Below are 49,756 nucleotides of genomic sequence, written 5' to 3'. Positions count from 1 at the left end.
GCCGGCGCGCCGGTCAGCCTATCGCGCGGGATGCGAAACGTGTAGGTCAGGCCCGTGCTGTCGGTCGCCGTGGCAATCTCGCCGCGCAATTGCCCCTCGATGCACAGTTTCACCAGTTTCGAGCCGAACCCGGTGCCCGAAGCGGTGCGCGCCACGTGGCCCGGCCCCGCCTCGCGCCACGTCAGCTCAACCGTGTCGTCGCCGTCGGTCCAGGTGATCTCCAGCGCGCGTCCCGGCCCGCTCAGCGCCCCGTATTTGACCGCGTTGGTCGACAGCTCGTGGATCGCCAGCGCCAGGTAGATCGACGCGGTCGAGCCCACCGGCAGGTCCGGTCCCTCGATCCGGATCTCATGACCGCCCGCCCCGGTGTAGGGCGTCATCAGGGTCGATATATGGGCATGCAGGCTGGTGTCGTTGCCCGCATCCTCGGTCACGGTCGCCAGCGGCTGGATCAGGCCGTGGGTCGCGGCCAGCGCCTGCACCCGGCCATTCAGTTGCGCCGCGAACTCCTCGGTCGTCAGGTCCTCGGCCCGCGTCATCCGGACCAGCGCGTTCACCACCGAATAGATGTTGCGGATGCGGTGGTTCAGCTCGTCGATCAACAATTCCCGCTCGGTCATGTGCTTGCGCAGCGCGATTTCGGTCTCGAGGAACGCGGCAATGTCCTTCAGGGCGCGCTCATCCTGCTCTGACCACTCATGCGGCGACGAGTCGATGGCGCAGAGCGAGCCGATCACCTGCCCCCGCCGCCCCTGCACCGGCACGCCCAGATAGGCGACCACGTTCAGGTCCGGCACCGCAAGGTTCCGGGACAACAGGTCGTGCTCGCGGGCATCCACTACGCTCATCGCCGCGTTGCCGGTCACCACGTACTGGCAAAAGGAATGCGACAGCGGCGTCTCTCGCATCGGTCCTGTGTCGGGCGCGAAGCCGCTCAGCGCCTTGAAGAACTGTCGCGTGTCGTCGACCAGAGAGAACAGCGCCGTCGGCGCCCCGGTCAGGCTGCGCGCCAGCCGGACGGCACGGTCGAACGCCTCTTCTTCGGGGCTGTCCAGCAACGCGGTTTCTTGCAAGGCCCGCAAACGTTCCGGGTGTTGCAGAACGCCGGAGTGATGCTCGGACGCGGCCTCGGGAAAGGACCCTGGCCGCGACCGGCCGTCAGTTTCATAATCGTTACGTGTCATCGGCCCAATTTCTAGTTACAAGGCCGCATCGATGCCGCGTTTGTCGTCCCGCGTAAAGGCAGGATGCCGCACTTTGTGCGGACCGTTGCAGAAGAACCGCGCGCCCTACCCGGCCATGCGCTGCAACGTGTCGTCGCGCCGGATCATCCGGTGCCAGACAACGGCCATTGCAATGTGACCGACCACCAGCAGCGCCAGGATCCAGCCCATCTCGCCGTGCCATTCGGCGGGCGCCTGCATCCATGCGACCTCTACCTCGCGCGGCGCCACGAACGTGATCCCCAGATAACTCAGCCCGCGATCGCTGCCCGCCGCCGCCAGAAGGCGGACCGCCGGCACGATCACCATCAGCGCATAGATCGCGAGGTGCCCCGCCACCGCCGCGCGGCCGACGACCCCGTCATGCGCAGGCGGTCGGCGCGGAATATTCGCCAGGCCCCAGGCCCCGCGCAGCAGCACCAGCAGGAACAGCGTCGCGCCCAGCGTGCCGTGATAGCTCCAAAGGACGTCACGCACGGCGTTCTCCTTTGGCAACGCCCAATGAGCCGCCGCCGACAGGAACTGCGCCGCGAAAAGCGCCGCCATGCCCCAGTGCAAAATGCGGCTGACGGGGCCGTAGTGGCCGGGAGTATCTCTCAGGGGCACGATTCATTCTCCTTTTTGGCAGGGACTCGCGTGTCTTACGTGACACGCGCGCATCTCCGTCGCGCACCGTCAACTTTTCTGCGCGTCAAGGAGGTCAAAGCCGCGCCACCGTGCGATCTGGCCTCGGCGGACCGGACCCGCCGCGCCCGTCAGCCTGCGCCCACCGGGTCAGGCAATGCGATCCGCTTCAGCGCATCGGCGATCTCGCCATACAGCACCTTGCGCTCGTCCTCGCTCAGGAACGCGCCGATTTCCACCTGCCGCCCCTTGCCCTTCAGGGTCACGTAATGCGGCACCGGCCCGCCGGTGGGGTGCATCTCGACCTTCGCCCAGTAGCTTTCGCAATCCCATTCCTGCACCGGACCGCGGGCGTTGGTGCGCACCAGGTGCACGGCCTCGCGGTCGATCGTCAGTTCCTCGTTCATCTGCGCGTCCTTGTAGGACCGCTCCAGCGCCGCCCAGACGCCCCAGACCGCCAGCAACAGGAAGGGCAGCAACCCCCACAGCGTGACCGTCCCGATCAGCGGATAAAGCGGCAGAGTCAGCATCCCGCAGGTGATCACGATGAACAGCACGAAGCCCCGGCGCGGCAGCGACCGATGCGGCCAGAGCCGCAGCTCGCACACCTCGTCTTCACCGTTCCGCGTCTGGTTCCACTGATAGGGCATGACCGGATCTTAGCGCACCCCGCGCGCGAAGGAAGCGCGACATTTCTGCGCGTAAGACCTCAGACCTCCAGCCAGATCGTCACTGGCCCATCGTTGACCAGGCCCACCTGCATGTCGGCACCGAACCGCCCCGTCTCGACCGGCACGCCTTGACCCGCCAGCGCTTCGGCAAAGCGTTCGTAAAGGCGCCGCCCCTCCTCGGGTGCCGCCGCCTGGGAAAAACCCGGCCGGGTCCCGCGCGACGTGTCGGCGGCGAGCGTGAACTGGCTGACCACCAGCGCGCCGCCGCCCATGTCACGCACCGAGCGGTTCATCTTGCCCGCCTCGTCCTTGAAGATCCGCAGCTTGGCCACCTTGGCCGCCAGCGCATCGGCCTACGCGTCGCCATCGCCCTGCATCGCGCAGACCAGGATCAGCAGACCGGGCCCGATGGCCCCGATCAACGCGCCCTCCACCCGCACCTCGGCCTCGCTCACCCGCTGTATCAATGCCCGCATGTCAGTGTCCTTGCTTGCCAGTTTCACGGCACATGCTACGAATTTGACATGGAACGCAAATCCTTCGTCCCGCGCGGCGCGGCCAGTTTGCGGGTCGAGTATGACGGCCCGCCGCAGGACTATCATTTCCTGCTCTTGCCCAGGCTCACGCTTCTGGCCTTCACCTCGGCGATCGAGCCACTGCGCGTCGCCAACCAGGTCGCGGGACAGGAGCTTTATCGTTGGTATATCAGCACGATAGACGGCGAAGCTGTATCGTGTTCCTGCGGCGTGACCATCACCCCCGACAGCCAGTCCCAGGACCTGTCGCGCAGCGACAAGGCCTTCGTCTGCGCCGGGATCGCCCCGCTGGAAACGGCACTGCCGCGGGCCGTCACATGGGTCAATCGGCAATGGGCGCACGGGATCCAGGTGGGCGGCATCTGCACCGGTGCCTTCGCACTGGCCCGCGCCGGGCGGCTCAAGGACCGCCGCTTTACCCTGCACTGGGAAAACCAGCCAGCCTTCCGCGAGACGTTTCCGGGCCTGGAGCCCACCGGCCATCTTTACGAGGAGGATGCCGGGCTTTTCACATGCGGCGGCGGCTCTGCCGCGACCGACATGATGCTGGAAATCATCGAGCGCGATCACGGACCGGCCTTGGCCGCCATCGTCGCCGACATGTGCCTGCACCGCCGCGCCGGCAATCGCAGCGCGCCCCAGCGCCCTGCCTATGCCGCCGCGCTCGGCAGTCACAACCCACAGCTCATTGCGGCGACCGACCTGATGGCCGCCCATATCGAGGACCCGCTGGACATCTCCGAGGTCGCCGCCGAAGTGGGCCTCTCCCGTCGCCAGCTTGAGCGGCATTTCACCCGCTACCTCGCCGCCACACCGGCGCAATATTACCTCGACCTGCGCATCGCCCGCGCCCACGCGCTATTGAACGAAACCCGGCTCAGCATCGGCCAGATCGCCGCCGCGACCGGATTCGCCAGCGCCTCGCAACTGGCCGGTCGCTTCCGCAAACGCTATGGCACCACGCCACAGGCCTATCGTCGCGGAGCCACATCAAATTGACCGCACAACACTCTGTTTTTCAAATATAAATTGCTACCTCACCGACGCTTCCGCTGAACCTTCGGCCGTCCCTTCGCTGGCTTTTCCTTGCCCGGTGTCTCGTCCATACCCAACTGGTCGCGCAGCACCCGCGGACGAATCTCCTCGACCTCGCCCGCCTTCAACTGTCCCAATTGGAACGGGCCATAAGAGACCCGGATCAGCCGGTTCACCTGGCAGCCCACCGCCTCCATCGCACGGCGAATCTCGCGGTTCTTGCCTTCGCGGATTCCCACCGTGGCCCAGGCATTGGCCCCCTTCTGCCGATCCAGCACAACCGACATCGGCTGAAACACCTCGCCATCCAGCGTCAGCCCCTTGCGCAGCGGCTCGAACGTGGCGTCTTCGGGCCGCCCTTTCACGCGCACACGGTACTTGCGCACCCAGCCGGTCGAGGGCAGCTCCAGCTTGCGCTTGACGCCGCCGTCATTGGTCAAGAGCAACAACCCTTCCGAGTTCAGGTCAAGCCGACCTACACTAAGAACGCGCGGCAAGTCCTCTGGAAGCTTGTCGAAAATCGTCTCGCGCCCCTGCTCGTCGCGGGTCGTCGTTACCAGCCCCGCGGGCTTGTGATACAGCCATAGCCGCGGCGGTTCGGGCGCATCCAGCGCGCGCCCGTCCACCTCGATCCGGTCGGCGCCCGTCACGTTCAGCGCCGCGCGGTCGATCACGTCACCGTTCACGCGCACCCGGCCCGCCTCGATCATGCGCTCCGCTTCACGACGGCTGGCCACACCGGCGCGGGCGATCACCTTGGCGATCCTGTCGCCCGGGGGCGTGTTCTGGGTGGGTTTGCGAGTCATGGCACGGCCTTACCCCATCCTTGCCCCTTGCGAAAGCACCGCCCGCACGGCAATCAGGGGCATGACGTTCAAAAGCCATATGGACACGGCCCTCGCCGAGGCCCGCGCCGCCCGGGACCGCGGCGAGGTGCCCGTGGGCGCGGTTGTGTCCGACCCGGCAGGACGGATCGTGGCGCAGGCCGGCAACCGAACGCGCGAACTGAGCGACCCCACCGCGCACGCCGAGATCCTCGCCCTGCGCACCGCCTGTGCCGCCGTCGGCAGCGAACGCCTGCCCGGTCACAGCCTGACTGTCACGCTGGAGCCCTGCGCGATGTGCGCCACCGCCATCGCGAATGCCCGCATCGCGCGGCTCTACTACGGCGCCGCCGACCCCAAGTCCGGTGGCGTGGCCCACGGCGCCCGGATTTTCACCCATGCGCAAACGCACCACGCGCCGGATATCTACGACGGGATCAACGCCACCGAGGCGGAAGCGCTGCTGAAGGACTTCTTCAAATCCCTGCGTGAAGTTTAAAGCGCAACGCACTCTTTTTCTTTCCAGAAATACTCACATAACAACGCCGACGCCCGAACCCCGCTTGAAGGCCCGGGCACCAAAAGCTTTCTCAAAGCTTTTGGCAAAACTTTTCAAAAAAGTTTTGCCCCGCTCAGATCTCGATCGCCGTCATCACCTCCGGCTCGATCACGTCGACCCCGGGCAGGCCGTCTTTCAACGCCGCCGCCGACTGCTCCAGAAGCGGGAAAGTCTTGTAGTGACACGGGATCACCGTCTTGAAATCGAAGAACGTCTTCGCCGCATAGGCCGCCCGCTTCATGTCCATGGTGAAATGACCGCCGGCGCACAGGATGCCGATATCGGGGTGATGCAGGTCGTTGAACACGCCCATATCGGCCATCACGTCCGTATCGCCCGAGACATAGATCACATGCCCCTCGCCCTCGATCATGAACCCGCATTCGGTGCCGGGCACATGCGGACCGTTCTCGCCGCCAAAGCTCGAGGAATGCGTCGCGTGCACCATCGTCACGGCCACGTCGCCAAGATGCACCGTGCCGCCCTTGTTGAAGCCGACCACGTCCAGCCCTGCGCTTTCTTCCCACCAGCCCATCAGGTCGAACTGCCCCACCACCGGCACCGACAATTGCTTCGCCAGGTCCGGCAGGTCAGCGGCATGGTCGAAATGCGCGTGGGTCAGCAGGATATGCGTCGCCCCCTTGGTGGCGGCGTCATGGTGCGCCTCGTCCAGCATCGGGTTGCCCGTCAGCCACGGGTCGATCAGCAGCACCTGATCGGCGATCTCGATGCGGAAACTTGCATGTCCAAGCCAGATGATTTTCATGACGCTCTCCTTATGTCATTCCAACGAGGAAGTTAGCAGAGAGGCCACCGATTTCCACATGGACTGGACCCGCGCCATCGACGCCTATTGCGAACGCACCGACCCCGGCTTCTGGGCCGAGCCGGTGAACGCGCTCACCAATGCCGCCTTCCTGGTCGCGGCGCTGGTCATGGCCCACCGCCTGCGCGGCACCGAGCTTGCGCTGGCCCGCCTGCTCACCATCCTCCTGGCACTTATCGGCATCGGCTCGTTCCTCTTTCACACCTATGCCCAGCCCTGGGCCGCGATGCTCGACGTCCTGCCGATCATGGTCTTCGCACTGACCTATCTCTATGCCGCGACCCGGTATTATCTCGGCCTCTCCGTTCTGGCCTCCGCCACCACCATCCCGGCCTTTCTCGGGGTCACGGCGCTGGCCATGCCGCTCCTGTCGCAGCTTCCGCTCTATGGCCCCTCGGCGTCCTACCTCACCCTGCCTCTGGTCATACTCCTCTACGCCTGGCTCCTGCGCGCCGACGCCGCCCTGTCGCGGGGCCTCGCCCTCGGCGCAGGCCTGTTGCTGCTGTCGCTCACCTTCCGCAGCCTCGACGCGCCCTTGTGCAACAGCCTCACCCTCGGCACCCATTTCGGCTGGCACATCCTCAACGCGCTCATGCTGGGCTGGATGATCGAGTTCTACCGCCGCCACGCCCTTGCACCCCACCCGCACGGGCGCTAAACGCGGATGCGATAACGCACACGGAGATGCCCCCATGTCCATCGACACCGCGACCGCCGCCAAGGTGGCCAAGCTGGCCCGCATCCGGGTCGAGGAAGACGACCTCCCCGCGCTGGCCAACGAGTTCAACACGATCCTCGGCTTCATCGACCAGCTGAACGAGGTCGATGTCGAGGGCGTCGAGCCCATGGTCTCGGTCACGCCCATGCGCCTCAAGCGCCGCGAGGACGTTGTGACCGACGGCGGCCAGCAGGACAAGGTGCTGTCCAACGCCCCCGACGCCCGCGAGGGCTTTTTCGCCGTGCCGAAAGTGGTGGAATAATGACCGATCTCAATGCAATGACCATCGCCGACGCCCGCAATAACCTCCGCGCGGGCGAGATCACCTCCGAGGAACTGACCGAGGCCTGCCTGACGGCCATCGAAGGCGCGGGCGCGCTTGGCGCCTTCGTGCATCACACGCCCGAGATCGCGCGCGAACAGGCCAAGGCCGCCGACACGCGCCTGCAAGCCGGCGACGCGCCCTCAATGTGCGGCATCCCGCTGGGCATCAAGGATCTCTTCTGCACAAAGGGCGTGCCGAGCCAGGCCGCCAGCGGCATCCTCAACGGGTTCAAGCCGGAATACGAATCCACCGTCAGCCAGAATCTCTTCGACGCGGGCGCGGTCATGCTGGGCAAGCTCAACATGGACGAGTTCGCCATGGGCTCGTCGAACGAGACCAGCGTTTACGGCAACGCCATCAACCCGTGGCGGCGCGGCAATGACGAAATGGCACTGACGCCCGGCGGCTCCTCGGGCGGCTCGGCCTCCGCCGTCTCCGCGGACCTCTGCCTTGGCGCCACCGGCACCGACACCGGCGGCTCGATCCGGCAGCCGGCGGCCTTCACCGGCATCACGGGCATCAAGCCCACCTACGGGCGCTGCTCGCGCTGGGGCATCGTCGCCTTCGCCTCGTCGCTCGACCAGGCCGGCCCGATGACCAAGTCGGTGCGCGACGCGGCGATCATGCTGGAAGCCATGTGCAGCCACGACCCCAAGGACAGCACCAGCGCCGACATCCCCGTGCCGGATTTCGAGGCCATGCTGACCGGCGACGTCCGCGGCAAGAAGATCGGTATCCCCAAGGAATACCACATGGACGGCATGCCCGAGGAGATCGAGACGCACTGGAGCCAAGGCAAGGAAATGCTGGCCGATGCCGGAGCCGAGATCGTCGATATCTCGCTGCCCCACACCAAGTACGCCCTGCCCACCTATTACGTCATCGCACCCGCCGAGGCCTCCTCGAACCTCGCGCGCTATGACGGCGTGCGCTACGGCCACCGCGCCAAGCTGTCGCAGGGCGACGGCATCACCGAGATGTACGAGAAAACTCGCGCCGAAGGCTTCGGTGACGAGGTGAAACGCCGGGTCATGGTCGGCACCTACGTGCTGTCGGCGGGCTTTTACGACGCCTATTACAACCGTGCCCGCAAGGTACGTGCCCTCATCAAGAAGGATTTCGAGGATGTCTTCGACCAAGGCATCGACGCCATCCTCACCCCGGCAACGCCCTCGGCGGCGTTCGAGCTGGGCCGCAAGTCCGACGACCCGGTCGAGATGTATCTCAACGACGTCTTCACCGTCACCGTGAACCTCGCCGGCCTGCCCGGCATCGCGGTGCCCACGGGCCTCAACCGCAATGGCCTTCCCTTGGGTCTGCAACTGATCGGTCGGCCCTGGGAAGAGGGCGATCTGCTCAACACCGCCTATGCGCTCGAGGCGGCGGCGGGCTTTGTGGCCAAACCCGGCAAATGGTGGTAAGTTGTCGCAAAACAAATCGGCAGGACCTAACCAGATGCGATTTTCTCTTTGTGTAACGGCCCTTGTCGGGCTGACCGCCTGTGCGCCCAGTGTCCCGGACAGCGGCGCGGGCTTTCCTGACAGCGGCAGTGGCGTTGGCTTCGGCACCTCGGACGATTATATCGCCCAGCAGCGCGCGCGCGATGCGGAGCTTCAAGGCAACTCGGCCGTGCCACGTGCCGGCGCGATCTCGCCCGAGACCCGCAATCAGGCCAATCCGGGCGCACCGCTCAGCGCGACGCAAGGCGCGAACGCGCCTGCCACCGGCGGCACGGTCACGTCGTCCACGAACGCCACGCGCCAAGCCGGCTCGGGCGCCTACACGCCCACCGGCGGTCTCAATTCGGCCTCCACCAGCGACGAGATCGCCCGCGAAACCGCGGCGCGGCTGGCCGAAACCTCGCAGAACTCGGGCCAGCAGATCGTTCATGCCAGCCCCTCGAACCCCGCGCCCCAGACCGTGACCAGCGAGGGCGGCATCTCGAACGAGAACAATTTCGATGCCGTGGGCAACGCCCGCTCGATCCAGGATGACGCAGAACTGATCGCCCAGAACCGGGCGCAGTACCAGGTGGTCCAGCCCGGCGCCCTGCCCGAACGCAGCGGCAATACCGGCCCCAACATCGTTCAATACGCGCTGGAGACCAGCCACCCCAAGGGTCAACAGCTCTATACCCGCGTCGGTATCAACAAGCAGGCCAAGTTCCAGCGCAACTGCGCCAAGTACAACTCGCCCGACCAGGCGCAGACCGATTTCCTGGCCCAGGGCGGACCGCGCCGCGACCGCATGGGGCTCGACCCCGATGGCGATGGATATGCCTGCGCTTGGGATCCCCGCCCGTTCCGCGCGGCGGTGCAGAACTGATCTTCGGACAGGCCGCGTGACAGCGCCGCTCTGGCACCCCTCGCCCAACTTCGGGCCGCGCCGCCTTGGCGCGCAGCCCGACATCGTGGTGATCCACTACACCGCCATGCCCAGCGCCGAGGCCGCGCTTGAGCGTCTCTGCGATCCGCAGGCCGAAGTGTCGGCGCATTACCTCATCGCCGCCGACGGCCGCGCCTGGCAGATGGTGGCCGAGGTCGCCCGCGCCTGGCACGCCGGGTCCGGGTCCTGGGGGGATGTGACCGACATCAACTCCCGCTCCGTGGGGATCGAGCTCGACAATCCCGGCGAACGCCCCTTTCCCGAGCCGCTGATGACCACGCTCGAGGCGTTGCTGCCCGGCATCCTGCGCCGCTGGTCCATCCCGCCCGAGCGGGTGATCGGCCATTCCGACATGGCGCCCGAGCGCAAGGCCGACCCCGGCCCCCATTTCGACTGGCAAAGACTCGCCCGCAAGGGCCTCGCGATCTGGCCGGGTGAGCCTGAGGATGCGCCAGAAAGCGATTTCGACACCGCCGCCACGCGCTTCGGCTACCCGCCCTCCTGCGACCCGGGAAAACGCCTGCAAGCCTTCCGCGACCGCTTTCGCCCCGGCACCACCGGCCCCGAAGACGCCACTGACCGGGCGCTCATGGCCGGCCTTGCCGCGCAATGGCCCGTTGCGCAATCGCGCGGAAACGCATAGATCACCCCTCGCGCGGAGGGCCGGACGGCCGCGTGGGTGAACGCCCGCGAGGAAAGTCCGGACTCCACAAGGCAACGGTGCCGGGTAACGCCCGGCCGGGGCAACCCGAGGGAAAGCGCCACAGAAAACAGACCGTCCCGGACTTGATCCGGGATAAGGGTGAAACGGTGGGGTAAGAGCCCACCGCGGGACGGGCAACCGGACCGGCATGGCAAGCCCCACCGGGAGCAATGCCGAATAGGGATCGCATTCGGGCCGCCTTGGCCCCGCGATCCGGGTTGGCAGCTAAAGCCTGCGGGCAACCGCAGGACCAGATGAATGGTCGTCCTACGACAGAATCCGGCTTACAGGCTCTCCGCGCAGTTCCAATCAAATCGTGCGGCTGCGCCGCGCTTTATTTTTTGATTGGGGCCAGCCCCAAACCCCGGGATATTTCCGGCCAGAAGAAGAGGCCTGCCAAGGCGAGCACCCCTGTCGCAACTGGTAAGGCATCCATTCGCTCGAGGCAGAGGCAACGACGACGCGACCATCTGTCAGCCGCACCTAGAGGTTCTGGCCGACGCGCTCGTACCCACAAATGTCGATTTGCCGAAAGTTTAGAGAGGTTTCCTGACCGCCATCGGCCCGGATCGGCGTTGCGCCCTGATCGTCTGGACCCCGCCACGATTCACTTGGACCGCGCCACTGCGGGCGACAAAATTGATCGCCGTCATGGTATCACCGCTCTTCCTCAATACCGGCCATGTCTTCACGGTGCAGACTTTCTTATCGTGACGCGCATATGCCGGCAAACCACATCCATGCCTGGAATTTTTCTCGCCACCAACACCGACATGAGCCATGCGTGGCGACATGTTGGCAACAAACATCTTTGGGTTACGCCCAGTTTCCGCGCACAACGGGCCCTACCCCCTTGACCCTTCCTGCAAGCAGGACCAACGTCAGAGAAATCGTCGAAAGAAAGGGACAAACGTGGCGGCTCGAACCGATTTGCTTGATAGCACCTCGCGCATTCTGGGCGATCTGATCGGCTTTCCCACGATATCGACAGACCCCAACATCGACCTGATCAACTCCATCGCCAACCGTCTCGACATGGTCGGCGCGCGGGTCGAGATCTTTCCCGACCCGTCCGGGCAGAAGGCCAACCTCTTCGCCACGATCGGCCCCGAACGCGATGGCGGCATCGTGCTGTCCGGCCATAGCGACGTTGTTCCCGTGGCCGATCAGGACTGGGCGTCGAACCCCTTTGACATGCTGGAACATGACGGGCGGCTCTATGGCCGCGGCACCTGCGACATGAAGGGGTTTATCGCCGCCACGCTGGCCATGGCCCCGCAATACGCCGCGCTTAACCCCGACCGCCCGCTGCATTTCGCCTTCACCCATGACGAAGAGACGGGCTGTTTCGGCGCCCGTGCGCTGGCCCAGACCCTGCGCGCCAAGGGGCTGACGCCAGGGGTCGCCATCGTGGGCGAGCCGACGATGATGCGCGTCATCGAAGGGCACAAGGGCTGCTATGAATACACCACCCGCTTTTCCGGGCTGGCGGGCCACGGCTCGGCCCCCGATCGCGGCGTCAACGCGGTGGAATACGCCGTGCGCTACATCGCGCGCCTTCTGGACCTCAAGCACAGGCTGCGCGACCGCGCCCCCGCCGACAGCCTGTTCGAGCCGCCCTGGACCACCATCAACACCGGGCGGCTGTCGGGCGGCGTGGCCCACAACGTCATTCCCAGCGAGGCGGTCGTGGACTGGGAAATGCGCCCGGTGCAGACCTCGGACGCCGATTTCGTCAAGGACTCGCTCAAGACCTATATCGAGCAAGAGCTCCTGCCCGCCATGCGCGCCGTCGACCCCGAGTCGGATATCGTGACCGAGATCATCGGCGAGGTCGAGGGCCTCATCCCCACCACCGACAACGAGGCCCGCACCATCGTGTCGGAACTTACCGGCGCCAACCACGCCGAATGCGTGGCCTTCGGCACCGAGGCCGGCATCTTTCAATCCCTGGGCATGTCGGCCGTGATCTGCGGCCCGGGCTCGATCGAGCAGGCCCACAAGGCCGACGAGTTCGTGGCGCTCGACCAGCTGTCGCAATGTCTCGACATGCTGGAACGATTGCAGGGCAAGCTGGTTGCATAACCAGGGGCGGGCCGTGTCCCAGCCCCGCCGCCATTACTTTGCACGAACGCCTGGAAGGTTGAGATGCTTTATAAATCCGCGTGGATCGCCCTTTTGATGACCTTGGCCCAAACCGCCCACGCCGCGCCGGTCGATACGCCCAATGGCACCGTGACCGGCCATTTCGGCGAAACGGAATTCGATCATCCGCTGCTCTGCGAACGCGACCCTTTCGTGATCGCCCGCACTCATGACAGCGGCGGCGCCCCGGCCTTCGAGGCCGCCTTCGTGTCCAACGGCGTCACCAGCATCGAGGTTCGCACCGGCACCGAGACTCACCAGTTCGGCACCTCGACCGACGCCGCGGGCTTTCCGCTTGTGCTCGAAGGCGAGGTCGACGGCACGGTCTTTTCGTTCGAAGTCGCCTGCCCGGACGGCTTCGACATGTAAGCCATGCGCTCGGCGGGATGACCCGCCGCGTCACGGCTTTTTCTTGCTTCAAATACTCAAGACCAGCCGGTCGCGGTCAATCGCGCCGGAAGGTCATGTAATGCGGCACCCGCCCCTCGCGCAGGGCCTTCTGCTCGTAGCGGGTGGAAATCCAGTCACCCCACGGCTCCCGCCAGTCGCGCGGCCCCTCGGCCAACCAGGTAAAGCCGTGGCGCGGCACCTGTTCCATCGTCTGGCGCACGTAATCGGGAATGTCCGTGGCGACTCTGAAAATCGCCCCCGGCTTCATCACCCGCGCCAGCGGCTCCAGGTGCTCGGGCGTCACGAACCGCCGCCGGTGGTGGCGTTTCTTGGGCCACGGGTCGGGATAGAGCAGGAACGCCCGCGCGATGCTGGCCTCGGGCAGGACGTCGAACATGTCACGCACGTCGCCGGGATGGATCGCCACGTTCTCGACATGGCTGTCACGCAGCTGCCCAAGCAGTTTCGCGACCCCGTTGATGTAGGGCTCGCAGCCGACGATCCCCACGTCCGGGTTCTCCGCCGCCTGGTGGATCATGTACTCGCCACCGCCGAAACCCACTTCAAGCCATACATCACGTTCGCCGAACAATGCCCTGAGGTCTATGGGTTTTCGCTCGGGGTTCACCTCCCAGTCCACGGCCCCCGGCGACCACGCGGCCAGGTCCTCGTCCAGGTAGGCTTCCTGCGATTTCTTCAGGTGCTTGCCCTTGAACCGGCCGTAGAAATTGCGCCACGGGGCGCCCGAGGAATGCTTGCCTTCGCTCATCTCACGCCTCCGCCGCGAAAATCCGGCGCAGCACCAGCAGCGCGGGAATGTTCACCAGGTACATGCAGATACCATAGACCGCCGACGGCACGGCGAATTCCGACAGTCCCGTGCTGGCCGCGACGATATTGGCGATGGTGATGCCCACGGTGGCGTTCTGCACGCCCATCTCCACCGCGATGGCCAGACCGTCGCGCCCGGCGATCCCCATCAACCGGGCAAGGCCGATCCCTACAGCCAGCAACACCAGGTTCAGCACGATCAGGAACGGCCCCAGCCGCGCGAAGCTTTCTGTCAAGAGCGCCCAGTTGCTGGCAATCGCCGCCGCCACGATCAGCACGAACAGGATCAGCGCCACGATCTCGCAGACCCGCTCGATCCGCAGCGCGACCCTTGCCGCGAACCGGCGCAGCAGCAGCCCGATGAACACCGGCAGCGCCGTGATCAGGAACATCGCCACGCCCACCTTCACGACGCTGATCTCGGGCGCGGACTCGCCCATGAAATGCGTCGCCGCCCAGGCCACCAGCAGCGGCAGCGTCAGCACCGACAACAGGCTCACGACCGCCGTCAGCGTGATCGACAGCGCCACGGTGCCCCCGGCCAGCTTGGTCAGCATGTTCGACGTGACGCCCCCGGGGCTGAAGGCCAGCAGCATGATGCCGAACGCCATGCCCCCACCAAAGCCCCAGGCCGCGATCAGCGCATAGGCCACCAGCGGCAACAGCACGATCTGCGCCACGATGCCGGTCAGCGCAGGCTTGGGCAGGCGCAGCACCCGGCCGAAATCGGCGAAATGCAGCCCCAGCCCCAATGAGAACATGATGAAGGCCAGCGCCAGCGGCAGGCCGATATCAAGGATCATCCCAGTCCCTCCCTCAGGGCCAGACTACTTGGCTCGGCCCAGCCTGTCGCCCATGAAAAAGCGCGGAAGCCGGGCTTCCGCGCCTCATAGCAAAGCCAATCGGCTCAGACCGCTTTCTTCAACGCATCCACCAGGTCCGTGCGCTCCCAGCTGAAACCGCCATCGGCGTCGGGCTCACGTCCGAAATGGCCGTAGGCCGCGGTGCGCTGGTAGATCGGCTTGTTCAGCTCCAGCTGTTCGCGAATGCCGCGCGGCGTCAGGTCCATGACCTTGCGGATCGCCTTTTCGATCTCCGCGGGCTCGACCGCGCCGGTGCCGAACGTGTCGGCATAGACCGACAGCGGCTGCGCCACCCCGATCGCATAGCTCAACTGGATGGTGCAGCGTTCCGCCATGCCCGCGGCGATCACGTTCTTGGCCAGGTAGCGCGCGGCATAGGCCGCCGAGCGGTCCACCTTGGTCGGGTCCTTGCCGGAAAACGCGCCGCCGCCATGCGGGGCCGCGCCGCCATACGTGTCCACGATGATCTTGCGGCCCGTCAGGCCCGCATCGCCGTCGGGTCCGCCGATCACGAACTTGCCCGTGGGGTTCACGTGCCAGGACGTGTCGTCGCCGATCCAGCCCTCGGGCAGGACTTCGCGGATATAGGGCTCTACCACCGCACGCACGTCCTCGCTGCTCATGTCCTCGTCGAAATGCTGCGTCGACAGCACGATCGAGGTGACGCCCACCGGCTTGCCGCCCTCGTAGCGCACCGTCAACTGCGACTTGGCATCCGGGCCCAGCGTCGGCTCGGCCCCCGATTTGCGGACCTCGGCCAGCCGCCGCAGGATCGCGTGGCTGAACTGGATCGGGGCGGGCATCATCGCGTCGGTCTCGTTCGTGGCATAGCCGAACATGATGCCCTGATCGCCCGCGCCCTCGTCGTCGCGCTCGCCGGTGACACCTTGCGCGATATGCGCCGATTGCTCGTGCAGCAGGTTGGTGATCTCGCAGGTGTTCCAGTGGAACTTGTCCTGCTCGTATCCGATGTCCTTGATACAGGCCCGCGTGATATCCTCCACGCTTTCCATGTATTGACGCAACTTGTTTTGGTCGGTCAGGCCGACTTCCCCGCCGATCACGACACGGTTCGTCGTGGCAAAGGTCTCGCAGGCCACCCGCGCCAGCGGGTCCTCGGACAGGAACGCGTCGAGGATCGCATCGGAAATGCGGTCGCACACCTTGTCGGGGTGCCCCTCCGAAACGGATTCGGAGGTGAAAACGTAATTATCTCGGGACATGAAAGTGCTCCATTAGGGTCAATTCCCGCCACGCCAGGAAGCCGTTGTGGCAGGTACCTCGCTTCCTTAGGCGGGCCGTACCCGAAGGTCAATCGCTAAGTCCGCGCCTCGCGCTGCCTGCGTGACAGGACCCCGCCCGCCAGCATCAGCAGCACCGCCAGCACCAGCACCGGCGCCTCGCCCGTCCGGCTGTAAAGCGTCGGCGGCAAGGGCGGCGGCAGGGGCAAGTCGATCCAGCCCGCCTCGCCCAGGGGGATATGCGCCAGAATCCGGCCCGTGCCGTCGACCATGGCCGAGACGCCGGTATTGGCCACGCGCACCATGGGCAGGCCCTGCTCGGCGCTGCGCAGCCGGCCCTGCGCAAGGTGCTGGTAGGGCCCCGAGATCTTTCCGAACCACGCGTCGTTGGTGATCATCAGGATCATGTCCGGCCGCTCGGGCGCAGACAGGATGTTGCGGGCAAACACCCCTTCGTAGCAGATCAGCGGCACCGCCGTGCCCAAGCCGCCCATATCCACAAGCTCCACCCCCGGCCCGGCGGAATATCCCCCGCCCTCCTCGGCGGCAAGGCCATGGATGCCGAACCGCGCCATCAGGTCGCCCAGCGGCATGAACTCCCCGAACGGGACAAGGTGATGCTTGTCATAGACCTGGCTGACCGTGCCGGTCTCGTCGAGCCGCAGAAGCGAGTTGTAGAACCGCTGCCCGTCCAGCCGCCGCAGGCCCAGCACCACCGGTGCCCCCTGCGCCGAGGCCGCGATGCCGCCCAAAAGGTCGTCGGACTCGTGCAGGAAGGTGGGGATCGCCGTTTCCGGCCAGACCACCAGGTCGGGTCGTCCGTCCTCGCCCGGAGCGGCGGTGAACTGCCGCTGGCGGTCGTAGAACATCTGCAGGTTCTCGGGCCGCCATTTCTCATGCTGCGCCGCGTTGGGCTGCACCAGCCGCACCGTCTGCGCCTCCGGTCCCGGTGCGGCGGCGTCCGTCGGCGTCATTGCCGCGCCCGCGCCATAAAGCAACGCGATGCCCGCGAGTCCTGCGGCCCCGGCCATGCGCCGGCCCGCGCCCAGGTGCCACAGCGCCACCGCCGCCCCCATGACCAGCGCACACAGGCCCAGGGCCCCGCCCACGGACGCCCAATACAGCAAGGGCGTGTCGATCAGCACATGCCCCACCTGCGCCCAGGCGAACCCGGTGAAAAACCATCCGCGCAGCACCTCTCCGATGACGAAGGCCCCGACCAGCGCCACGCCGCTGCGGGGGGCGATTGACCGTGCGGCGGCAAAGGCCGCGGCCCAGTAGGATGCCATGAACACCGACAACCCAAGCACCGCGAAGGGCGCCATCCAGCCATGCCGCGCGGCATCCACCAGGAACGGCTCGAAAATCCAGCTGAGCGCGATGACGAAATGGCCGGTGCCCGCCACCAGCCCGAGGATCGTGGCCGACAGCCACCCGCGGGTTTCGCGCCAAAGGCCGAAAATCACCGCCAGTGCGATAATCGTCAGCGGCCACAGTCCCCACGGCGCCTGCCCCAGTGCCGCCGCGGCGCCCAGGCCGGCGGCAAAGGCATAGCGCGTCCACACGCGGCCCTCACCGATCTGCCGCGTCAGCGCGTCAAGACGGACCATGAATTACCCCTCGATCGCCTCGGGCAGGCGCACCCGCAGCCGCTTGATCCGCCGCGGATCGGAATCCAGCACCTGGATTTCTATGCCCGTGGGATGCTCGACCAGCTCGCCCCGCGCCGGAACGCGGCCCAGCAGCATGAAGACCAGCCCGCCCAGCGTGTCGATCTCTTCCTCGTCGATCTCTTCCGAGTCGGTCAGCGACAGCCCGATCTCGGCCTCGAACTCCTCCAGAGGGGCCTTGGCCTGCACCACATAAGAGCCGGGCTTTTCCTCGGACCAATAGGCGCCCTCGTCCTGGTCGTGCTCATCGGCGATCTCGCCCACGACCTGTTCGATCAGGTCCTCGATGGTCACCAGGCCGTCGACCCCGCCATATTCGTCGATCACCAGCGCCATGTGCCGGCGCTCGGCCTGCATCTTCTGCAACAGCACGCCGATCGTCATCGATGGCGGCACGTACATCAGCGGACGCAACAGCTCTTCCAGCGAATAATCCGCGCCCTGCCCGTTGAATCCGTGCTTCAGCGCGAAATCCTTGAGGTGGACAAAGCCCGTTGGCGTGTCCAGCGTGCCCTCGTACACGGGCAGACGCGTCAGCCCGCTTTCGCGGAACGTCTGGACCAGTTCATCCTTGGTGACTGTTGCGGGTACGGAAACAACGTCCGCCTTGGGGATCATCACGTCCTCGACGGAAAGCCGCCGCAGGTTGCCCAGCCCCAGGTTGGGCGCGAGGCCGTTGCCTGTCGTGTCATCCCCATCACCCTGCAGGTCGTCTTCCTCGCCGCCATACTCTTCGTCCACGCCCAGCGCGCCAAAGAAGCGACGGAAGAACCCGCCCTGCGTGTCGTTCTGATCCTCTGCCGGATCGTCGCCCTTGTATGCCTCGGACCGCGCGCCATGCGCTGCCATAGAAGAGGCGTCGTTGCTGTCGTTCATCTTACCTTTCCGAATCGTGCCCGCGTTCGCGGACAACGGGTAACTCAATATGGGTCAGGCAGACCCAGTTTGCCAAGTATCTCCACCTCGGTTCGTTCCATCAAGGTGGCATCCTTGTCACGAACGTGATCGTAGCCCAGCAAATGCAAGATTCCGTGAACGATAAGATGCGTCACATGGTCCTGCATCGGCTTGCCCGCCGCGCGGGCCTCTTTCGCGCAAGTGTCGAAGGCGATCGCGATATCGCCCAGCTCGGGGTCGAGGCCCGCATCGGGCAGGTCCGGCACGTCACCGTCGGTGCCTGCGCCCCGCTCCTCGCTCGGCCAGCTCAATACATTGGTCGGCGCCGCCTTGTCCCGGAAATCTTCGTTCAAGGCGGCAATCCGCGCATCGTCGCAGCCCAGCACCGCGATTTCCCACTCCGCGGGGTCCAGCCCCAGGTGCGCCAGCGTCGCCTCCGCCGCCCGCACGGCCAGCCGCTCCAGCCCCGCGTCCAGCCAGCGGTCATCCTCGATGACCGTATCGACGGAACTACTCACACCGGGCGCAGGCCGGAATTTTGCAAAATTCCGGATCGGAAAATTGCAATTTTCCGGGCAATTTTCTTCCAAAGAAAATTGTGCCCGGCCTCAGACATCCGCGTCGTAGGCCTCGATGATCGCCGCCACCAGCGGATGGCGCACCACGTCTTTGGAAGTGAAGTAGTTGAAGGCGATCTTCGGGATATCCTTCAACAGCCGCTCGGCATCGTGCAGCCCGCTCGTCACCCCGCGCGGCAGGTCGATCTGGCTGCGGTCGCCGGTGATCACCATGCGGCTGCCCTCGCCCAGCCGGGTCAGGAACATCTTCATCTGCATCGAGGTGGCGTTCTGCGCCTCGTCCAGCACCACGAACGCATTGGCCAGCGTGCGCCCCCGCATGAAGGCCAGCGGAGCTATCTCGATCCGCTTCTCCTCGATCAGCTTGGCCACCTGCTTGGCCGGGAAGAAATCGTTCAGCGCGTCGTAGAGCGGCTGCATGTAGGGGTCGACCTTGTCCTTCATGTCGCCCGGCAGATAACCCAGCTTCTCGCCCGCCTCCACCGCCGGCCGGCTTAGGATGATGCGGTCGACATGCCCCTCGATGAACATGCTGACGCCCACAGCCACGGCAAGGTACGTCTTGCCGGTGCCCGCCGGCCCGATGCCGAAGGCCAGCTCGTTGGCAAAGAGCGCCTGCACATAAGCCTTCTGCGCGTCCGTGCGCGGCTCGACGGGCTTCTTGCGGGTCTTGATCTCGACCCGCCCGCCCTTGAACATCTCAAGCTGGTCACCCCCATCCGCCGCCGCGTCGTCGCCCGCGCCGCGGTCGGCACTGCCGCCCGCCCCCATGCGCAGCTCTCGGTCCACGTCGCCATGCTCGACCGTGCGGCCCTCTTCCAGCCGCTGGTACAGCGCCAGCAGCACGTCGCGCGCCTCCTTGGCCTGCTCCGGATCGCCGATCACGGCAAGCTGGTTGCCCCGGCGCAGGATCTGCACGCCCAGCTTCTTCTCGATTTCGGCAAGGTTGCGGTCGTATTCGCCGCACAGGTCGATCAACAGGAAATTGTCGGGGAACTCGACAACCGTTTCCAGAATGTCGCTGCTTTCGGATTGCGACGTCAGCACGTTCGTGACCAATCAAATCTCCCTGTCAAAGGCCTGTGCCAATGCTGCCAAGATGCGCCCCCAAGGGCAAGGCCCACGGCGCAATTGTCACGGCTTTGAAACGAAAAATGCCGCAGCGGGTATCGCTGCGGCACGAATTTCGGCGAAAGCGGCATGTCAGGTGCTTGGGTCCGGCACGGGCGAACCCGACTTGTACCCCCCGGTCGCCACGGTCGGCGGCGCGGTGCCCGAACAGACCGGCTTGCCGTACTTGTCCAGCCGCTGCGACAGGTAGCCCTCGGTTCCGTCGTCGATGATCCAGTGATCACAGCCGTTCGGATCGACCCAGATCCCGGCCTGAAGCTGGCTCAGGTGCTTGGAATCGAAGCCACGGTCGACGGTCTTGTCAGTCTTCGGCACGTCGCAGGCGCTGACGAGGCCCGCAAGGGGAACGACGGCGATCAGTTTAAGAAGTTTCATCATGGCCCCCTTCAGCGAATGCAGATGATTTCGACGCGGCGATTTTGCTGCATGCCGGCGGCGGTGTTGTTCGATGCCTTGGGCAGACGCTCGCCATAGCCGCGTACATCCGCGATCCGCGCGCCGGTGCCGGCAGCGATTCGCGCCACCGAGTTGGCCCGGCGATAGGACAGGTCGATATTGTACTGGTCCGACGCACGGCTGTCGGTATGCCCGGTGATGATGTAGGAAATCGCCCCCGTGCTGCGGAAGAACTCCTGCAGACGCGCACGACCGGCCGAATTGATATTCGCGCTGTCAGTCGCAAAGAGCTGGTCGGTGTTGACCACGCCGCACACGTTGCCGCGGCGGCAGACCGGGATGCCCTGGCGGTTCACGTGCGGGGTCATGTACCCTTCCCAGCCGTCATCCATCACCCAGTGTTCGCACCCGTCCGGATCGACCCAGATCGTCGGCACGTAACGCTCACCTTTCACGACCCGCTGGCCACTTTGCGCCTGACCGGGCTCGGTCATCGCCACGACACCCAGAGCCACGGCAGCAAGGCCGTTCATCAGGGTGCGCACTGTTTTCGAAAACGTGTTCGTCACAGCCACTGTCCTTTTTATTATTTCCCCCGCTTGTCACGGTACCAGGCAGCGATTCCGCGACAAAAAACAAATTATTGTTTGACTTTAGCAAGTTCCGGCGCGTTGTGAAGTATAAATAACCAGATATTGTGGCACTGCGGGAAACAATGGCCACCTATGGGTTATCCACACCCCGACAGGCCAAATTACCCCGCCACCAGAGGGCGTTACGGCCAGACCGCCGGAAATTCAGGCAGGCAGCACCCGCCCGCCCAGAGAATTGGCGCCGCTCTCGATGATTTCCACCCGGCGCAGGTCGCCCGACTGCACGGTGGAGTCGCTCACATGCACCGCGTGCAGGTAATCCGACTTGCCCACCATCTGTCCGTCGCGCCGCCCGGCCTTCTCGAACAGCACGCCCACCTCGCGGCCCACCATCGCGTCCTGGATCGCGCGCTGCTGCTCGGTGATCAGCGCCTGAAGGCGGTGCAGACGCTCGGTCTTCACCTCCTCGTCCAGCTGCGCACGCTCCGCCGCGGGCGTGCCGGGCCGTGTGGAATACTTGAAGGAATAGGCGTAGCCATAGCGGACCTCTTCGATCAACGCCATCGTGTCCGCGAAATCCGCCTCTGTCTCTTCGGGGAAGCCCACGATGAAATCCCCCGACAACAGGATATCGGGCCGTGCCGCGCGGATCCGCTCGATCAGCCGGATATAACTTTCCGCGGTATGGCTGCGGTTCATCCGCTTCAGAATCCGGTCGCTGCCGGACTGCACCGGCAAGTGCAGGTACGGCATCAGCTTGGCGCACTCCCCATGCGCCGCGATCAGGTCGTCGCTCATGTCGTTGGGATGGCTGGTGGTGAACCGGATGCGCTCCAGCCCGTCCACCTTGTCCAACTCCCAGATCAGCTGCGCCAGCGACCAGTCATTCCCGTCCGGCCCCTCGCCATGGAACGCATTCACGTTCTGACCCAGCAAGGTAAGCTCGCGCACACCGCGTTCCACCAGCTCCTTCGCCTCGTCCACGATGCGGCTGACCGGGCGGCTTACCTCGGCGCCACGGGTATAAGGCACCACGCAGAAGGCGCAGAACTTGTCGCAGCCCTCCTGCACGGTCAGGAACGCGGTCGGGCCCCGCTTGGCCTTGCCACCGCGCTTGCGCAGCGTCTCGAACTTGTCATCCAGCGGAAACTGCGTATCCAGCGCCTTGTCCCCACCCCGTGCCTTGGCCTCCAGCGCTGGCAGGTTGTGATAGCTTTGCGGCCCCACCACCAGGTCCACCATCGGCTGACGGCGCATGATTTCCTCGCCTTCGGCCTGTGCGACACAGCCCGCCACGCCGATCTTGAGGTCCGGCTTGGCGTCCTTCAGCCCCTTGAACCGGCCCAGCTCCGAATAAACCTTTTCCGCGGCCTTTTCGCGAATGTGACAGGTGTTGAGCAGAATCATGTCCGCGTCGTCGGGCGTGTCCGTCTCGACATACCCCGCGCCGCCCATGGCCTCGGCCATGCGCTCGCTGTCATAGACGTTCATCTGGCACCCGTAGGTCTTGATGTATAGCTTCTTCGCTTCGGACATGGCCACACCCTGCATCTCAAGCGGTTTCAAGGCGCCTGCCTACACCACCTGCCGCCCGACTTGCAATGCGCCGCGAATTGCGGAATTTTACCGGCGCAGCCCCAGAGGATGACGATGCAGTACCCCACCCTCTCCGCCTTTTTCGACAGCCCCGGCACCGCGCTCGCCAAGGGCCCCGTCGCCATGATCTTCGTCGAGGACGAGGTCGAGGTCGACAGCGCCATCCGCCACCACCTCGACACCGGGTTTGCGTCGGTGCTGGTTTTCATGCCCCACGCCTTTGACCTGGCCCCCGACGTGGCCGACCGGGTCGAGCGGATCGGCCATGACATCGCGGCGGGCGACAGCTTCGTCGAGGCGGTGAACCGCGTGATCGAGGCCGCACCGGGCCTCTGGCTCTATTATTGCTTCAACGCCGAATACCTGTTCTTCCCGTTCTGCGAGACGCGCACCGTGGGCGAAATGCTGGCCTTTCACACAGAGGAACGTCGCGACGCGATGTTGAACTACGTGGTGGACCTCTATGCCGGCGATCTCGACCGCCACCCCGGGGCGGTGTCGCTGGAGGATGCCCATCTCGACCGCTCGGGCTATTACGCGCTGGCGCGTAACGACCCCGACAACCACAACCACCCGCGCGAACGGCAACTGGATTTCTTCGGCGGCCTGCGCTGGCGCTACGAGGAGCACATTCCCCCCGAACGTCGCAAGATCGACCGCATCGCACTGTTCCGCGCCAAGCCGGGGCTGGAACTGCGTCCCGATCACACCTTCAACGACGAAGAATACAACACCTATGCCTGCCCGTGGCACCACAACCTGACGGCGGCGGTGGCCTCGTTCCGCACCGCCAAGGCGCTGAAACGCAACCCGGGCTCGACCTTCGACATCCACACCTTCAAGTGGCACAATTCCGCGCCCTTCGAATGGCATTCGCGGCAATTGCTGGATCTTGGCCTGATGGAACCCGGCCAGTGGTTCTGAAGTGACCCTAGCGCGTGGACCGACGCCGCGCCGCCCAGATCCGCAAATCCAGGATCACTTTCACCGTGGCGCCCAGCGCCAGCGCAAATAGCGCGTACTTGCTCACCGTTTCCATCGTGCCTTGAATAAGAACCGCGTGCAGGCCCGTGCCCGCAACGATCAGCACCGCCAGCGCCGTATGCGCCCGCCGCCATGTCATCGGCCGCACCCCCAGCCGCTTGCGCATCACCGCCAGCGCGGCGGTGGCAAAGATCAGCCACATCACCAGCACGCCCCAGACCGAGAACGGCGTGGGCGAGCGCAGCAGCAACGCATCCACCACGTCCGGCGGGCTGGTCAGCCACAGCCCGCCCACATGCAGCACCACCAGCGCCACGATCCCCGCGCCGACCCAGCGATGCACCCGCCGCCCCTTCAGCGCAGGCACACCGGGCAGGTATCCGCCCGCCAGCAAGGGTTGCAACAGCATCAGGGCAAAGCCCACGATCCCGGCAAAGCCGGCCAGGATGTAGATCGGTTGGCGCCATTGCAGCAGCGGGCTGAACCCCGCCGCCACGACGGGCACAAGAAGGGCGGCGCAGACCGCCGCCCATATCGAAAGCTTGCGAAACATCAGGACTTTACGCCGGGACCAGTACGAACTCCACGTCAAGTGAAGTCTGCCCCGGGCTCGTCATCACCGGGCGCAGGAACACCGTCTCGAAGCCGCCATCGTCATACTCGGCATCATAGGCCAGATGGCCGTGCGGCTGACCAAAGGCAGGCACGATCTGCGGCATGTCCATGACGAACCGCCCGTTCCGGTCGGTCAGGGTCGCACCATGGCTTTCCGGGTCGCGCTCGTGCCCCTCGGTGGTGTGCGCCCACATCTGGATGCGGCGGCCTTCAAGCGGCGCACCATCCCCCGCACGACGCACCGTGCCGGTCATGGAAAAGCCGCCATTGCCAATGCGCTCCACGATCTGCGCACCGGGGCGATAATTGTTGGCGCCGCCCGGCATCGTCGGCGTCGGCTGCACGCCCGCCGCTCGCGCCGGCACGATCAGGCCCGATCCCAGAGCCACGGCGGCGGCCGCGCTGCCGGTCGCCATCAGCTTGCGTCGATTGATCAGTCGGGGTCTCATATCGGTCTCTCCTGTCAGGTCGGGGGCGCAGGCTGCCATACCGGGCACAACCTGCGCCATCATACCCTATTCAAGATAACGCCGATCCGCCGCAGGCAAACCGCCCTCACGCCACCGTGACCGCGCGAATTCGTCCCGATCGGCGGCGTTCGGCCCAGCCGCCATCGATGACGCGGCATCGCCGCTCAGCGTCATACCGCCTGCCCGGTCCATTCCGGCAGCGGAAACACCATGTCGTACAGCCAGTTAAAGCCCAGCGCATAGACCATGTAAAACAGGGCGAACGACAGATCCATCACCAGCGCGTGCCACAGCGAGACCTGCAAATACCACGCGATGAACGGCATCAGCACCACCAGGAGCCCAAGCTCGAACAGGCCCGCATGGACAACGCGCACCATCGCGGTCTTGCGAGTCGAGCCTGTCCGGCGCCGCAAGACCAGGTCGAAGCCGAAATTGAACACCATGTTCCAAAGCGTGGCGATGGTCGCGCTGACAAGGCCGACCACCCCGATATCATGCATCGGCATGCCAAAGGCCACAGCTCCCAGCGGAACGATCAGGATCAGGGCGATGATTTCAAAGCTCAGCGCATGGCGCAGACGGTCAAACGGGGATCTCATGGAACCCTCCCACATCTAACCGGGCCGTCCCGGATGCAAACTACCCGTTTGGGGAGGTCGTCCTCTGCACAGTCAGATGCGGCTTCATCGCGCCGCTTTCAAGCGACACCGCTCGGATCGTGGAAGATGTGGCAGAAAAGGCACCACCCGCGCGTCGTATCGCGGTCCCGGTTACTGCCGCAGGTTCATCAACGCCCGCGTGATCGCGCTATGCTCGCTCGCGTTGCCGCTACCCAGGTCGCTCATCGCCGTCAGATAGCCGCTGCCGGTCTCGGTGCTTTCCAGCCAGTCGACACCGTAAGCATAGACACCCTGCATCCGGTCATGCATCACCGGGTATAGCGCCCGCTCCTGCCAGATCGCCGTCATGCACAGCCCCATCAGACAAACCTGAACGCCACGCGCCCACTTGCGGGCGGTCTTGCCCTTGGCCTGGCGTTTTTCGAGGCGTACCTCTTGGGGAGAGCGCATGAAGGTCATGCGTACAAAGTCCCCGAATCCCGTGGCAATATTGTGGCGATACTCGGACCAAACCGGGACATCTCAAGGTTTAGTTGATAGGAGCCTCGAGGCTAAAGGTTCTCCGGCTGCGGCATCCCCAGCACGTGATAGCCGCCATCGACCTTGATCACCTCGCCGGTGGTGCAGGCGCCCGCCGGGCTGGCCAGGTACACTGCCGTGCCCCCGATCGCCTCCAGCGTGGCATTGGCCCGCATCGGCGAATTTTCCTCGGTGTGCCGAAAGGTCCGCCGCGCCCCGCCGATGGCCGCGCCCGCCAGCGTCTTCATCGGCCCGGGGCTGATCGCGTTGACGCGGATCTTGTCGGGGCCAAGATCGTTGGCCAGGTAGCGCGTCGTCGCCTCCAGCGCCGCCTTGGCCACGCCCATCACGTTATAGTTCGGCACCACCCTGTTCGACCCCTGGTAGGTCAGGGTCAGCATCGTGCCGCCGTTCTCCTTCATCATCGGATAGGCGCGCCGGGCGATCTCGATGAAGGAATAGACCGAGATATCCATCGAATGCTTGAAATTCGTCCGGCTGGTGTTCAGGAACCGCCCAGACAGCTCGGACTTGTCGGAATAGGCGATGGCATGCACCACGAAGTCGATCGTCGGCCAGGTTTCGGCCAGCTTGGCAAAGGCCGCGTCCAGCGACTCGTCCTTGGTGACATCCACATCCATCAGGATGTTGGACCCCACCGAGTTGGCCAGCGGCTCGACCCGCTTGGCAAACGCCTCGCCCTGGTAGGAAAAGGCCAGCTCCGCGCCCGCCTCGTGCATCGCCTTGGCGATCCCCCACGCGATGGACCGGTCATTCGCCACCCCCATGATCAGGCCGCGCAGTCCTTGCATAGAATTTGTCATCCGGCGTCCTATCCGTCGAACCGGCTCAGCAGCATCGAGCCATTCGTGCCGCCGAAACCGAAAGAGTTGGTCATCACCGTATCAAGCCCGGCATCGTCCACGCGGGCCGTCGCGATCTCGCCCTCAAGGATCGCGGGGTCCAGCGTCTCGACATTGATCGACGGGATGATGAAATCGTGGTGCAGCGCCAGCAGGCAATAGATCGCCTCCTGCGCGCCCGTGGCCCCCTGGCTGTGCCCGGTCATCGACTTGGTGGAGCTGATGGGAGGCACCTTGCCCTCGCCGAATATCCGGCGCACGGCCTCCACCTCACCCGCGTCACCGACCGGGGTCGAGGTGCCATGCGCGTTGATATAGCCAACCTTGCGATCCTCGGGCAGCGTCTGCAGCGCCAGGCGCATCGCCCGTTCGCCGCCTTCGCCGCTGGGGGCAACCATGTCATGCCCGTCGCTGGTGGCGGCATAGCCCGTCACCTCGGCATAGATCTTGGCGCCCCGCGCCTTTGCATGCTCCAGGTCCTCCAGCACGACGATCCCGCCGCCGCCGGAAATCACGAATCCGTCGCGGCCCGCGTCGAACGCCCGGCTCGCCTTTTCGGGGGTGTCGTTATACTTCGACGACATCGCGCCCATCGCGTCGAACAGGCAGCTCAGCGTCCAGTCCAGTTCCTCGCCGCCGCCTGCGAACATAACGTCCTGCTTGCCCATCATGATCTGTTCCGCCGCATTGCCGATGCAGTGCAAGCTCGTGGAACAGGCCGAGGTGATGGAATAGTTGATGCCCTTGATCCGGAACGCCGTCGACAGGTTGGCGCTGATCGTCGAGGACATGCATTTCGGCACCGCGAATGGCCCGATCCGCTTGGGGCTGCCCTTTTCCAGTACCGTCTGGTGCGCCGCCAGCATGGCCGAGGTGGACGGCCCGCCGGACCCTGCCACCAGCCCGGTGCGCGGGTTGACGATTTCGCCCTCGTCCAGCCCGGCATCGGCGATGGCCTGCTGCATGGCGATATGCGCATAGGCCGCACCCGGCCCCATGAAGCGCAGGGTGCGCTTGTCCACATGCTCGGTGACGTCCAGCTTGACGTCCCCGGCGATCTGGCTGCGGAACCCGTGTTCCGCCATCTGCTCGTTGGCGGTGATGCCCGAACGTCCCTCCTTCAAGGAGGAAAGGACTTCCTCGGCATTGTTGCCGATGCTGGAGACGATCCCCAGCCCGGTGACGACGACACGACGCATGTTGCCTCCCTACCTGATTGTTCGCGTTGTAGGGCATGCAAGGCGGCGGGTGCAAGATCAATGCCGCGTCCGGGAGGCTATCCCACCAGGGAAAAATGCTCCGGATCGATCGAGATCGTCCAGTGAACGCCCTCTGCGTCCAGGTGGTACAGCGCTTGCGTGCCCAGCATCGACGGCGCCAGCGAGGTCAGCACCGTGCTGCCGAATCCCGGCGCGTCTTCCTCGGGCGGATGCGCCAGGCTGCGTTCCTGCCAGCTCAGGTCCAGAACGCGGCCACCGGCCCCCTGCCCCAGCTTCCAGTTCAACTGCACCTCACCGGCGTCATGCGCCAGCGCGCCGTATTTCATCGCGTTGGTGGCCAGCTCGTGCAGGGCGATCCCCAACGTCTGGACCGCCTGCGGCAGCAACCGCACCTCCGGGCCCGACAGGCGGACACGCGCATCGTTTTCAACGGTGAACGGACGCAGATGACCCATCACCAGGTCGCGCAGGTCCGCATCGTCCCACTGCCCGCCGACCAGCAGATCGGTCGATTTCGACAGCGCCGTGATCCGGTCTCCGAACTTCGAGTTGAATTCCTCGACCGACGTCGCGCCCCGGGCTGTCTGGCGCTGCACAGCCGACACGATGGTCAGCATGTTCTTGGCCCGGTGGATGACCTCGCGCGACATCAGCTCGCGGGCTTTCTCGGCTTTGCGCAACTCGCTGATGTCACGGTGGATGTTGGAAATCGCCACCACGTCGCCATCCACGCCCCGGATGGGCGCACAACTGATCCAGACCTCGCGTGCCGTGCCGTCGCGGGCTATGCGCGCCGCCTCGAACTGGCTCAGTCGCCCCGCGATGATCTCGTCACGATACCATGCGACGGGCATTTTCTCGTCCTCGGGGTACATGGTCGCCAGCGATCTCCCGATGATCTCGTCGCTCGAATACCCGTAAAGCCGCTCCGCCGCCGGGTTCCACGACGTGATCTTGCCCTCCAGGTCATAGGTCAGGATCGCGTCCGACGTCCCCGCCACCAGCGCGGCCAGCGCGTTGCTGTCCACCGCCGTGCGTTTCAGCGCGTCCCGTTCCTGGTGGCGCTGCGTCACGTTGCGGTGCTGGATCGTCAGAAAGGGCTGCCCTTCGAAAACAAGCCGCGTTGCGGTCAGCTCGAACCAGCGTTTCACGGTGGGGCTGTCACAGGGGTATTCGCACACGAACGGATCGCCCGAGCGCAGCGTCATCTCCAAAGAGTCCGCAATCAGCCGGGCTTCCATGCTCGACTCGCCGTCCGCCGCCCGACAGATGTCGAAATAGTTGCTGCCGACATAGCCCGAGGGCGCCCCGTCATTCTCTGCACCGAACTGCTTCCAGGCGGAATTGGCCGCGATGACCACGCCGTCGGCATCCACGATCACGAACTCGTCCGGCAGCGCGTCTATGAATTCCGTCACGCCCATCCGGCCGACCGGCCCGAAAGCATCACTGTTGGTCTGCACGCGCTCTTGCCTCGTTACTCTATTGCGGTTGCGACCCTACGTGGGGACGATGTCCCACAGGCACAACCTTGGTATAATCGAAGCGACCTTATCCCAGCCTGTTCGCCCCGCTGCAATAAACTCGTTTAATTGTAGTTAACTTTACGTGACGTAAGCGAAAAATCGCCGAAATGCCGCAAAATCAGTCACTTAACCCGGCGCCGCACCCCTATGCCGCGAGAACTTGAGCGATTCTGCCCGTTGTGGCAGCATTTCGGCCAGATCGCGCCCATCGGCGCGTTGGACATTTGGAAATGACGTTGCGTAATGCGCCTCCGTCCCGCCAGCCGGGCCTCGACGACACCACCTTCCTGGTCTGCATCGGGGCGGCGAAATGCGCCACCAGCTGGCTGCACGCCTACCTTTGCGACCTGCCCGGCTGCGCCCCCTCGCCGCTCAAAGAGGTGCATTTCTTCGACGCCAGCCACCCCGAACACGCCCTGGGCGATCCCGACGCGCTGGCGCTGGCACGGCTGAAATTCCATCTCGACCAGCCGGGCGCGACAGCCGATACCCTGAAACGCAGCCCCGCGTTCCGCGCCAGCCTCGACCGGGTGCAAATGGTTCACGACGACAGCGCCTATTTCCGCCACTTCGCCGGTCTGCGCGGCCCGGATACCCGTTGCGTCGCCGACATCACGCCGGGCTATTCCGCCATCGGCCCGGCGGGCCTTGCCGATATCCGCGATGTCTTCGCCCATCAGACCTGCCGCCTGCGCCTGCTCTTCATCATGCGCGATCCGGTCACCCGCTTCTGGTCGCAGCTGCGCCACCTGGAACAGATCGCGCCCGACACCCGCGCCACGCAGGACTGGGACAGGGTCCGCCACATGCCCGCCCTTGTCGCGCGGGCCGACTACACCGGAATCGTCACCGCCCTCGACGCCACCTTCCCGGCAGGCGACGTGCTCTATCTCTTCTACGAAACCCTCTTCACCGAGGCCGCCCAGCGCCGCCTCTGCGAATTCATCGGCCTGCCCCATGCCCCGGCGGACGCCGGCACGGTCCGCAACGAGACCACGCTCAAGGCCCCGCTACCCCGCGACGCCCGTGACGCGCTCGCGGCCCAGCTTGCGCCGCACTACGCCTTCTGCCGCGACCGCTTCGGCGCAGAGGTGCCCACCGGCTGGCAAGACTGACGGCCGGAAAAACTTTGAACCATCGCGCGCCGCGCGCCGACCCATCCCCGTACAACACGCGCCGATCATCCGTGGCGCACCAACGGAGGATACCAGAATGCCCGAAGATCTCGCACCCAGCTTCACCGACGACACCCTGCTCGACCCCGCGACCCGGTCACTGGCCGAGCGCATGGCCGACGACATCATCGCCCGCAGTGTCATGCAATCATTCGAGCCCAAGGATCAGGAACCCGTTACGATGAAGGAATTCGCCGAGCCCGAATGGGACAGCCTCGTGCCGCCCGACATCTCGGACAGTTTCGACTTCCTGCTCTAGGGCGATACGAACAAAGGGTCGCGCTTCAAGTCTCGCTGAGCGCGACCTTCATGTCCTTGACCTGGTAAATCACCTCGCCATCGGCCTCGACCCGGCCATCGGCCACGCCCATGGTCAGGCGCCGCGTCTGCACGGCCTTGGTGAAATCCACATAATAGGTCAGCATCTTGCGGTCCGGGCGGACCATGCCGGTCAGCTTCACCTCGCCCACGCCCAGCGCATAGCCGCGCCCCTGCCAGCCGCGCCAGCCCAGGTTGAAACCCGTCAGCTGCCACAGCCCGTCAAGGCCAAGGCACCCCGGCATGATCGGGTTGCCCGGAAAATGACACTCGAAGAACCACAGGTCCGGCTTGATGTCGAACTCGGCCACCACATGCCCTTTGCCATGCGGCCCGCCATCGCCCGAAATATCGGTGATCCGGTCCATCATAAGCATCGGCGGCTCGGGCAGCTGCGCATTGCCGGGGCCGAAAAGCTCGCCACGTGCGCATTTCAGCAGGTCTTCGCGGTCGAAGCTGCTCGGGAAGTCGGCCATAGGGTCGCACCCTTTTCTCTATTGGTTCCGTTACCTGATCCTGTAACACCCCGCAAAACCCCCGCGCAAGCCCTGCCGCAATGCGCTATGGTGCAGAATTTTGTTTGAAATTCCCCCGCCACGCCCCCTATATTGATCGGGAGACAGGAGCTTTCATGACCGACACCGAGGCAACAACCCGAGGCACCGAATGGCTCGCAGGTGCGGGCCTGCGCCCGACCCGTCAGCGCGTTGCGCTGGCCACGCTGCTCGTGGGCGACGGACAGCATCGCCACGTCACCGCCGAAAGCCTCTTTGCCGCGGTCTGCGAAAACGGTGACAGCGTGTCGCTTGCCACCGTCTACAACACGCTCCGCGCCTTCTGCGACGTGGGCCTGCTGCAAGAGGTCACGGTCGACGGGTCCAAAAGCTATTTCGACACCAACACCCACGATCACCCGCATTTCTTCTGGGAGGACGAACAGCGCCTCTCCGACGCGCCCGCCGACGAGCTTGAGATCGCCCGCCTGCCCGGCGCCCCCGAAGGTGCCGAAATCGCAAGCGTCGACGTGGTGATCCGCCTGCGCCGCAAGTCCGGCTGAACTGCCCGGGATGCGCGCCGCTTATTACGAAACATTCGGAGCCCCCGAAGACGTCCTGATCATTGGTGAGGTCGACACCCCCACGCCCGGTCCGGGCGAGGTTCTGGTCCGGTTGACCCATTCCGGCGTGAACCCGTCCGACGCCAAGTCCCGCGCGGGCACCCGCCCCGGCGTGACCAAGCCCGATTTCCCGCGCATCATCCCCCATTCCGACGGCGCCGGCACGATCTTCGCCGTTGGCGAAGGCGTCGACCCCGCGCGCATGGATCAGCATGTCTGGATCTGGAATGCCCAGTGGCAACGCGCCCACGGCACCGCGGCCGAAATGATCGCCCTGCCCGCCGACCAGGCCGTGCCCCTGCCCGAGGGCGTCAGCCACGAGGTCGGCGCCACGCTCGGCATCCCGGGCCTGACCGCGTGCCAGACCGTTTTCGGCGGCGGCGAAGTGGCGGGGCAGACTTTGCTCATCTCCGGCGGCGCAGGGGCCGTCGGCCACATGGCGGTGCAGCTGGCCAAATGGGGCGGTGCCACCGTCATCACCACCGCCTCCGCCGACGCCGCCGATTACGTGGCCGACACCGGCGCCGATCACGTGCTCGACTACCGCGACAACGATCTGACCGCGAAAATCAAGGACATCGCCCCCGGGGGCATCGACCGCGCGGTCGAGGTCGAGTTCGGCACCAACGCCGCTCTGCTGGCCGAGGTGATGAAGCCTCTGGGCACGATCGCCACCTACGGCTCGGCCAAGGACATGACGCCGGAACTGCCCTTCGGCGCGATGCTGTTCAAGGCCCTCAAGATCGACATTTCCCTGATCTACATCCTGCCCCCGGCGGAACGCGCCGCGGCCATCGCTCGCCTGCACGCGGCCCTCACCGAAGGCGCGCTGAAGCCCGCGATTCACGCCTGCCTGCCGCTCGCCGATTGCGTCACGGCGCATAACATGGTGCTCAGCCCCGGCCGCCGCGGCGCGGTCCTGCTGGAAACCGTCTAAGCAGCCCTGCCTGCCATCGCAGCAGACCACACAGCTCAAGACAGCTCTACAGCTTCGCGAACTCCGCGCCGAGATTCCTGGTGCTGGCACCGGTCTCCAGCCGTTCGAGCATCGACGTGATCTTTTTCCTCCGCCGCCGCGAGCGGATCTGCCGCGCCTCGAGCTTGTGCGGTTTCAGCCGCACCCGCTCACCCTCGGCGTCCATGTCGAATTCGCGCACCGCGGCCACGACATGGTTGGCCTGGTTGGTCGCGCAGACCGCCATCAGCTTCAGACAGCGGTCCTGCAGGTCCGTCTCGTCCCCGCTGTGCCCCGCCCGGCGGGCAACATCCTTGAAGGTTCCGATATCGACATATCCGCCTGACGGGATCGGCCCCTGCCCGGTCACGTTCGCCGGCTGCTCCATTTCCTCTTTCCGCAATTCCTCGCGGTCGACAACGCTGGACACATTGACGTCCTCGCCCGTGTCGAGAGACGCCAGAACGTCCAGCAGGTAAGCGGGCTGCGCGCCCATGTTCGACACCAGGCACCGGGCCTGCATGTCCTGTCCGCCGCCGCGATTGATCAGGATGCTGGACCGGCGCTGCTGGATATACCCGCTCAGGAAGATATGCAGATAGACCAGCCACACGACCGTCGTCGTTAGGCTGGCCGCGATCTGAACGATCTCCACGTTCTCTTTCAGAAAGTCCAACATTGTCGTCACGTCTCTTGCTCTTGCCGGCGTTTGCACAAGAGCCAACGCAATTCCCGCGCGCGTGTTCCCGACCGCGGGCGACACGAAAAAAACGCGCGCAACGCCAATGCGTCACGCGCGTTCAAAATATCGGACGCCTCGCTTTACCCCGAGACGCGCACGCCAGGGCGCGGCAAGGCCGCCGCCCTCGCGGCGTGGGTCAGCTGGCGATCTCGACCAGTTCCACGTCGAATGTCAGGTCCTTGCCCGCCAGCGGGTGGTTGGCATCCAGCGTCACCTGCTCGTCGGTCACTTCGGCCACCATCACCTGAAGGGTCTGGCCCTGCGGCGTCTGGACCTGCAGTTGCGTGCCGATATCCAGCGGGATGTCGTCGGGAATGTCGGCGCGCGGCACCGCCTGCTTGGCGGCGGGGTCCAGCGGGCCATAGGCCTCGTCGGCGGGCACTTCCACGGTCTTCTTGTCGCCCACTTCCATGCCCGGAATGGCCTTTTCAAGTCCCGGAATGATCTGGCCCGAGCCCACCTCGAATTCCAGCGGGTCACGTCCCTCGCTGCTGTCGAAGGTCGTGCCGTCGGCCAGCGTGCCCTTGTAATGAACTTTTACCGTATCGCCGGATTTCACCTGCGTCATGTGGTTTCCAATCTGTTTGGGGGATGGGTTTCCAAGGCCGCGCCTCGCGCGGGTGCTTGCTTGTCTGGCCCAAAGCTAACCTGCCGTGGCGGCGATTGCAAACAGGGTTCCAACCCCGTTCCAGACGTGCCACTCTGCCCCGAACCACCCTGCACCCAAGGCCTGCAATGCCCATCACCACCTGCATCTTCGACGCCTACGGCACGCTTTTCGACGTGGCCGCCGCCGCCCGCACCGCCGCCAATGAGCCGGGGCGCGAGGCCTTCCGCGCCCATTGGCCCGCCATCGCCGAACACTGGCGCCTGAAACAGCTGAAATACACCTGGCTGCGCGCCATCACCGGCGATCACACCGATTTCTGGACCGTCACCCGGGACGGGCTCGACTGGGCGCTCGAAGCCGAGGGCCTGGCGGACGACACCGACCTGCGCGAACGCCTCCTGCAACTCTACTGGGAGCTTGAGGCCTACCCCGAGGTCTCCGCCATGCTGCACGCCCTCAAGGACAACGGCATGAACACCGCCATCCTGTCGAACGGCTCGCCCGACATGCTGGACGGCGCGGTGAAATCGGCGGGCATCGGCGACGTGCTCGATGACGTGCTCTCGGTCGAAAGCGTCGGCGTCTTCAAACCCCACGCCAGCGTCTACGACCTCGTCGGCGACCGCTTCGGCTGCGCTAAGTCCGAAGTCCTCTTCGTCTCCTCCAACGGCTGGGACGCGGCAGCGGCGGCGGGCTTCGGCTTCACCACCGCCTGGGTCAACCGCGCGGGCGCCCCGATGGACCGCCTGCCCGCCACCCCGGGCCATGTCCTGACGGACCTGACCGGCATCCCGGAGCTTGCCAGGTAATGCCGCACTTCACCACCTCCGACGGCCTCTCGCTGCACTACACCGACGAGGGAACCGGCACGCCCATCCTCTGCCTTGCCGGTCTCACCCGCAACGTCACCGATTTCACGTACCTCGTGCCGCACCTTTCAGATCACCGCGTCATCCGCCTCGACTATCGCGGGCGCGGCCTGTCGGAATACGCCGAGGATTACATGACCTACAACATCCTGCGCGAAGGCCAGGATGCCATTGAACTCATTGACCACCTCGGGATCGAGAAAACCATCCTCATCGGCACCTCGCGCGGCGGCCTCATCGCCATGGCGCTCTCGCACAGCCACCCCGACCGCCTTGCCGGCGTGGTGCTGAACGATATCGGGCCGGAAGTGGCCCCCATCGGCATCGAACGCATCATGGATTACGTTGGCAAGACGCCGCCCTTCGACACTCTCGACGCCGCCGCCGACGCGCTGGCCGCAGGCCATGCACGGGACTTCCCCGACATCCCCCTCTCCCGCTGGCGCGAACAGGCCGAGTTCATGTGGCAGGACGCCCCCTCGGGCTGCATCACCCTGCGCTACGACCCCCGCCTGCGCGACGCGCTGGTCGGACAGGCTGGCGCGGGCGAGACCGTGGACCTCTGGGCACTCTTCGACGGGCTGAAACCCATCCCCACCGCCTCGATCCGGGGCGAGAACTCCGACCTTTTCACCGCCGAGACCCAGGCGCAGATGCAGACGCGCCACCCCGACATGATCACCACCGTGGTGCCAGATCGCGGCCACGTCCCGTTCCTTGACGAGCCACAATCGCTCGCCGCCATCCGCCAACTGCTGGATATCGCGCGATGACCGACATCACCCTCATCCGCGCCGCCGCCGAGCGGCTGAAGGGCCACGTCCGCCGCACGCCGCTGCTGTCGTCGCCCTTCCTCGACGAGATCGCGGGCCGCCGCATCCTCGTCAAACCCGAGTGCCTGCAACACACCGGCAGCTTCAAGTATCGCGGCGGCCGCTCCGCCGTCTCGGCGCTCGATCCCGAGACCCGCGCCCGCGGCGTCATCGCCTTTTCCTCCGGCAATCACGCCCAGGGCGTGGCCCTCGCCGCCCGCCAGATGAGCGCCCTCGCCGTCATCATCATGCCCGCCGACGCGCCACAGCTGAAGATCGCCAACACCCGTGCCCTCGGCGCCGAGGTCGTCCTCTACGACCGCGCAAACGGCGAAAGCCGCGAGGAGCTGGGCGAGAAACTCCAGGCCGAGAGGGGCCTCACCCTCATCCGCCCCTATGACGAACCACAGGTCATCGCGGGGCAAGGCACCTGCGGCTTGGAAATCGCGGAACAGGCGGGGGACCTTGGCATTCATGAGGCCGAAATGCTGGTCTGCTGTGGCGGCGGCGGCTTCACCTCCGGCATTGCGCTGGCGCTCGAGGCCGACGCGCCCGGCTTCACCGTCCGCCCGGTGGAACCCGAAGGCTTCGACGACGTCACCCGCTCGCTCGCCTCGGGGCAGATCGAAACCAACGCGGCCGTCAGCGGCAATATCTGCGACGCCATCCTCACCCCCGCCCCGGGCCAGATCACCTTCCCGATCCTCAAACGCCTCGTTGGCCCCGGCATCACGGTCTCCGAGGACGACTGCCTGCGCACCATGGCCCACGCCTTCCAGCGCCTGAAACTGGTTGCCGAACCCGGCGGCGCCGCCGCGCTGGCCGCCGCGCTCTTTCACGGGGATCAATTGAACGCCGACACGGTCATCGTCACCATCTCGGGCGGCAATGTCGACGCGCCGATGTTCGCGCGAGCGCTGGAGACGCTCGCAAAATGAAATTTCGCGCTGTGACTATGACCAGGTATGCACTGGCCACATTTATGTCGCTATTAGGCTCTGCTAGTATAGCGACTGACAAATCCGAGCTTGTCACAGCGCTGATCAAGAACGGCAGCCATGAGTATTTCAACTCGCGCCATAGGGTCGAAATTGACGATTGCACCATGACGCTCGAACACTGGATGGATCGTGCAACCATGGGGCCAGTGTTGTGGACCTCGAACACGTTCCAAATGCAGGACGTGATCTTTCGAAAACCTGCAAATCAGAGCACAGGAGACTTTTTGCACATCCTGCCAGAAAAAGGCTCGGAAGACCCGGAAGTTGCAGTGGTCGTTTTCCTAATGCGCTCAGGCACATACAGCAATCAAGAACGGTCAAACGCACTTGGTGCCTCGCCTGAAAGTAAACCCTCTCCTAGAAACGACGGAACAACACATCACGTTTCCAAGTCCAAGAATTTTGTCCTTGCCCTACAGGGGCCGGGAACGGGCGAAAAAGCGCGAATTTTCACAGCAGCTTTTCGCGCTTACGTGGATAACCACTGCAAGTTCACGAGCTAGCGCAATTTCGACAGGGCCATTTCCATGACCGACTTCACCATCGCCAGCTTCAACGTCAAGAACCTGATCGGCCCCGACCGAGAATACTACGAATTCCAGTCCTACACCCCCGAGGAATACGCCTGGAAACTCGACTGGATGGCCGACCAGATCCTGACGCTCGACGCCGACGTGATCTGCTTCCAGGAGATCTTCGACAAGGATGCCCTGCACGCCGTCATCGACGAGGCGTCATTGCGTGCCCGCGCCCTCAACGACGCGGCCATTCCCGACCGATCGAAACGCTATCACCGCAAGGCGATCTTCCGCAAACTGGCCGTCACGCCCTATGACAATGCCACGGTGGCCTTTGCCCCCAACGCCGCCGACACCGGCGAGGCGGGCAAACGCCGCCCCGGCGTCGCGATCCTGTCGCGCCTGGGCTTTCAGGGCACGCCCGAGATCATCCAGGACCTCGAAGAACCGCTCTCGATCCCCTTCCAGCCCCTGCGCGGCATGGAGGGCGCCCAAGACGCCGGGCATTACGTGCTGCGCCGCCTCTCGCGCCCCGTCATCAAGGCCCGCATCCCGGTGGGCGGACAGGTCGTCACCGTCTTCAACTGCCACCTGAAATCCAAGCTGGGTGAATACATCAAGCCCGAAGGCGCCGACCATGCCCCCGAAGAGGACCTGACGCACTACGATCCCATCGGCCGCGCCATGGGCGCGCTGCGCGCCACCGTCCGCCGCATGTCCGAGGCGTGGGTGCTCCGCCGCGAGGTCGTGCGCGAGATCGAATCCGGCCACCCGGTCATGGTGCTGGGCGATTTCAACGACGGCGAACATGCCGTCTCGTCCGAGATCATCACCGGCGAGGCGCCCTTCAAGAACTATTCGTGGATGCTGCGCCACGACGCGCAAAACCGCTCCGACCGCTATTCCGACGAGGAAAACCGCCAGATCACCGAGGACGTGGAGCGGGTGCGGCTCCACTCGGCGGAAAAGATGTTCGTGCGCAAGTCCCTGCGCGACATGGTCTACACCTCGGCCTTCGGTGGCGTCTACGAGAGTATCGACCAGATCTTCATGTCCCGCCACTTCCACCCCGACAATCCCGACCGGACCGGCGACATGACCTATTTCAGCGTCTTCAACGACCATCTCACCGACGGCTCGCACCCCGAGGCGCCCTATAACAAGCTGGCCTCCGACCACGGCCAGATCATGGCGCATATGCGCATGAAAGGCTGACACTATCGGCGTGAAGCTCGCTTCGGGCCATTGGTCCGCTCTCGCCTTAGACCTCGTCCCGCACGAACTGGCAAACGTATCGCACTGATTCGGCGCCCCCCTTTCACGCGCGTGGCCGTGCATTATGCGGCCATCCGGAATGACTGGCGACGGCCCCTCATTTGGGCTTCGCGAGAAAGTCTTCGGGTCCAACTGCTTACCCGCCGAAGCTGCGACGTCTGACCGAATAACAACTAGAAATATAAAGATCTGTTGACATGACCCATGGCCACGAGTCATTTATAAGGGATTAAACGACCGCCTTTTTGGCAATGATTTTTTGATTTCAAGTTCGCAGTTTTCTGGTCAAAGCACATTATTCAAAGGAAATTTTCCATGCCCAAGGATCGTGCAGAATCCACCTATCGCGTCCGTGTCGAAGCCGCCGAACTGGCCAGGCACCGAAACCATCCCGAACATCGCGCCAACCCGGACGAGGCCCGCTACGGCGCCGCCTGCTATCCGATGAGCTTCACCAAGGGGCTCGATCACGACAACACGACCGGGCTCGTCGCCGACACCGGCGACTTCGAGGCGTTCCGCAAGGCCATCGACAACGGCTTCTGCGAACCTTTCACCACTCGGGTGCCCGTCCCGCGCGGCCCCGACACGGACGGCAACACCAATCCGCAGCGTCGCTTCTGGGAGGCACCGACCGCCGGCCTTGTCCACGACCTGCAAGGACCGGATTCGCAGGCCGTCACGATGCCCCCCGCGCCCGAACTCTGCTCGGACGAACTGGCCTTCGAGATGGCCGAGGTCTACGAGCTTGCCATCCTCCGCGACGTGCCGTTCACCGCGTTCGAGGAAGGCTCGGGCAATGCCGCCGTGGGCGGCTCTGCCAACCGGCTGAACAACCTCGCCTATGCGGCCGATGGCTTTCCCGGTCGCCCGCGCAAGACCGACGACGCCGGCAATTTGTCGACCGGCACCGTCTTTCGCGGCTCCTCCCCCGGCGTGCTGAACGGCCCCTACCTGTCGCAATTCCTGCTGATCGGCTCCTCGCCCGGTGCGAAAAAGCCCGAACAGGGCCTCATCGAGTACGGCGCCCAGCTTGTCGACCAGACGGTGCCCGTGGCGAAAGAGGGCGACGACTACATGACCACCTGGAACAAGTGGCTGGACGTGCAGCGCGGCTATGGCGGCACCGGCATCCAGGACTTTTCGCTGGATCAGCGCCGCTTCATCTGCACGCCGCGCGACCTGGCGACCTATGTCCACTTCGACGCGCTCTACCAGGCCTACCTGAACGCCACGCTGCTGCTTCTGGCCCAAAAGGCGCCCTTCGATCCGGCCTTCGACCTGTTGTCAGGCCCGCCGGGCGACCGGCTGATGACCGACGCCGCGACCGGCACCAAGGTGCCTTACAACGCCGGCGGCTTCGCGCTCTGGGGCGGCCCTCACATCCTCAGCCTCGTGACCGAGGTCGCCACGCGAGGTCTCAAGGCCGTGCGCTACCAGAAGTTCAACGTCCACCTGCGGCTCCGCCCCGAGGCGCTGGCGGGCCGGCTCGCCCGTGCCGATGAGATCGAAAAGCGTTTCCCGCAGATCTGCGGCTGCTTCACCGACATGCGTGACGCGCTGAACGAAACCCTGACCGCGCTCGACAACCACCCGACCAGCGGCAACGGCGCCGATGCGGCGCTGCTCCCAATGGCATTCGGCGAGGGATCCCCCATGCACCCGACCTACGGTGCGGGCCATGCCACCGTCGCCGGCGCCTGCGTGACCATGATCAAGGCGTTCTACGACACCTCCACGGTCTTCGTCCGCATCACGAACCCGAAAGACGAAACCGACTGTGATGCAGGCTTCTACGACAAGGCCGCGATCCATGACGCCCTCTGCGCCGGCAAGGTGGTCGAGGCCGGCGCCTATCACTGCGAGATGTTGACCAAGGAGGAACAGAAGAAGGCCGAGCATTGCAAGAAGGACTGTGTCGTTCACCTGCCGATGTCCAAGCTCGTCTTCAAGCCATGCGGCACCTACAAGCTGGTCAAGAAGAACACGAAGAAGAAAATCGCGGAACATGTCGTGCTGCACCCGGTCGACAAGAAGACCCCGTGCTGCCCGCTCACGCTCGAGGGCGAGTTGAACAAGCTCGCCGCCAACATCTCGATCGGGCGCAACATGGCCGGGGTCCACTACTTCTCGGACTATTACGACAGCCTGCGCATGGGCGAGCAGATCGCCATCGGCATCCTCGAAGAGCAGGCTCTTTGCTATCCGGCGGACGACTTTGTCATGTCTGTCCCCACGTTCGACGGTAAGATCCGCCGGATTGGGCGCAAATAGCGTCCGCCCCAAGCAGCGGCCCGGGTGCTCTCCCTGCCCGGGCCGTTCGCGATGGACAAGGCCGGCATGTTGTGGCTCTCTGCGCCAATGCCGCATGTTCATCTCAACGATATATCCATCCACTACCTTGACGAGGGCGACGCGGGCGGCTCCCCTGTCGTCTTCGCTAATTCGCTGGGCACCGACCTGCATCTGTGGGACGCGATCCTGCCCCACCTGCCCGCCGGTCTGCGCCTCATCCGCTATGACAAGCGCGGCCATGGCCAGACCAGCGTGCCGCCCGCGCCCTACGCCATGGGCACGCTCGTCCGCGACGCCGAGGCGCTGCTGGACCATTTGAACGTCCGCGACTGCGCCTTCGTCGGCCTCTCCATCGGCGGGCTGATCGCGCAGGGGCTGGCGGTCAAACGCCTCGACCTCGTCCGCTGCATGGTCTTGTCCAACACCGCGGCCAAGATCGGCAACCACCAGCTCTGGCAGGACCGTATCGATGCCGTCCGGTCCGGCGGGATCGAGGCGTTGGCCGATGCCACCATGGAACGCTGGTTCTCCCGCGACTTCCTCGCGACACCCGACTTGCAAACCTGGCGCGACATGCTGACCAGCCAGCCGGATGAGGGCTATATCGGCTGTTCGGCGGCCATCTCCGGCACCGATTTCTACACCCCCACCAGCGGCCTGCGCCTGCCCACGCTGGGCATCGCCGGCTCCGAGGACGGCGCCACCCCGCCCGACCTGGTGCGCGAAACGGTGGACCTGATCCCCGGCTCCGAATTCCACCTGATGCGCCGCACCGGCCACCTGCCCTGCGTCGAGGCGCCCGAGGCCTATGCCGCACGCCTGACGCAGTTCCTGACTGACACAGGCCATATCTGAGCCGGCCACACACACCGCGCCCTTCCCGCCATGACCGGCCCCGGCTACAGTCGAACGCAAAGACCCAGACCGGAGCCTTCATGTCGTCGCGCCTGCCCACCGCGTTCATTCTGATCACCGTCGTGATAGACGCCATGGGCATCGGGATCATCATCCCCGTGATGCCCGAGCTGATCATGGATATCGACGGCGGCACGCTTGCCTCGGCGGCGGTCTGGGGCGGGGTGCTGACCTCGCTGTTCGCGGTGATGCAGTTCCTCTTCGGGCCGATGGTCGGCAACCTCTCCGATCGCTTCGGGCGACGGCCGATCCTCTTGGGCTCGCTGCTGATCCTTGCACTCGACTACATGGTGATGGCCGTGGCCCACGCCATGTGGCTGCTTGTTCTCGGGCGCCTCGTCGGCGGCATGATGGCCGCCACGCAATCCACCGCCGCCGCCTTCATGGCCGACACCTCGCCGCCGGAAAAACGCGGCGCGGGCTTTGGCCTGGTGTCGGCGGCCTTCGGCATGAGCTTCGTGCTCGGCCCCGTGATCGGCGGTTTCCTGGGCGATCTGGGCCCCCGCGCGCCCTTCTATGCCGCCGCCACGCTGGCCTTTGCCAACTTCCTCTTCGGCTGGGCGGTGCTGCCCGAGACCATCACGCCCGACCGCGCCCGCCCCTTCGTCTGGGCCCGCGCCAACCCCTTCGGCGCGCTGAAACAGATCCGCGCTCTGCCCGGCCTCGGGCGCCTGCTGGTCGTGCTGCTGCTCTATCAACTGGCGTTCAACGTCTACCCCGCCGTCTGGTCCTATTTCACCACCGCCGCCTTCGGCTGGGACCCGTCGATGATCGGCCTTTCGCTCGGCATCTTCGGCATCTCGATCTTCGCCGTGCAGGCGGGGCTGATCGGCCTCACCATCTCGCGGCTGGGCGAGGCCGGGACCGTGGTGCTGGCCCTCGGCTTCGCGATCGTCAGCTTCGCCGTTCTGGGCGTCATCTCCAATGGCTGGCTGGCACTCGCCCTCACGCCCATCTCGGCGCTGGCCGCAATGTGCGTGCCCGCGCTGCAGGCCATCATGTCCCGCCGCACGCCACACGATGCCCAGGGCGAGCTTCAGGGCATCTTCACCTCCGTCGGCGCGCTGGCCATGATCATCTCGCCGCTGATGATGACCAACATCTTCGCCGCCTTCACGAGCCCCGATGCATCTTTCCGTCTACCCGGCGCCCCCTTCCTCGCCGCGCTTCTGCTGGTGGCCCTTGGCCTCGTCCTCTTTCTCACCCGCAGGCGCCACGTATCCGCCGATTACGCCGCGACAGGTCGCAATCGGCCTTGAAACCGCTTGGAAAAACCGATCAGGCTGGCGGTTAACGAACTCCGGGAGGGACCATGAAAACCATCAAAGCCGCCGTGTGCCACGAATTCGGCACCCCCCTCGTGGTCGAGGACGTGCGCCTGCGCGCCCCCGAACAGAACGAAGTCGAGGTCGCGCTGGAAACCGTGGCGATCTGCCATTCCGACATTTCCTATGCCGACGGCGCATGGGGCGGCTCCCTGCCGGCAGTCTATGGCCACGAGGCCGCGGGCCGCATCTCGGCCATCGGCGACGGCGTGACCGGCCTTGCCGTGGGCGACCCGGTGGTGGTCACGCTGATCCGCGCCTGCGGGCAATGCCCCAGCTGCGGCGCGGGCCGGCCCACGGGCTGCGAAACGCCCTTCGATGGCGATCACGGCGCGCTGTCGACAGCGGATGGCGGCAAGTTGCACCAGGCCATGGCCTGCGGCGCCTTTGCCACCGACGTGGTCGTGCACCACTCCCAGGTCGTGAAGATCCCCGAAGGCATGGCGATGGACGCGGCCTCGCTTCTGGCCTGCGGCGTCGTCACCGGCGTCGGCGCGGTGGTCAACGCGGCCCAGCTTCGGGCCGGACAGGACGTGGTGGTGATCGGCGCGGGCGGCGTCGGCCTCAATGCCATCCAGGGCGCGCGCATCGCCGGCGCCCGCCGCATCGTCGCCGTCGACATGACAGAGGACAAGCTGGCCGACGCGAAAGCCTTCGGCGCCACCGACGGCGTGCTGGCCTCCCAGGACAAACCATGGCGCGCCGCCAAAGCGGCGATGGGCCGTGGTGCCGACGCCGTGCTGGTCACCGTCGGCGCCGCCCGCGCCTATGACGAGGCCCCCCGCTACATCGCGAGCGGCGGAAAGGTCATCATGGTCGGCATGCCTGCCACGGGGGCCCAATCGACTTACGAGGCCGCAAACTTCGCCGCCGCCGGACAGAGCATGGTCGGTTCCAAGATGGGCGACGTGGTGATCCGCCGCGACATCCCCTGGATGATCGACCTCTACGGCCAGGGCCGGCTGAAACTGGACGAACTCATCTCCAACCGCTGGACCCTCGACCAGATCAACGACGCCATCGCGGACACCAAGACCGGCAATGCCCGGCGCAACGTCATCATGCTGCGATAGGCCGCCACCGGGCGCGGCATTTTCCGGCGACCGTCGTACGGTCTGTTAAAAAATGAGTCCGCCCGACGCGCACCGTCGCGATACCTCCCGGATACCGACGCGATACCGACACGGATTTCGGCTTTTCGACGCCGTTAACCCTTTGCCCGAATCGTACCGATTTCCGGCTTGCCCCGTCGCGCCTCTCGGGCCACCGTGCACACCGACAGCAGGGAGACCTTCATGAAACTCAAGGACCTCGACATCCTCGTCACTTCGCCCCCCGCGCCGGGTTGGGGCGGGCAGTACTGGATCCTGGTGAAACTGACCACGGATAACGGTATCATCGGCTGGGGCGAATGCTATGCCAGCAGCGTCGGCTCCGACGCCATGACCGCCGTCATCACCGACGTATTCACGCGGCACATGCAAGGCCAAAGCCCTGAAAACATTGAATTCATGTTCCGCCGCGCCTATTCCTCGGGCTTCACCCAGCGCCCCGACCTGACCGTCATGGGTGCCTTTTCCGGGCTGGAAATCGCCTGCTGGGACATCCTCGGCAAGGCCCGCGAACGGCCGGTCTGGGCCCTGCTTGGCGGGCGGATGAACGACCGCATCCGCGCCTATACCTATCTCTACCCCCTGCCCCATCACGACATCACCCCGTTCTGGACCTCGCCCGACATGGCCGCCGAGTCGGCGCTCGACCTGCTAAGCCGCGGATATACCGCGGTAAAATTCGACCCCGCCGGCCCCTACACCATGCGCGGCGGTCACATGCCCGCCGGCACCGACATCTCGCTCTCGGCCGCCTTCTGCAAGGCCATCCGCGAGGCCGTGGGCGACCGCGCCGACCTTCTCTTCGGCACGCACGGCCAGTTCACCACGGCGGGCGCCATCCGCCTTGCCAAGGCGATCGAGCCCTATGATCCGCTCTGGTACGAGGAGCCGGTTCCCCCTGATAACGTTGCAGAAATGGCCAAGGTGGCCGCGGCCACGTCGATCCCCGTCGCAACCGGCGAGCGCCTGACCACCAAGGCCGAATTCGCGCCTGTCCTGCGCTCCGGCGCGGCGTCGATCCTGCAACCGGCGCTCGGTCGCGCGGGCGGGATCTGGGAGGTCAAGAAGATCGCCGCCATGGCCGAAGTCTACAACGCGCAAATGGCCCCGCATCTGTATGCCGGGCCGGTGGAATGGGCGGCGAACATCCATCTCGCGGCCTCGATCCCCAATATCCTCATGGCCGAAACCATCGAAACGGAGTTCCATAACCGCTTGATCAAGAATACAATTCAGATCGAGGACGGCTTCATCATCCCGCCCGAAACCCCCGGGCTGGGGATCGAGGTGGACGAGGATCTCGCCCGCGCGCATCCCTTCACAGGCGACGGTCTGCACCTGCAAATGCAGGACGCGCCCTGCGATTACGTGAATGGCAATTCCTTCGCCGGGGGGGCTCCGGTCAAGGCCGAGTGAGAACCCGTCGCGGCGCTTTAAGACAAGCTTAACCGCTTCATGGTCTGATCGTGCTGGACATCCTTTGTGGGACCAAAACTCAGCAGCCGCCGGACTGCACCAGGCCGTAGCCATAGTGCGAGTCCCGCCCACCGGGACCCAAATCCTTCGCCGTGCTGCGCAGGTACGCCCGGGCGCCGTTCAGCGACAGCCCCCCGCGCGACGCCCGCCGCGCCAGGATCGCGGTCACCACCGGCGCGGCAAAGGATGTGCCCGAGCGATAGCTGCCGCCGTTGCCCCAGGCCACGTAAAGGTCCACGCCGGGGGCCGCGAACTCGATATGCTTGCCGTAATTGGCCCGGCCATAGAGCCGCCCGCCCGCATCCACCGCCGTCACCGCGATGGTGCTGGGCGAGGCCGCAGGATAGACCGGCGCACCGGATCTGTCATTGCCCGCGGCGGCCACGATCACCACGCCCTTGTTCTGCGCCAGCCCCAGCAACTTGGCGAACACCTGGTTGCTGGCCCCGGCAAAGGACATGTTGACCAGCCGCACGCCACTGCCCACCACCCAGTCGAGCCCGGCCGCCACGGCCTCCAACCGGCCGCCATCACTGCTTTTTTCCAGCCCGAACGCCTCGGCGGCATAGACCTGCACACCCGGCGCCAGGCCGGCCAGCGACCCGGCCCCGCTGGAGCCCGCGATCAGGCCCGAAACGGCGGTGCCATGGCTGGCCCCGGTGCGGCGCGCGCCCTCGCGCAGAAAGCTCTGGCGCACGATCCGCACCCCGCCAAAGGCCGGATGGCCCGCATTGACCGCACCGTCGATCACGCCCACGCGGATGCTACGCCCCACGCGGCAGCTCTGACCCGGCGCGTCGCCCACCATCAGCGCGTGGTAAACGCGCGGACCGGCAGAGCGGAAATAGATCTTGTGCAGGTCCAGCACCGCCGACGGCGTGCGGCCGGCCAACAGCGCCCGCCCCTGTGCCAGGGTCAAGGTGCGCGGGAAGGAAAAGAAATACATCTGCTGACCGAATTGCGGCAAGGGGCGTTCGCGCAACAACGTGGCGCCAGAGGTGACCAAGGCCTGCACCGCGCCCGCGGCCTGCGCCCTGTTGACCAGTAACACGTATTCTGGCGAGCCGTCTGCGGTCGCAACCTCGTCCCCTGCCGCCCGGCGCAGCCCACCGCTCGGTTTTTTACGCGGGTTGTTGCCTGCGTCCCCGCCCCGTCCGCCGGCGCCCTGCTGGACCTCGACGAGACCGGGAAGACCGCAGGTCCCGGCGCAGCCGGGCGCGGCCACGGCCACCGCCGCTCGCGCCTCCTGCGGTATCGTTGCCAGCGTCAGACACAGCGTTGCAAAGGCAAGAAAGAAGCGGAAAAAAGTCATGTCATTCAGCGCTTTCAACAATATCGTCGCGCGCCATCAATGCCGTCACAGCCTCGGCGCGCGCCGCGTCGTCAGGGGCGGCCAGCGTGTAAAGCCCGATCGCCGACGGACCGTCCACGATCACCAGCCCCTGCTCCAGCAGAAGCGCCCGGATCTCCGCCTCCGCGGCATCCTCGGCAAAGGCCACGCGGATCGTGAACTCCGCGCTTGCAGCCGGGCTTTCACCACCGGCCAGTTCAAAATCAGTTCCGCCATCATACCCGATATACGCGGTTTGCGCCACAACCAGGCCGAACAAGACAACCGCCGCGATCTTCCAGAAGCTGCCGGGCGCTGTCGGCAGGTTCGCCGCCTCCGGCAGACCGGCCTGCGGCACGACCGGGCTGCCGGCCTCGGCGTCGATCTCACGCATCAGCCGGGACAGGCCCATTTCACCGGGCGAGGACACCTCCTCGGCCTGCATCTCGCGGCGCATGGCCTTCAGCGCCTCCAGCTCTCCGGCCAGCTGCGGATCGGCCGCCACGGCGGCCTCGACGGCAGCGCGCTCCTCGCCTTCCAACGTGTCATTCGCCAGAAAGACCAGCAGCGCCTCGATCTCGTCACGCGAAAGTTCAGGGGTATCGCTCATGACCGGACCTCCTTCATGCGCGCCGACAGGCAATGCAGCAGCAGCTTCTTGGCGTGGAAAACCCGCGTCTTGATCGTGCCCTCGGGCACCTCGGCCACGGTGGCGATCTCGCCATAGGTCATGTCTTGGTAGAACGCCAGTTCCACCGCCGCGCGGTGCTGCGGCTTCAATTGGTCCATGCAATAGCGCAGATGCTCCGCCTCCTGCGCCGAGGCAAGGCAGGTCGCCGCATCGGGGCTGTCATCGACGCGCTCGTCGATCTCGTCGGTCAGGTCGACCCGTTTGTGTTTGCGAAAATGATCCATCGTTTTCCTGTAGGCTATGCCGAATACCCATGTTTTCACCGTCGACCTTCCCTCGAAGCGCCCTGCCGAGCGCCAGATGTCCATGAAGACGTCATGCTGTATGTCGGCCGCCTCGTGCGGATCGTTCATTTTCGAGACGATGAACCGGAAAACCGGCTTTTCCAGTTCCTTGTAGAAGGCGGCAAAGGCGGTCCGGTCGCCGTCGGCCATTCGCCTCAGAAGATCTGCCAGGTCCTTGTTCTGCATGCTGCACCGTCGCTTGCCCCTGCGCGCCGTCGCAGGCGCCACCCGCCACAGGATGCAATGGGATCGCCCACACGGTCAAAGCCTAACATGCGAATTGTGCTCGACCGGCGTTCTCGATGCCCGGCCAACGGGCGCGATCAGGGCAGTTGACCCAGCCACAGCCAGACCGTGAGGATCGACAGCGCGGTCGCCACCAGCACGGTCGTCGCCGCAACGCGCATCACGCGGCCATACATGCTCGCGAAAATATAGACGTTGATCCCCGGCGCCATCGCCGCTGTCAGAACCGCAGACCGCGTCGCGTCCACAGACAGGTCAAAGGCCAGCCCCACGACCCGTGTAACCAACGGGTGCACCACGAGCGAGATCAGGCACAGGTAGAGAACCAGCCGCAAGTCGCCTTCGGGGCGATAGCTCGCCAGCACCCCGCCGACTCCGAACAGCGCAGCCGGAAGCGCCGCGCGGACCAGAAGGTCCAGCGCGTCGTCCACCGTGCCCGGCAACGGCAGTCCACTGAGATTCACGGCAAAGCCCAGAAGAATGCCCAGGATCAGCGTATTGGAAAACATCGCCTTCAACACGCGCATCACGAGGCCCGAGCCCGCCAGCCCCTTGGCGCGGACAATCTCCATCGCCGTGATCCCGATGCCATAACAAATGGGCGAATGCAGCGCGATAATGGCATAGTTGGCCTCCAGCGCGTCCGGCCCGTAGGCGCGTTCGGTCAGAGGCAGCCCCAGCAGAAGCGAGTTGGAAAAGAGGCCGCAAAAGCCGATGGCCACGCAGTCCTCCCAAGGGCGCTCGAACAGGAACCGCCCGCCCAGCATGCCCAGTCCAAAGCCCGACACGGCCCCCGCATAGAAGCTCAGCAGCACACGCCATTCGAAGTATTGACCAAGGTCCAGCCGCGAGATGGCCACGAACAGCAGGCAGGGAACCGCGAAGCTCTGGACAAAGGTCATCAGCCCGTCAACGCCGCTCTGGCTGAACCATCCGCGCCAGACCGACACGTAGCCGAAGCCGATAATAATGAAGACCGGCAGGATAATGTCCAGCAGAGCCTGCACCGGGCTAGTCCTTGTAGGTGATCACCATGCCGTCATAGGCCGGGGTGATATGGTCGGGGGTTTCGTCGACAAGGGTCTGGTAATCCATGTCGATATGCATGTT

Annotated in this window: 54 protein-coding genes, 1 other RNA gene, 1 pseudogene and 1 riboswitch (1 of these 57 only partly in view); of the genes and pseudogenes, 25 read left to right on the top strand and 31 right to left on the bottom strand. The window is 65.3% G+C overall.

From position 1 onward, the window contains the following. The 4 genes and pseudogenes from RBB18_RS09795 to dtd form a co-directional block, all read right to left on the bottom strand. Positions 1 to 1,184: sensor histidine kinase (locus RBB18_RS09795; protein ID WP_306112526.1), on the bottom strand; the 1,184-nt coding region annotated here is incomplete at its 3' end. A 105-nt stretch (positions 1,185 to 1,289) separates the two neighbouring features. After that, the gene (locus RBB18_RS09790; protein ID WP_274592171.1) at positions 1,290 to 1,829 is read right to left on the bottom strand and encodes a cytochrome b; all 540 of its coding nucleotides are present in this window, start codon (positions 1,827 to 1,829) and stop codon (positions 1,290 to 1,292) included. Between the two features lie 149 nt (positions 1,830 to 1,978). Then, complete coding sequence (locus RBB18_RS09785) at positions 1,979 to 2,497, bottom strand: DUF2244 domain-containing protein (RefSeq protein WP_103761685.1); 519 nt, start codon at positions 2,495 to 2,497, stop codon at positions 1,979 to 1,981. Between the two features lie 59 nt (positions 2,498 to 2,556). Continuing rightward, a pseudogene (dtd, locus tag RBB18_RS09780) lies at positions 2,557 to 2,994 on the bottom strand (D-aminoacyl-tRNA deacylase). Between the two features lie 48 nt (positions 2,995 to 3,042). Between dtd and RBB18_RS09775 the strand changes: the two are divergent. After that, positions 3,043 to 4,053 (top strand): GlxA family transcriptional regulator, encoded by a 1,011-nt coding sequence (locus tag RBB18_RS09775; protein WP_306112527.1) that lies wholly within the window; start codon positions 3,043 to 3,045, stop codon positions 4,051 to 4,053. 38 nt (positions 4,054 to 4,091) lie between these two features. On the opposite strand, the gene RBB18_RS09770 is transcribed toward RBB18_RS09775, so the two are convergent. Further along, positions 4,092 to 4,895, bottom strand: coding sequence for a pseudouridine synthase (locus tag RBB18_RS09770; protein ID WP_274592174.1), 804 nt, complete (start codon positions 4,893 to 4,895; stop codon positions 4,092 to 4,094). A gap of 61 nt (positions 4,896 to 4,956) precedes the next feature. Between RBB18_RS09770 and RBB18_RS09765 the strand changes: the two genes are divergently transcribed. Continuing rightward, positions 4,957 to 5,412, top strand: coding sequence for a nucleoside deaminase (locus RBB18_RS09765; RefSeq protein WP_103761688.1), 456 nt, complete (start codon positions 4,957 to 4,959; stop codon positions 5,410 to 5,412). Between the two features lie 133 nt (positions 5,413 to 5,545). Here RBB18_RS09765 and RBB18_RS09760 read toward each other — a convergent pair whose 3' ends face one another. Then, positions 5,546 to 6,238: a metal-dependent hydrolase gene (locus RBB18_RS09760; RefSeq protein WP_306112528.1), complete on the bottom strand. Its 693-nt coding sequence runs from the start codon at positions 6,236 to 6,238 to the stop codon at positions 5,546 to 5,548. Between RBB18_RS09760 and RBB18_RS09755 the strand changes: the two genes are divergently transcribed. The 8 genes from RBB18_RS09755 to RBB18_RS09720 all read left to right on the top strand — a co-directional run bounded on the left by RBB18_RS09755 (position 6,237) and on the right by RBB18_RS09720 (position 12,943). Further along, positions 6,237 to 6,956 (top strand): ceramidase domain-containing protein, encoded by a 720-nt coding sequence (locus tag RBB18_RS09755; RefSeq protein WP_371931620.1) that lies wholly within the window; start codon positions 6,237 to 6,239, stop codon positions 6,954 to 6,956. The two genes, RBB18_RS09760 and RBB18_RS09755, sit on opposite strands and share 2 nt — an antisense overlap. Positions 6,957 to 6,990: 34 nt before the next feature. Further along, positions 6,991 to 7,278 (top strand): Asp-tRNA(Asn)/Glu-tRNA(Gln) amidotransferase subunit GatC, encoded by a 288-nt coding sequence (gene gatC / locus RBB18_RS09750; RefSeq protein ID WP_103761691.1) that lies wholly within the window; start codon positions 6,991 to 6,993, stop codon positions 7,276 to 7,278. Next, positions 7,278 to 8,762 (top strand): Asp-tRNA(Asn)/Glu-tRNA(Gln) amidotransferase subunit GatA, encoded by a 1,485-nt coding sequence (gene gatA, locus RBB18_RS09745; RefSeq protein WP_306112529.1) that lies wholly within the window; start codon positions 7,278 to 7,280, stop codon positions 8,760 to 8,762. Before gatC ends, gatA begins: the two co-directional genes overlap by 1 nt. 34 nt (positions 8,763 to 8,796) lie before the next feature. Next, entirely contained in the window at positions 8,797 to 9,666 is an 870-nt protein-coding gene (locus tag RBB18_RS09740) for a hypothetical protein (protein WP_274592177.1), read from the top strand. Between the two features lie 16 nt (positions 9,667 to 9,682). Further along, positions 9,683 to 10,369, top strand: a complete 687-nt coding sequence (locus RBB18_RS09735; RefSeq protein WP_306112530.1) for an N-acetylmuramoyl-L-alanine amidase — start codon at positions 9,683 to 9,685, stop codon at positions 10,367 to 10,369. A 12-nt stretch (positions 10,370 to 10,381) separates the two neighbouring features. After that, positions 10,382 to 10,732, top strand: an RNA gene (gene rnpB / locus RBB18_RS09730) — RNase P RNA component class A. Between the two features lie 609 nt (positions 10,733 to 11,341). Beyond that, the gene (argE, locus tag RBB18_RS09725; RefSeq protein WP_306112531.1) at positions 11,342 to 12,514 is read left to right on the top strand and encodes an acetylornithine deacetylase; all 1,173 of its coding nucleotides are present in this window, start codon (positions 11,342 to 11,344) and stop codon (positions 12,512 to 12,514) included. A 63-nt stretch (positions 12,515 to 12,577) separates the two neighbouring features. After that, on the top strand, positions 12,578 to 12,943 hold the full coding sequence (locus tag RBB18_RS09720) for a hypothetical protein (protein ID WP_306112532.1): 366 nt from the start codon (positions 12,578 to 12,580) through the stop codon (positions 12,941 to 12,943). A 76-nt stretch (positions 12,944 to 13,019) separates the two neighbouring features. Here RBB18_RS09720 and RBB18_RS09715 read toward each other — a convergent pair whose 3' ends face one another. The 10 genes from RBB18_RS09715 to miaB all read right to left on the bottom strand — a co-directional run bounded on the left by RBB18_RS09715 (position 13,020) and on the right by miaB (position 22,700). Continuing rightward, on the bottom strand, positions 13,020 to 13,733 hold the full coding sequence (locus RBB18_RS09715) for a tRNA (guanosine(46)-N(7))-methyltransferase TrmB (protein WP_306112533.1): 714 nt from the start codon (positions 13,731 to 13,733) through the stop codon (positions 13,020 to 13,022). A 1-nt stretch (position 13,734) separates the two neighbouring features. Then, positions 13,735 to 14,598, bottom strand: coding sequence for a bile acid:sodium symporter family protein (locus RBB18_RS09710; protein ID WP_306112534.1), 864 nt, complete (start codon positions 14,596 to 14,598; stop codon positions 13,735 to 13,737). A gap of 104 nt (positions 14,599 to 14,702) precedes the next feature. Further along, positions 14,703 to 15,881, bottom strand: coding sequence for a methionine adenosyltransferase (gene metK, locus RBB18_RS09705; RefSeq protein WP_306112535.1), 1,179 nt, complete (start codon positions 15,879 to 15,881; stop codon positions 14,703 to 14,705). 5 nt (positions 15,882 to 15,886) lie between these two features. Next, a riboswitch (SAM-SAH riboswitch) is annotated at positions 15,887 to 15,937 on the bottom strand. A gap of 39 nt (positions 15,938 to 15,976) precedes the next feature. Next, positions 15,977 to 17,509 (bottom strand): apolipoprotein N-acyltransferase, encoded by a 1,533-nt coding sequence (gene lnt, locus RBB18_RS09700; protein WP_306121247.1) that lies wholly within the window; start codon positions 17,507 to 17,509, stop codon positions 15,977 to 15,979. Between the two features lie 3 nt (positions 17,510 to 17,512). Then, the gene (locus tag RBB18_RS09695) at positions 17,513 to 18,445 is read right to left on the bottom strand and encodes a hemolysin family protein (protein WP_103761700.1); all 933 of its coding nucleotides are present in this window, start codon (positions 18,443 to 18,445) and stop codon (positions 17,513 to 17,515) included. A gap of 44 nt (positions 18,446 to 18,489) precedes the next feature. Beyond that, positions 18,490 to 18,984, bottom strand: a complete 495-nt coding sequence (ybeY, locus tag RBB18_RS09690) for an rRNA maturation RNase YbeY (RefSeq protein WP_306110991.1) — start codon at positions 18,982 to 18,984, stop codon at positions 18,490 to 18,492. A 90-nt stretch (positions 18,985 to 19,074) separates the two neighbouring features. Continuing rightward, positions 19,075 to 20,103 (bottom strand): PhoH family protein, encoded by a 1,029-nt coding sequence (locus RBB18_RS09685; RefSeq protein ID WP_103761701.1) that lies wholly within the window; start codon positions 20,101 to 20,103, stop codon positions 19,075 to 19,077. Positions 20,104 to 20,247: 144 nt separating this feature from the next. Continuing rightward, entirely contained in the window at positions 20,248 to 20,550 is a 303-nt protein-coding gene (locus RBB18_RS09680) for a hypothetical protein (RefSeq protein ID WP_103761909.1), read from the bottom strand. A gap of 11 nt (positions 20,551 to 20,561) precedes the next feature. Next, complete coding sequence (locus tag RBB18_RS09675; protein ID WP_245890403.1) at positions 20,562 to 21,065, bottom strand: OmpA family protein; 504 nt, start codon at positions 21,063 to 21,065, stop codon at positions 20,562 to 20,564. A 303-nt stretch (positions 21,066 to 21,368) separates the two neighbouring features. Further along, positions 21,369 to 22,700 (bottom strand): tRNA (N6-isopentenyl adenosine(37)-C2)-methylthiotransferase MiaB, encoded by a 1,332-nt coding sequence (gene miaB / locus RBB18_RS09670; protein ID WP_306110996.1) that lies wholly within the window; start codon positions 22,698 to 22,700, stop codon positions 21,369 to 21,371. Positions 22,701 to 22,814: 114 nt separating this feature from the next. Here miaB and RBB18_RS09665 point away from each other — a divergent pair, with 114 nt between their 5' ends. Beyond that, a complete protein-coding gene (locus RBB18_RS09665) occupies positions 22,815 to 23,684 on the top strand; it encodes a hypothetical protein (RefSeq protein ID WP_103761911.1) in 870 nt (289 codons plus the stop codon). A 7-nt stretch (positions 23,685 to 23,691) separates the two neighbouring features. On the opposite strand, the gene RBB18_RS09660 is transcribed toward RBB18_RS09665, so the two are convergent. From RBB18_RS09660 to RBB18_RS09630, 7 genes are all read right to left on the bottom strand, one after another. After that, positions 23,692 to 24,297, bottom strand: a complete 606-nt coding sequence (locus RBB18_RS09660; RefSeq protein WP_103761703.1) for a ferric reductase-like transmembrane domain-containing protein — start codon at positions 24,295 to 24,297, stop codon at positions 23,692 to 23,694. A 7-nt stretch (positions 24,298 to 24,304) separates the two neighbouring features. Next, positions 24,305 to 24,808, bottom strand: coding sequence for a Twin-arginine translocation pathway signal (locus tag RBB18_RS09655; protein WP_103761912.1), 504 nt, complete (start codon positions 24,806 to 24,808; stop codon positions 24,305 to 24,307). A 191-nt stretch (positions 24,809 to 24,999) separates the two neighbouring features. After that, positions 25,000 to 25,431: a PACE efflux transporter gene (locus tag RBB18_RS09650; RefSeq protein ID WP_103761913.1), complete on the bottom strand. Its 432-nt coding sequence runs from the start codon at positions 25,429 to 25,431 to the stop codon at positions 25,000 to 25,002. A gap of 171 nt (positions 25,432 to 25,602) precedes the next feature. Beyond that, on the bottom strand, positions 25,603 to 25,911 hold the full coding sequence (locus tag RBB18_RS09645; RefSeq protein WP_103761704.1) for a hypothetical protein: 309 nt from the start codon (positions 25,909 to 25,911) through the stop codon (positions 25,603 to 25,605). Between the two features lie 92 nt (positions 25,912 to 26,003). After that, positions 26,004 to 26,795: an enoyl-ACP reductase gene (locus RBB18_RS09640; RefSeq protein ID WP_103761705.1), complete on the bottom strand. Its 792-nt coding sequence runs from the start codon at positions 26,793 to 26,795 to the stop codon at positions 26,004 to 26,006. Between the two features lie 8 nt (positions 26,796 to 26,803). Further along, positions 26,804 to 28,033, bottom strand: coding sequence for a beta-ketoacyl-ACP synthase I (fabB, locus tag RBB18_RS09635; protein WP_103761706.1), 1,230 nt, complete (start codon positions 28,031 to 28,033; stop codon positions 26,804 to 26,806). Between the two features lie 77 nt (positions 28,034 to 28,110). Then, positions 28,111 to 29,517, bottom strand: coding sequence for a PAS domain S-box protein (locus RBB18_RS09630; RefSeq protein WP_146049956.1), 1,407 nt, complete (start codon positions 29,515 to 29,517; stop codon positions 28,111 to 28,113). 293 nt (positions 29,518 to 29,810) lie between these two features. On the opposite strand from RBB18_RS09630, the gene RBB18_RS09625 reads away from it, so the two are divergent. Together RBB18_RS09625 and RBB18_RS09620 are read left to right on the top strand one after the other, a co-directional pair. Continuing rightward, the gene (locus tag RBB18_RS09625) at positions 29,811 to 30,695 is read left to right on the top strand and encodes a sulfotransferase (RefSeq protein ID WP_306110990.1); all 885 of its coding nucleotides are present in this window, start codon (positions 29,811 to 29,813) and stop codon (positions 30,693 to 30,695) included. Positions 30,696 to 30,792: 97 nt separating this feature from the next. Next, complete coding sequence (locus RBB18_RS09620) at positions 30,793 to 31,014, top strand: hypothetical protein (protein ID WP_306110989.1); 222 nt, start codon at positions 30,793 to 30,795, stop codon at positions 31,012 to 31,014. A 25-nt stretch (positions 31,015 to 31,039) separates the two neighbouring features. On the opposite strand, the gene fabA is transcribed toward RBB18_RS09620, so the two are convergent. Further along, complete coding sequence (gene fabA / locus RBB18_RS09615) at positions 31,040 to 31,549, bottom strand: bifunctional 3-hydroxydecanoyl-ACP dehydratase/trans-2-decenoyl-ACP isomerase (RefSeq protein ID WP_103761710.1); 510 nt, start codon at positions 31,547 to 31,549, stop codon at positions 31,040 to 31,042. Positions 31,550 to 31,704: 155 nt separating this feature from the next. On the opposite strand from fabA, the gene irrA reads away from it, so the two are divergent. Further along, positions 31,705 to 32,130, top strand: coding sequence for an iron response transcriptional regulator IrrA (gene irrA / locus RBB18_RS09610; RefSeq protein ID WP_057795915.1), 426 nt, complete (start codon positions 31,705 to 31,707; stop codon positions 32,128 to 32,130). Between the two features lie 10 nt (positions 32,131 to 32,140). Then, positions 32,141 to 33,127: an NADPH:quinone reductase gene (locus RBB18_RS09605; protein WP_306110988.1), complete on the top strand. Its 987-nt coding sequence runs from the start codon at positions 32,141 to 32,143 to the stop codon at positions 33,125 to 33,127. A gap of 46 nt (positions 33,128 to 33,173) precedes the next feature. Here RBB18_RS09605 and RBB18_RS09600 read toward each other — a convergent pair whose 3' ends face one another. Both RBB18_RS09600 and RBB18_RS09595 read right to left on the bottom strand, forming a co-directional pair. After that, positions 33,174 to 33,833, bottom strand: a complete 660-nt coding sequence (locus RBB18_RS09600) for a hypothetical protein (RefSeq protein ID WP_146049957.1) — start codon at positions 33,831 to 33,833, stop codon at positions 33,174 to 33,176. A 190-nt stretch (positions 33,834 to 34,023) separates the two neighbouring features. After that, the gene (locus RBB18_RS09595; RefSeq protein WP_103761713.1) at positions 34,024 to 34,455 is read right to left on the bottom strand and encodes a peptidylprolyl isomerase; all 432 of its coding nucleotides are present in this window, start codon (positions 34,453 to 34,455) and stop codon (positions 34,024 to 34,026) included. Positions 34,456 to 34,622: 167 nt separating this feature from the next. Here RBB18_RS09595 and RBB18_RS09590 point away from each other — a divergent pair, with 167 nt between their 5' ends. The 10 genes from RBB18_RS09590 to RBB18_RS09545 all read left to right on the top strand — a co-directional run bounded on the left by RBB18_RS09590 (position 34,623) and on the right by RBB18_RS09545 (position 46,035). Further along, positions 34,623 to 35,306, top strand: a complete 684-nt coding sequence (locus RBB18_RS09590) for a haloacid dehalogenase type II (RefSeq protein WP_306110987.1) — start codon at positions 34,623 to 34,625, stop codon at positions 35,304 to 35,306. Then, positions 35,306 to 36,139, top strand: a complete 834-nt coding sequence (locus RBB18_RS09585) for an alpha/beta fold hydrolase (protein ID WP_306110986.1) — start codon at positions 35,306 to 35,308, stop codon at positions 36,137 to 36,139. The genes RBB18_RS09590 and RBB18_RS09585 overlap by 1 nt, the downstream gene beginning before the upstream one ends. Continuing rightward, positions 36,136 to 37,116 (top strand): threonine/serine dehydratase, encoded by a 981-nt coding sequence (locus RBB18_RS09580; RefSeq protein WP_306110985.1) that lies wholly within the window; start codon positions 36,136 to 36,138, stop codon positions 37,114 to 37,116. The genes RBB18_RS09585 and RBB18_RS09580 overlap by 4 nt, the downstream gene beginning before the upstream one ends. Next, entirely contained in the window at positions 37,113 to 37,682 is a 570-nt protein-coding gene (locus RBB18_RS09575; protein WP_306110984.1) for a hypothetical protein, read from the top strand. The genes RBB18_RS09580 and RBB18_RS09575 overlap by 4 nt, the downstream gene beginning before the upstream one ends. A 24-nt stretch (positions 37,683 to 37,706) precedes the next feature. Further along, complete coding sequence (locus RBB18_RS09570) at positions 37,707 to 38,912, top strand: endonuclease/exonuclease/phosphatase family protein (RefSeq protein WP_306110983.1); 1,206 nt, start codon at positions 37,707 to 37,709, stop codon at positions 38,910 to 38,912. Between the two features lie 375 nt (positions 38,913 to 39,287). After that, positions 39,288 to 41,246: a hypothetical protein gene (locus RBB18_RS09565; RefSeq protein ID WP_211286108.1), complete on the top strand. Its 1,959-nt coding sequence runs from the start codon at positions 39,288 to 39,290 to the stop codon at positions 41,244 to 41,246. A gap of 87 nt (positions 41,247 to 41,333) precedes the next feature. Continuing rightward, a complete protein-coding gene (gene pcaD / locus RBB18_RS09560; RefSeq protein ID WP_306110995.1) occupies positions 41,334 to 42,122 on the top strand; it encodes a 3-oxoadipate enol-lactonase in 789 nt (262 codons plus the stop codon). An 80-nt stretch (positions 42,123 to 42,202) separates the two neighbouring features. Beyond that, a complete protein-coding gene (locus RBB18_RS09555) occupies positions 42,203 to 43,441 on the top strand; it encodes a TCR/Tet family MFS transporter (RefSeq protein WP_306110982.1) in 1,239 nt (412 codons plus the stop codon). A 53-nt stretch (positions 43,442 to 43,494) separates the two neighbouring features. After that, a complete protein-coding gene (locus RBB18_RS09550; protein ID WP_306110981.1) occupies positions 43,495 to 44,580 on the top strand; it encodes a zinc-binding dehydrogenase in 1,086 nt (361 codons plus the stop codon). Positions 44,581 to 44,802: 222 nt separating this feature from the next. Then, on the top strand, positions 44,803 to 46,035 hold the full coding sequence (locus RBB18_RS09545; protein ID WP_306110980.1) for a mandelate racemase/muconate lactonizing enzyme family protein: 1,233 nt from the start codon (positions 44,803 to 44,805) through the stop codon (positions 46,033 to 46,035). Positions 46,036 to 46,114: 79 nt separating this feature from the next. On the opposite strand, the gene RBB18_RS09540 is transcribed toward RBB18_RS09545, so the two are convergent. The 5 genes from RBB18_RS09540 to RBB18_RS09520 form a co-directional block, all read right to left on the bottom strand. Beyond that, positions 46,115 to 47,407, bottom strand: a complete 1,293-nt coding sequence (locus tag RBB18_RS09540) for a S8 family serine peptidase (protein WP_306110979.1) — start codon at positions 47,405 to 47,407, stop codon at positions 46,115 to 46,117. A 1-nt stretch (position 47,408) separates the two neighbouring features. Then, positions 47,409 to 48,035, bottom strand: coding sequence for a hypothetical protein (locus RBB18_RS09535; protein WP_306110978.1), 627 nt, complete (start codon positions 48,033 to 48,035; stop codon positions 47,409 to 47,411). Next, positions 48,032 to 48,586 (bottom strand): RNA polymerase sigma factor, encoded by a 555-nt coding sequence (locus RBB18_RS09530; protein ID WP_103761723.1) that lies wholly within the window; start codon positions 48,584 to 48,586, stop codon positions 48,032 to 48,034. Before RBB18_RS09530 ends, RBB18_RS09535 begins: the two co-directional genes overlap by 4 nt. Positions 48,587 to 48,723: 137 nt before the next feature. After that, the gene (locus tag RBB18_RS09525) at positions 48,724 to 49,653 is read right to left on the bottom strand and encodes an AEC family transporter (protein WP_306110977.1); all 930 of its coding nucleotides are present in this window, start codon (positions 49,651 to 49,653) and stop codon (positions 48,724 to 48,726) included. A 4-nt stretch (positions 49,654 to 49,657) separates the two neighbouring features. After that, positions 49,658 to 49,756, bottom strand: the final stretch of a protein-coding gene (locus tag RBB18_RS09520; RefSeq protein ID WP_306110976.1) for an MBL fold metallo-hydrolase. The gene runs 699 nt beyond the window's last position; 99 of the gene's 798 nt are visible here — the last part of the coding sequence; its start codon lies beyond the right edge, outside the window; the stop codon is at positions 49,658 to 49,660.

This window comes from Roseovarius sp. MMSF_3298 (assembly GCF_030733705.1).
GTDB lineage: Bacteria > Pseudomonadota > Alphaproteobacteria > Rhodobacterales > Rhodobacteraceae > Roseovarius > Roseovarius confluentis.
The sequence above is the reverse complement of the archived record's forward strand: the minus strand, read 5'-3'. Positions and strand labels throughout refer to the sequence as shown.

What these genes read in the sequence shown, in the direction of transcription:
- RBB18_RS09785 (WP_103761685.1), bottom strand. Translation starts at nt 2,497, where the DNA reads ATGCCCTATCAGTGGAACCAGACGCGGAACGGTGAAGACGAGGTGTGC.
- RBB18_RS09775 (WP_306112527.1), top strand. Translation starts at nt 3,043, where the DNA reads ATGGAACGCAAATCCTTCGTCCCGCGCGGCGCGGCCAGTTTGCGGGTC.
- RBB18_RS09770 (WP_274592174.1), bottom strand. Translation starts at nt 4,895, where the DNA reads ATGACTCGCAAACCCACCCAGAACACGCCCCCGGGCGACAGGATCGCC.
- RBB18_RS09765 (WP_103761688.1), top strand. Translation starts at nt 4,957, where the DNA reads ATGACGTTCAAAAGCCATATGGACACGGCCCTCGCCGAGGCCCGCGCC.
- RBB18_RS09755 (WP_371931620.1), top strand. Translation starts at nt 6,237, where the DNA reads ATGACGCTCTCCTTATGTCATTCCAACGAGGAAGTTAGCAGAGAGGCC.
- RBB18_RS09760 (WP_306112528.1), bottom strand. Translation starts at nt 6,238, where the DNA reads ATGAAAATCATCTGGCTTGGACATGCAAGTTTCCGCATCGAGATCGCC.
- gatC (WP_103761691.1), top strand. Translation starts at nt 6,991, where the DNA reads ATGTCCATCGACACCGCGACCGCCGCCAAGGTGGCCAAGCTGGCCCGC.
- gatA (WP_306112529.1), top strand. Translation starts at nt 7,278, where the DNA reads ATGACCGATCTCAATGCAATGACCATCGCCGACGCCCGCAATAACCTC.
- RBB18_RS09740 (WP_274592177.1), top strand. Translation starts at nt 8,797, where the DNA reads ATGCGATTTTCTCTTTGTGTAACGGCCCTTGTCGGGCTGACCGCCTGT.
- RBB18_RS09720 (WP_306112532.1), top strand. Translation starts at nt 12,578, where the DNA reads ATGCTTTATAAATCCGCGTGGATCGCCCTTTTGATGACCTTGGCCCAA.
- RBB18_RS09715 (WP_306112533.1), bottom strand. Translation starts at nt 13,733, where the DNA reads ATGAGCGAAGGCAAGCATTCCTCGGGCGCCCCGTGGCGCAATTTCTAC.
- RBB18_RS09710 (WP_306112534.1), bottom strand. Translation starts at nt 14,598, where the DNA reads ATGATCCTTGATATCGGCCTGCCGCTGGCGCTGGCCTTCATCATGTTC.
- metK (WP_306112535.1), bottom strand. Translation starts at nt 15,881, where the DNA reads ATGTCCCGAGATAATTACGTTTTCACCTCCGAATCCGTTTCGGAGGGG.
- lnt (WP_306121247.1), bottom strand. Translation starts at nt 17,509, where the DNA reads ATGGTCCGTCTTGACGCGCTGACGCGGCAGATCGGTGAGGGCCGCGTG.
- RBB18_RS09695 (WP_103761700.1), bottom strand. Translation starts at nt 18,445, where the DNA reads ATGAACGACAGCAACGACGCCTCTTCTATGGCAGCGCATGGCGCGCGG.
- RBB18_RS09680 (WP_103761909.1), bottom strand. Translation starts at nt 20,550, where the DNA reads ATGAAACTTCTTAAACTGATCGCCGTCGTTCCCCTTGCGGGCCTCGTC.
- RBB18_RS09675 (WP_245890403.1), bottom strand. Translation starts at nt 21,065, where the DNA reads ATGACCGAGCCCGGTCAGGCGCAAAGTGGCCAGCGGGTCGTGAAAGGT.
- miaB (WP_306110996.1), bottom strand. Translation starts at nt 22,700, where the DNA reads ATGTCCGAAGCGAAGAAGCTATACATCAAGACCTACGGGTGCCAGATG.
- RBB18_RS09665 (WP_103761911.1), top strand. Translation starts at nt 22,815, where the DNA reads ATGCAGTACCCCACCCTCTCCGCCTTTTTCGACAGCCCCGGCACCGCG.
- RBB18_RS09660 (WP_103761703.1), bottom strand. Translation starts at nt 24,297, where the DNA reads ATGTTTCGCAAGCTTTCGATATGGGCGGCGGTCTGCGCCGCCCTTCTT.
- RBB18_RS09655 (WP_103761912.1), bottom strand. Translation starts at nt 24,808, where the DNA reads ATGAGACCCCGACTGATCAATCGACGCAAGCTGATGGCGACCGGCAGC.
- RBB18_RS09650 (WP_103761913.1), bottom strand. Translation starts at nt 25,431, where the DNA reads ATGAGATCCCCGTTTGACCGTCTGCGCCATGCGCTGAGCTTTGAAATC.
- RBB18_RS09645 (WP_103761704.1), bottom strand. Translation starts at nt 25,911, where the DNA reads ATGACCTTCATGCGCTCTCCCCAAGAGGTACGCCTCGAAAAACGCCAG.
- RBB18_RS09640 (WP_103761705.1), bottom strand. Translation starts at nt 26,795, where the DNA reads ATGACAAATTCTATGCAAGGACTGCGCGGCCTGATCATGGGGGTGGCG.
- fabB (WP_103761706.1), bottom strand. Translation starts at nt 28,033, where the DNA reads ATGCGTCGTGTCGTCGTCACCGGGCTGGGGATCGTCTCCAGCATCGGC.
- RBB18_RS09625 (WP_306110990.1), top strand. Translation starts at nt 29,811, where the DNA reads ATGACGTTGCGTAATGCGCCTCCGTCCCGCCAGCCGGGCCTCGACGAC.
- RBB18_RS09620 (WP_306110989.1), top strand. Translation starts at nt 30,793, where the DNA reads ATGCCCGAAGATCTCGCACCCAGCTTCACCGACGACACCCTGCTCGAC.
- fabA (WP_103761710.1), bottom strand. Translation starts at nt 31,549, where the DNA reads ATGGCCGACTTCCCGAGCAGCTTCGACCGCGAAGACCTGCTGAAATGC.
- irrA (WP_057795915.1), top strand. Translation starts at nt 31,705, where the DNA reads ATGACCGACACCGAGGCAACAACCCGAGGCACCGAATGGCTCGCAGGT.
- RBB18_RS09605 (WP_306110988.1), top strand. Translation starts at nt 32,141, where the DNA reads ATGCGCGCCGCTTATTACGAAACATTCGGAGCCCCCGAAGACGTCCTG.
- RBB18_RS09595 (WP_103761713.1), bottom strand. Translation starts at nt 34,455, where the DNA reads ATGACGCAGGTGAAATCCGGCGATACGGTAAAAGTTCATTACAAGGGC.
- RBB18_RS09590 (WP_306110987.1), top strand. Translation starts at nt 34,623, where the DNA reads ATGCCCATCACCACCTGCATCTTCGACGCCTACGGCACGCTTTTCGAC.
- RBB18_RS09585 (WP_306110986.1), top strand. Translation starts at nt 35,306, where the DNA reads ATGCCGCACTTCACCACCTCCGACGGCCTCTCGCTGCACTACACCGAC.
- RBB18_RS09580 (WP_306110985.1), top strand. Translation starts at nt 36,136, where the DNA reads ATGACCGACATCACCCTCATCCGCGCCGCCGCCGAGCGGCTGAAGGGC.
- RBB18_RS09575 (WP_306110984.1), top strand. Translation starts at nt 37,113, where the DNA reads ATGAAATTTCGCGCTGTGACTATGACCAGGTATGCACTGGCCACATTT.
- RBB18_RS09570 (WP_306110983.1), top strand. Translation starts at nt 37,707, where the DNA reads ATGACCGACTTCACCATCGCCAGCTTCAACGTCAAGAACCTGATCGGC.
- RBB18_RS09565 (WP_211286108.1), top strand. Translation starts at nt 39,288, where the DNA reads ATGCCCAAGGATCGTGCAGAATCCACCTATCGCGTCCGTGTCGAAGCC.
- pcaD (WP_306110995.1), top strand. Translation starts at nt 41,334, where the DNA reads ATGCCGCATGTTCATCTCAACGATATATCCATCCACTACCTTGACGAG.
- RBB18_RS09555 (WP_306110982.1), top strand. Translation starts at nt 42,203, where the DNA reads ATGTCGTCGCGCCTGCCCACCGCGTTCATTCTGATCACCGTCGTGATA.
- RBB18_RS09550 (WP_306110981.1), top strand. Translation starts at nt 43,495, where the DNA reads ATGAAAACCATCAAAGCCGCCGTGTGCCACGAATTCGGCACCCCCCTC.
- RBB18_RS09545 (WP_306110980.1), top strand. Translation starts at nt 44,803, where the DNA reads ATGAAACTCAAGGACCTCGACATCCTCGTCACTTCGCCCCCCGCGCCG.
- RBB18_RS09540 (WP_306110979.1), bottom strand. Translation starts at nt 47,407, where the DNA reads ATGACTTTTTTCCGCTTCTTTCTTGCCTTTGCAACGCTGTGTCTGACG.
- RBB18_RS09535 (WP_306110978.1), bottom strand. Translation starts at nt 48,035, where the DNA reads ATGAGCGATACCCCTGAACTTTCGCGTGACGAGATCGAGGCGCTGCTG.
- RBB18_RS09530 (WP_103761723.1), bottom strand. Translation starts at nt 48,586, where the DNA reads ATGCAGAACAAGGACCTGGCAGATCTTCTGAGGCGAATGGCCGACGGC.